This window comes from Sphingomonas sp. 22R3R2A-7 (assembly GCF_036856055.1).
Lineage (GTDB): Bacteria > Pseudomonadota > Alphaproteobacteria > Sphingomonadales > Sphingomonadaceae > Sphingomonas.
On record NZ_JASPFR010000001.1, the window covers coordinates 3,700,429 to 3,757,267 of the forward strand.

General features: G+C 65.1%; 56 protein-coding genes, 1 tRNA gene and 3 pseudogenes (2 of these 60 running past the window's edge). 26 read left to right on the top strand and 34 right to left on the bottom strand.

All coding sequences use genetic code 11. From position 1 onward, the window contains the following. Positions 1–266: the 5' portion of a hypothetical protein gene (locus QP165_RS17785; protein ID WP_333996629.1), read on the bottom strand. 151 nt of this gene lie to the left of the window's left edge; the window shows 266 of its 417 coding nt (coding positions 1–266); the start codon lies at positions 264–266; its stop codon lies beyond the left edge, outside the window. A gap of 34 nt (positions 267–300) precedes the next feature. Continuing rightward, positions 301–549 (bottom strand): annotated as a pseudogene (locus QP165_RS17790) (IS66 family transposase); the annotation flags it as partial. A 148-nt stretch (positions 550–697) separates the two neighbouring features. Here QP165_RS17790 and QP165_RS17795 point away from each other — a divergent pair. The 3 genes from QP165_RS17795 to QP165_RS17805 are packed head-to-tail and all read left to right on the top strand — an operon-like array spanning position 698 to position 2,864. Next, the gene (locus tag QP165_RS17795; RefSeq protein ID WP_333996630.1) at positions 698–1,633 is read left to right on the top strand and encodes a hypothetical protein; all 936 of its coding nucleotides are present in this window, start codon (positions 698–700) and stop codon (positions 1,631–1,633) included. Continuing rightward, the gene (locus tag QP165_RS17800) at positions 1,630–2,436 is read left to right on the top strand and encodes a hypothetical protein (protein ID WP_333996631.1); all 807 of its coding nucleotides are present in this window, start codon (positions 1,630–1,632) and stop codon (positions 2,434–2,436) included. Before QP165_RS17795 ends, QP165_RS17800 begins: the two co-directional genes overlap by 4 nt. Then, a complete protein-coding gene (locus tag QP165_RS17805) occupies positions 2,433–2,864 on the top strand; it encodes a hypothetical protein (protein WP_333996632.1) in 432 nt (143 codons plus the stop codon). The genes QP165_RS17800 and QP165_RS17805 overlap by 4 nt, the downstream gene beginning before the upstream one ends. Before the next feature lie 70 nt (positions 2,865–2,934). Here the strand turns inward: QP165_RS17805 and QP165_RS17810 are convergent, their stop codons facing one another. The 3 genes from QP165_RS17810 to QP165_RS17820 all read right to left on the bottom strand — a co-directional run bounded on the left by QP165_RS17810 (position 2,935) and on the right by QP165_RS17820 (position 7,452). Continuing rightward, complete coding sequence (locus QP165_RS17810; RefSeq protein WP_333996633.1) at positions 2,935–3,471, bottom strand: hypothetical protein; 537 nt, start codon at positions 3,469–3,471, stop codon at positions 2,935–2,937. 109 nt (positions 3,472–3,580) lie between these two features. Then, entirely contained in the window at positions 3,581–6,022 is a 2,442-nt protein-coding gene (locus tag QP165_RS17815; protein WP_333996634.1) for a hypothetical protein, read from the bottom strand. Then, positions 6,019–7,452: a hypothetical protein gene (locus QP165_RS17820; RefSeq protein ID WP_333996635.1), complete on the bottom strand. Its 1,434-nt coding sequence runs from the start codon at positions 7,450–7,452 to the stop codon at positions 6,019–6,021. The genes QP165_RS17815 and QP165_RS17820 overlap by 4 nt, the downstream gene beginning before the upstream one ends. Before the next feature lie 949 nt (positions 7,453–8,401). Here QP165_RS17820 and QP165_RS17825 point away from each other — a divergent pair. Continuing rightward, the gene (locus QP165_RS17825) at positions 8,402–8,674 is read left to right on the top strand and encodes a hypothetical protein (RefSeq protein ID WP_333996636.1); all 273 of its coding nucleotides are present in this window, start codon (positions 8,402–8,404) and stop codon (positions 8,672–8,674) included. Positions 8,675–8,797: 123 nt separating this feature from the next. Here the strand turns inward: QP165_RS17825 and QP165_RS17830 are convergent, their stop codons facing one another. Continuing rightward, on the bottom strand, positions 8,798–9,484 hold the full coding sequence (locus QP165_RS17830; protein WP_333996637.1) for a hypothetical protein: 687 nt from the start codon (positions 9,482–9,484) through the stop codon (positions 8,798–8,800). A 421-nt stretch (positions 9,485–9,905) separates the two neighbouring features. On the opposite strand from QP165_RS17830, the gene QP165_RS17835 reads away from it, so the two are divergent. Next, a complete protein-coding gene (locus QP165_RS17835) occupies positions 9,906–10,598 on the top strand; it encodes a hypothetical protein (RefSeq protein WP_333996638.1) in 693 nt (230 codons plus the stop codon). A gap of 1,277 nt (positions 10,599–11,875) precedes the next feature. Here QP165_RS17835 and QP165_RS17840 read toward each other — a convergent pair. From QP165_RS17840 to QP165_RS17860, 5 genes are all read right to left on the bottom strand, one after another. Beyond that, positions 11,876–12,871, bottom strand: a complete 996-nt coding sequence (locus tag QP165_RS17840) for a hypothetical protein (protein ID WP_333996639.1) — start codon at positions 12,869–12,871, stop codon at positions 11,876–11,878. 424 nt (positions 12,872–13,295) lie between these two features. Continuing rightward, positions 13,296–14,648 carry a hypothetical protein gene (locus tag QP165_RS17845; protein ID WP_333996640.1) on the bottom strand — a complete coding sequence of 451 codons (1,353 nt, stop codon included), beginning with the start codon at positions 14,646–14,648 and terminating at the stop codon, positions 13,296–13,298. Between the two features lie 188 nt (positions 14,649–14,836). Next, positions 14,837–15,367 carry a hypothetical protein gene (locus QP165_RS17850; RefSeq protein ID WP_333996641.1) on the bottom strand — a complete coding sequence of 177 codons (531 nt, stop codon included), beginning with the start codon at positions 15,365–15,367 and terminating at the stop codon, positions 14,837–14,839. Then, entirely contained in the window at positions 15,364–16,824 is a 1,461-nt protein-coding gene (locus tag QP165_RS17855) for a TM0106 family RecB-like putative nuclease (RefSeq protein ID WP_333996642.1), read from the bottom strand. The genes QP165_RS17850 and QP165_RS17855 overlap by 4 nt, the downstream gene beginning before the upstream one ends. Before the next feature lie 24 nt (positions 16,825–16,848). Continuing rightward, the gene (locus QP165_RS17860; RefSeq protein ID WP_333996643.1) at positions 16,849–17,490 is read right to left on the bottom strand and encodes a hypothetical protein; all 642 of its coding nucleotides are present in this window, start codon (positions 17,488–17,490) and stop codon (positions 16,849–16,851) included. A 119-nt stretch (positions 17,491–17,609) separates the two neighbouring features. On the opposite strand from QP165_RS17860, the gene QP165_RS17865 reads away from it, so the two are divergent. Next, the gene (locus QP165_RS17865) at positions 17,610–17,972 is read left to right on the top strand and encodes a helix-turn-helix domain-containing protein (RefSeq protein ID WP_333996644.1); all 363 of its coding nucleotides are present in this window, start codon (positions 17,610–17,612) and stop codon (positions 17,970–17,972) included. Between the two features lie 273 nt (positions 17,973–18,245). Here QP165_RS17865 and QP165_RS17870 read toward each other — a convergent pair whose 3' ends face one another. Both QP165_RS17870 and QP165_RS17875 read right to left on the bottom strand, forming a co-directional pair. Then, on the bottom strand, positions 18,246–19,103 hold the full coding sequence (locus QP165_RS17870) for an HNH endonuclease (protein WP_333996645.1): 858 nt from the start codon (positions 19,101–19,103) through the stop codon (positions 18,246–18,248). A gap of 2 nt (positions 19,104–19,105) precedes the next feature. Continuing rightward, complete coding sequence (locus QP165_RS17875; RefSeq protein ID WP_333996646.1) at positions 19,106–20,749, bottom strand: AAA family ATPase; 1,644 nt, start codon at positions 20,747–20,749, stop codon at positions 19,106–19,108. Positions 20,750–21,081: 332 nt separating this feature from the next. On the opposite strand from QP165_RS17875, the gene QP165_RS17880 reads away from it, so the two are divergent. Continuing rightward, positions 21,082–21,234, top strand: a complete 153-nt coding sequence (locus QP165_RS17880) for a hypothetical protein (protein ID WP_333996647.1) — start codon at positions 21,082–21,084, stop codon at positions 21,232–21,234. Between the two features lie 140 nt (positions 21,235–21,374). Here the strand turns inward: QP165_RS17880 and QP165_RS17885 are convergent, their stop codons facing one another. From QP165_RS17885 to QP165_RS17905, 5 genes are all read right to left on the bottom strand, one after another. Beyond that, positions 21,375–21,965: a hypothetical protein gene (locus tag QP165_RS17885; RefSeq protein ID WP_333996648.1), complete on the bottom strand. Its 591-nt coding sequence runs from the start codon at positions 21,963–21,965 to the stop codon at positions 21,375–21,377. A gap of 939 nt (positions 21,966–22,904) precedes the next feature. Continuing rightward, on the bottom strand, positions 22,905–23,147 hold the full coding sequence (locus tag QP165_RS17890; RefSeq protein WP_333996649.1) for a hypothetical protein: 243 nt from the start codon (positions 23,145–23,147) through the stop codon (positions 22,905–22,907). A 333-nt stretch (positions 23,148–23,480) separates the two neighbouring features. Beyond that, positions 23,481–25,319: a site-specific integrase gene (locus QP165_RS17895; RefSeq protein ID WP_333996650.1), complete on the bottom strand. Its 1,839-nt coding sequence runs from the start codon at positions 25,317–25,319 to the stop codon at positions 23,481–23,483. A 63-nt stretch (positions 25,320–25,382) separates the two neighbouring features. Beyond that, positions 25,383–25,457: transfer RNA gene (locus QP165_RS17900), tRNA-Glu, on the bottom strand. A gap of 200 nt (positions 25,458–25,657) precedes the next feature. Beyond that, entirely contained in the window at positions 25,658–27,031 is a 1,374-nt protein-coding gene (locus QP165_RS17905) for a class II 3-deoxy-7-phosphoheptulonate synthase (protein WP_056021738.1), read from the bottom strand. Between the two features lie 266 nt (positions 27,032–27,297). Here QP165_RS17905 and QP165_RS17910 point away from each other — a divergent pair, with 266 nt between their 5' ends. Beyond that, complete coding sequence (locus tag QP165_RS17910; protein WP_156350430.1) at positions 27,298–27,453, top strand: hypothetical protein; 156 nt, start codon at positions 27,298–27,300, stop codon at positions 27,451–27,453. A gap of 43 nt (positions 27,454–27,496) precedes the next feature. Here the strand turns inward: QP165_RS17910 and QP165_RS17915 are convergent, their stop codons facing one another. After that, positions 27,497–28,435, bottom strand: a complete 939-nt coding sequence (locus tag QP165_RS17915) for a D-2-hydroxyacid dehydrogenase (protein WP_333996652.1) — start codon at positions 28,433–28,435, stop codon at positions 27,497–27,499. A 74-nt stretch (positions 28,436–28,509) separates the two neighbouring features. Then, positions 28,510–30,036: a cysteine--tRNA ligase gene (gene cysS / locus QP165_RS17920; RefSeq protein WP_333996653.1), complete on the bottom strand. Its 1,527-nt coding sequence runs from the start codon at positions 30,034–30,036 to the stop codon at positions 28,510–28,512. Between the two features lie 177 nt (positions 30,037–30,213). Here cysS and rpsU point away from each other — a divergent pair, with 177 nt between their 5' ends. Further along, positions 30,214–30,420: a 30S ribosomal protein S21 gene (gene rpsU, locus QP165_RS17925; protein ID WP_031394635.1), complete on the top strand. Its 207-nt coding sequence runs from the start codon at positions 30,214–30,216 to the stop codon at positions 30,418–30,420. 130 nt (positions 30,421–30,550) lie between these two features. Next, on the top strand, positions 30,551–31,138 hold the full coding sequence (locus QP165_RS17930; protein ID WP_333996654.1) for an FKBP-type peptidyl-prolyl cis-trans isomerase: 588 nt from the start codon (positions 30,551–30,553) through the stop codon (positions 31,136–31,138). Positions 31,139–31,512: 374 nt separating this feature from the next. Here QP165_RS17930 and QP165_RS17935 read toward each other — a convergent pair whose 3' ends face one another. From QP165_RS17935 to QP165_RS17945, 3 genes are all read right to left on the bottom strand, one after another. Continuing rightward, the gene (locus QP165_RS17935) at positions 31,513–31,758 is read right to left on the bottom strand and encodes a hypothetical protein (protein WP_056021748.1); all 246 of its coding nucleotides are present in this window, start codon (positions 31,756–31,758) and stop codon (positions 31,513–31,515) included. 167 nt (positions 31,759–31,925) lie between these two features. Beyond that, positions 31,926–32,342, bottom strand: a complete 417-nt coding sequence (locus QP165_RS17940; RefSeq protein ID WP_333996655.1) for a hypothetical protein — start codon at positions 32,340–32,342, stop codon at positions 31,926–31,928. Continuing rightward, on the bottom strand, positions 32,323–32,727 hold the full coding sequence (locus QP165_RS17945) for a metallophosphoesterase (RefSeq protein WP_333996656.1): 405 nt from the start codon (positions 32,725–32,727) through the stop codon (positions 32,323–32,325). Before QP165_RS17945 ends, QP165_RS17940 begins: the two co-directional genes overlap by 20 nt. 165 nt (positions 32,728–32,892) lie before the next feature. Between QP165_RS17945 and QP165_RS17950 the strand changes: the two genes are divergently transcribed. Beyond that, positions 32,893–33,921 (top strand): M48 family metallopeptidase, encoded by a 1,029-nt coding sequence (locus QP165_RS17950; protein ID WP_333996657.1) that lies wholly within the window; start codon positions 32,893–32,895, stop codon positions 33,919–33,921. A gap of 143 nt (positions 33,922–34,064) precedes the next feature. Here QP165_RS17950 and QP165_RS17955 read toward each other — a convergent pair whose 3' ends face one another. The 5 genes from QP165_RS17955 to QP165_RS17975 all read right to left on the bottom strand — a co-directional run bounded on the left by QP165_RS17955 (position 34,065) and on the right by QP165_RS17975 (position 39,378). Then, complete coding sequence (locus tag QP165_RS17955; protein WP_200916257.1) at positions 34,065–34,445, bottom strand: hypothetical protein; 381 nt, start codon at positions 34,443–34,445, stop codon at positions 34,065–34,067. 106 nt (positions 34,446–34,551) lie between these two features. Continuing rightward, a complete protein-coding gene (gene coaBC, locus QP165_RS17960) occupies positions 34,552–35,751 on the bottom strand; it encodes a bifunctional phosphopantothenoylcysteine decarboxylase/phosphopantothenate--cysteine ligase CoaBC (protein ID WP_333996658.1) in 1,200 nt (399 codons plus the stop codon). 11 nt (positions 35,752–35,762) lie between these two features. Continuing rightward, complete coding sequence (locus tag QP165_RS17965; RefSeq protein WP_333996659.1) at positions 35,763–36,869, bottom strand: hypothetical protein; 1,107 nt, start codon at positions 36,867–36,869, stop codon at positions 35,763–35,765. A 12-nt stretch (positions 36,870–36,881) separates the two neighbouring features. Next, positions 36,882–38,414, bottom strand: coding sequence for a 2-polyprenylphenol 6-hydroxylase (ubiB, locus tag QP165_RS17970; protein WP_333996660.1), 1,533 nt, complete (start codon positions 38,412–38,414; stop codon positions 36,882–36,884). Positions 38,415–38,679: 265 nt separating this feature from the next. Next, a complete protein-coding gene (locus tag QP165_RS17975) occupies positions 38,680–39,378 on the bottom strand; it encodes a class I SAM-dependent methyltransferase (RefSeq protein WP_333997065.1) in 699 nt (232 codons plus the stop codon). 121 nt (positions 39,379–39,499) lie between these two features. On the opposite strand from QP165_RS17975, the gene mutM reads away from it, so the two are divergent. The 3 genes and pseudogenes from mutM (at position 39,500) to dnaA (ending at position 42,667) form a co-directional block, all read left to right on the top strand. After that, positions 39,500–40,315: a bifunctional DNA-formamidopyrimidine glycosylase/DNA-(apurinic or apyrimidinic site) lyase gene (gene mutM, locus QP165_RS17980; protein ID WP_333996661.1), complete on the top strand. Its 816-nt coding sequence runs from the start codon at positions 39,500–39,502 to the stop codon at positions 40,313–40,315. A gap of 107 nt (positions 40,316–40,422) precedes the next feature. Beyond that, positions 40,423–40,685, top strand: a pseudogene (gene rpsT / locus QP165_RS17985) (30S ribosomal protein S20). 437 nt (positions 40,686–41,122) lie between these two features. Further along, positions 41,123–42,667, top strand: a complete 1,545-nt coding sequence (dnaA, locus tag QP165_RS17990; protein WP_333996662.1) for a chromosomal replication initiator protein DnaA — start codon at positions 41,123–41,125, stop codon at positions 42,665–42,667. Between the two features lie 118 nt (positions 42,668–42,785). Here the strand turns inward: dnaA and trpS are convergent, their stop codons facing one another. From trpS to secB, 3 genes are read right to left on the bottom strand one after another with little or no spacing between them, the layout of a single operon-like run. Further along, positions 42,786–43,793 (bottom strand): tryptophan--tRNA ligase, encoded by a 1,008-nt coding sequence (gene trpS / locus QP165_RS17995; protein ID WP_333996663.1) that lies wholly within the window; start codon positions 43,791–43,793, stop codon positions 42,786–42,788. 8 nt (positions 43,794–43,801) lie between these two features. Then, positions 43,802–45,367 carry a murein biosynthesis integral membrane protein MurJ gene (murJ, locus tag QP165_RS18000; RefSeq protein ID WP_333996664.1) on the bottom strand — a complete coding sequence of 522 codons (1,566 nt, stop codon included), beginning with the start codon at positions 45,365–45,367 and terminating at the stop codon, positions 43,802–43,804. Between the two features lie 24 nt (positions 45,368–45,391). Continuing rightward, positions 45,392–45,901, bottom strand: coding sequence for a protein-export chaperone SecB (secB, locus tag QP165_RS18005; protein ID WP_333996665.1), 510 nt, complete (start codon positions 45,899–45,901; stop codon positions 45,392–45,394). A 175-nt stretch (positions 45,902–46,076) separates the two neighbouring features. On the opposite strand from secB, the gene QP165_RS18010 reads away from it, so the two are divergent. The 12 genes and pseudogenes from QP165_RS18010 to QP165_RS18065 all read left to right on the top strand — a co-directional run bounded on the left by QP165_RS18010 (position 46,077) and on the right by QP165_RS18065 (position 55,062). After that, positions 46,077–46,721 (top strand): Tim44/TimA family putative adaptor protein, encoded by a 645-nt coding sequence (locus QP165_RS18010; RefSeq protein WP_333997066.1) that lies wholly within the window; start codon positions 46,077–46,079, stop codon positions 46,719–46,721. Then, positions 46,705–48,083 (top strand): annotated as a pseudogene (gene mltA / locus QP165_RS18015) (murein transglycosylase A). Before QP165_RS18010 ends, mltA begins: the two are co-directional and overlap by 17 nt. Positions 48,084–48,108: 25 nt before the next feature. Further along, positions 48,109–48,654, top strand: coding sequence for a Smr/MutS family protein (locus QP165_RS18020; RefSeq protein ID WP_443019383.1), 546 nt, complete (start codon positions 48,109–48,111; stop codon positions 48,652–48,654). 586 nt (positions 48,655–49,240) lie between these two features. Next, positions 49,241–49,597: a hypothetical protein gene (locus QP165_RS18025; RefSeq protein ID WP_333996667.1), complete on the top strand. Its 357-nt coding sequence runs from the start codon at positions 49,241–49,243 to the stop codon at positions 49,595–49,597. A gap of 23 nt (positions 49,598–49,620) precedes the next feature. Then, entirely contained in the window at positions 49,621–50,109 is a 489-nt protein-coding gene (locus QP165_RS18030; protein ID WP_333996668.1) for a hypothetical protein, read from the top strand. A gap of 13 nt (positions 50,110–50,122) precedes the next feature. Beyond that, positions 50,123–51,502 carry a TcfC E-set like domain-containing protein gene (locus tag QP165_RS18035; RefSeq protein ID WP_333996669.1) on the top strand — a complete coding sequence of 460 codons (1,380 nt, stop codon included), beginning with the start codon at positions 50,123–50,125 and terminating at the stop codon, positions 51,500–51,502. Then, a complete protein-coding gene (locus QP165_RS18040; protein ID WP_333996670.1) occupies positions 51,435–52,163 on the top strand; it encodes a hypothetical protein in 729 nt (242 codons plus the stop codon). Before QP165_RS18035 ends, QP165_RS18040 begins: the two co-directional genes overlap by 68 nt. Further along, on the top strand, positions 52,160–52,681 hold the full coding sequence (locus tag QP165_RS18045) for a CS1-pili formation C-terminal domain-containing protein (RefSeq protein ID WP_333996671.1): 522 nt from the start codon (positions 52,160–52,162) through the stop codon (positions 52,679–52,681). Before QP165_RS18040 ends, QP165_RS18045 begins: the two co-directional genes overlap by 4 nt. A 17-nt stretch (positions 52,682–52,698) precedes the next feature. Then, positions 52,699–53,379, top strand: coding sequence for a hypothetical protein (locus tag QP165_RS18050; protein WP_333996672.1), 681 nt, complete (start codon positions 52,699–52,701; stop codon positions 53,377–53,379). 215 nt (positions 53,380–53,594) lie between these two features. Beyond that, complete coding sequence (locus QP165_RS18055) at positions 53,595–53,870, top strand: hypothetical protein (RefSeq protein WP_056021793.1); 276 nt, start codon at positions 53,595–53,597, stop codon at positions 53,868–53,870. 17 nt (positions 53,871–53,887) lie between these two features. Further along, positions 53,888–54,712 carry a hypothetical protein gene (locus QP165_RS18060; protein WP_443019336.1) on the top strand — a complete coding sequence of 275 codons (825 nt, stop codon included), beginning with the start codon at positions 53,888–53,890 and terminating at the stop codon, positions 54,710–54,712. Next, positions 54,709–55,062 carry a Rap1a/Tai family immunity protein gene (locus QP165_RS18065; protein ID WP_333996673.1) on the top strand — a complete coding sequence of 118 codons (354 nt, stop codon included), beginning with the start codon at positions 54,709–54,711 and terminating at the stop codon, positions 55,060–55,062. The genes QP165_RS18060 and QP165_RS18065 overlap by 4 nt, the downstream gene beginning before the upstream one ends. A 33-nt stretch (positions 55,063–55,095) precedes the next feature. Here the strand turns inward: QP165_RS18065 and QP165_RS18070 are convergent, their stop codons facing one another. From QP165_RS18070 to QP165_RS18080, 3 genes are all read right to left on the bottom strand, one after another. Then, positions 55,096–55,653, bottom strand: coding sequence for an energy transducer TonB (locus QP165_RS18070; RefSeq protein WP_333996674.1), 558 nt, complete (start codon positions 55,651–55,653; stop codon positions 55,096–55,098). Between the two features lie 483 nt (positions 55,654–56,136). Further along, positions 56,137–56,490 carry a VOC family protein gene (locus QP165_RS18075; RefSeq protein ID WP_333996675.1) on the bottom strand — a complete coding sequence of 118 codons (354 nt, stop codon included), beginning with the start codon at positions 56,488–56,490 and terminating at the stop codon, positions 56,137–56,139. Between the two features lie 162 nt (positions 56,491–56,652). Beyond that, positions 56,653–56,839 carry the 3' end of an alpha-L-fucosidase gene (locus tag QP165_RS18080; RefSeq protein WP_333996676.1) on the bottom strand. 1,763 nt of this gene lie beyond the right edge of the window, so only the last 187 of its 1,950 coding nucleotides appear in the window; its start codon lies beyond the right edge, outside the window — the gene reads right to left on this strand; it ends in the stop codon at positions 56,653–56,655.

Below are 56,839 nucleotides of genomic sequence, written 5' to 3' on the forward strand. Positions count from 1 at the left end.
TAGACGATGCCGATCTCTCCGCCGCGAATTTGCTTGGTCGCGGCTCCGAACAGGCTCGTGGGTGGTCGCGATCGCTTCTCGACGACGATCGTCGAACTGTTGCGCCAGGTCAGCGCGATCGGGTCACTGACTTGGCTCACTATCACCCCTTCGGGAGTGTCCACGCGGCAGATCAGCCCGTCCCATTCCGGGAGGTCGCTGTCCCAGTCGAACGCGTGATGCAGCATCTGCGGATTGTAGGCTTTGGTCGAGGCGGGAAGCTCCATCGAGATCGCCGGCTTCGAAATGACACAGGTGACAACCATCGTCTAGGAAGCGCGACAACGCCGGCCAGCGCTTGTGCCCATAGGCGATGGCTTTCGCGATGTCGGACTTGGGTGACAGGCGACGCAAGCCGGCGTCGAGCACCTCGCGCAATCCATCGACCAGCAGTTTGCTCCGTTCCTTCCGAGTACGATATCGCCCATCGGGCGGTTGGCCACGCACGTCGGCCTCGATGGCGAAGAGCGCGCCGATCCGCTCGAGAATGTCGGTGGTCAGCGGTGTCGGGACAGCCGCGTTGGCGGGCGGCCGTGAGTGAGCTCACGATTACATTCCCAGGCTGCCGCCGGCTAGGTGAACGATGCTCTAATGGGGGTACTCAGAACGAGATCGATCAGAGGTTGGAACGTATGCATATGTGCATAGTTAAGGATGCATGCTTCACCATCATGACGACTTAGGTCAGCCTAATCTGGACGCAATGGAAGTCGCGAGCCTACTCGATCGGGCAAAAGCGGAACGCCTTGCGCGCCTCGGAACAACATCGGGAAAAGGGTCACGATTTGAAGATGACCTGGGGCGAGTCGCGATGATTCAATTGCGTAGCGCCATGATGCACGACTTCGGCACGTCAATGGTTCCACAAGATGAGGGGATCGCCGCCATCGGCCACGATCGAGCCTTCGAGCAACTGGAGCGTTTTTGCCAGACCAAGAGGGCTGCAGATTTCCGCTTCGATCAGGGCATCGAGGGTTTCGTTGACGACGGCATCAATGTCCAGGAACGCGAACCCGCCGGGCGGCATTGGCTGGACGCCGCGCATCCACGTCCAGATCACGTTTTGACCAATGCGTTCCATCCTGTCAGGTGGCCCGTTGTCGAAGGACGCGCGGCGCAGGTCTTCGAGCCCGTCGGCGGTGATACGAACGAGCAGCGGTCCTGGTTCGTCCACCCTCTCGCCATTCCGCCGTTGCCAGGCTTCGGCGATCATTCCGCGAAGCAGCGACCAGTTAGCATCGACCGCCGCTGCGGCATCTGCGGGCATGTAGCGCATGGACAGAAGTCGGAAGGCGAAAGCCAGAGCGAACACCTCGTCGACGCCGTAGCCGTTGCTGGGCGTGGTGCGATGCCGGGCGCGCGAGGGAAAGCCAGCTCGCTGGAAATGCTTCAGCCTCCCTGTAAGCGCCGTTGTCTTCCGGTCGTGAACATCGAGAAGAACGACAAAGAGCCGAAACATCTGCCTGTAGGTCAGTCGCACGTGCTGATCGTCCTGGTTCGCATCGCGCCGTACTACAGCAACAACGGTGATGACGTCACCGGTCTGATCCGGCTACGTTTCAATGACCTGCCGGGCGACAGGAAAGCGACATGAAGGGGCGGACGTTCCGCGTGGGCGCGCACGAGAGGATTGGTTGCGTAATCGACCTCGAAACCGTGCCGGATCCAGATGTCGTGGCCATTTCTTCGCGCTGCGCGGTGGCGGGCCGTTCCCGCGGCATGCTCCATCGCGCGGTATGCGGGACGCTGCTCCATTTCGCGGAGGACCGCGATAGCGGAAGTTTGAGGTGTTTGTCCTTCAGGACGCTTACCTTGGAAAGGGCTGCCGAGGGCGCATTTCTCGCCGACATCGAGGCAATGCTTCCGGTCCCTGACGATGACAGTTCGATACTGGTGTCGTTCGCAGGCACGATGCATGACCTTCCCGTTCTGCGCCGTCGTGCGCTGAGCCTCTGGATGTTCGACATGCCGAACATTCGTGGGTGGAACGAGCGGCGTGCCAGCCACCACGACCTTATGTATTACTTCGGCGCACGATCACCCAATCCGTCGCTCGCGGAAGTGTCCGCCCTGCTGGGTGCCAATCTGGCGGGAACGCGCAGCGGCGACCCGGCAACGCTCTGGATCGAGAAGGGAGACTGGCGACCAATCATCAAGCGCAACCGCAATGACGTCGCTGCAACCTTCATCGCCTACGCATACACCTCGGCTTGGCGCCGCGGCTCCGAATTGCCGGTTGCGACCGCGTGGACTAGTTTTTCCAGCCTGCTTCGCGGAATGGGCGAGGCGATGCACGATCTTCGTGAGTTTTCGCATCATCACATGGTGGGACTTGCCGCTAAGCGGCTCGCGGCCTTGTCCGGTGCGCCGCGCAACAGCTCCGGATCGGTGAAGTGACCGCCTACCGCCTCGAATGGCAGGACAAGGGCCCACCAAGTACCGGGCGGTGGTCGATCTTCGCCGACGCGGAGCGTGCACGGATCGCTCTTCGGCAGTTGCTTCGCCGCCGCCGCGGGGCGGTGCAATGGGTGAGAGTTGTCCAGACCGGCGGCGATGGCGACATGATGGACTGTTTCGTAGCTGGAGGAACGTCGGTCGATTGGCCCGATCAAGAACCACTGCCGCTCTGCCCATCGACGATAATACCGCCGCTGGCGCCTGAGATCGATCGCCTGCGCGCCCGGGCCATCGCCGCGCTCGATATCGTGTTGTCTTGGTCGATGCGGCACCACGTGCTGGATCGGCATGCTGCGGATGGGCTGCGTCTCGCCTTCGACGCGGCGCTGCTGGGGGTCGGTATTCGACCTGGACGGAGCACCGATTAGGTAGCTGGGGCGGCGATGCCGGCTCAAACGGTCTGACCCTGCCGATGGCGGACGTGAGGTGGCTAAACAATCACGACTCCACTTCGGCCACCATCCGGCGCGTGATCGCTGCGACGGTCTCACGCCTTATGCGGGCCACTTCCATCTGCAGGAGGCGCTCGCTGGCCGCCATCAATTCGTTAGTAAGCTGATCCTCGTCCGCTTCTGTCGAGATGACCAGGTCGATCAGCTTGTCATGGTCCAACCTGACCGCCCATGATGGCGCAGCGACAGATTTGCGACGCGCAGCATCGAACGGTAGGCAGGCATCACGGTAGAGGTCGAGACAGGCCTGGTTTGTCCGAAACACTTCAGTGGTGACACCCCGTCGCTCCTCATCGATATGCGGTAAACGGCTCGCCTCGGCAATCGCGTTCTTACCGGGCGATCGCGATATGTGCGACGTCGCCTTCAGATGCCCTATCGCCGCCTTGACGAGCCGTATTGATCGGTCTCGCCTCTCCGCTGCATCTTCAGAGAGCTGAGTCACTGGAGCGGGGCGAACGGGTGCCTTGATCACATTCGGCTTCGGCGCCGGAAGCTCAGAATCGTGGAGTTTCACCTTCACCGCGTCGAGCTGCCGAAGTCTGCGATGGACGGTCGCCTCGGCGACGGTGAAACGGATGTATAGGGTCCGGGTGGTCGAGTTCCTCGTGTGGGTGCTCGGACGACGATCTCTAGATCGTATCGGCATTGATCACCTCCGCGCCGCCGGTCTGTGCAGCGATCGCCCGTGCGAGCTCATCGGCCCAACGTTTGACCTCGCTTTCCATTTCAGTCGCCTCCCTAAAGCACTCCCGCTCACGGTAAAAATTCAAATTCATTTCCGCACGCGCAAGTTCGCGGCTTGCCAGGCGCGTTCGCGGGGTGGCATCGGCCTTGGCTGAAGTGAGCAGTTCCGTCATTCCGGCGGACCGCTGCTGCTGCAGACGAATTTGCTGCTGGCTTACCTGCGAGGGGGTCGCGACACCATAGATGTCGCCCGTCGCGGGATCTTCATGATGGAGCAATTCCTGGCGGACTTTCTTGGGAACTCCGCCCCTGCGAGCCATCGATGTGAAAAGATGCCGGATGTCGTGGTTCGCAAGCTCATGCCAGCCGAGATAGAGTATCCGCTGAAGCGTCCCGAGATCCGTCTCGCTCAGCATGCCGGCTTCTTTGGTGAAGGCGTAGCGCGCAACTGGAATGCCGCGGTTTTTCATCGCACCGGTCGGATGGACCGGGGGTGCCATCTTTCCTTTGTGCCAAGCGTTCGCAACTTCGACGACTAGGTCTGTGAGATGACTGAAAGAGTTCGGGCTGAGCAGGAACGGCTTGGGGGCGCCGCCGTTCTTGCAGATTGCCGTGTACTCTTTGAAGACATCCTTCGTGACGGGGTCTACATGGACCTCGTACCCGGATCCGCTAGAGGGAGCCTGGAGGGTTTCGGTGATCCGGCTACCGGCATCTGCGCAGATGAATACACTGGCATGTGCATACTGGACACCAAGAGTGAACTCCTCGTGCGCGATCAGCAGCACGTGGCGTTCGTGCCCGAAGGGGTCCTGGGAGCGCAGCAGGCGATACGCATCCCGAAAGGAATGGCGTCGCGACGTGCTGAACGTCGTCACGCCCAATGGCGTTGACGGTGGGTCGAACGGCATCTGCCATACTAGTCGCTTGGCGGCGCGTTGTTCTTGTTGGTGCTCGTCGAGCGTGGGGACGTCGTCGATGATCCAGGACTCGGCGAACTCCGCAATGAAGGGGACGATCGTCTTTCCCCCCGGCTCCGCAGGGGTGCAGCCGAGGAACTCGACGACGTAGGCGGACCTGCCGGTCTTGGAACCGCTGTATGTTACGCCCCAGTTCCTCTTCATGAGGCCGTTTCCGACCCGCTTTCCGTTCATGCTGGAATGAAGGAGGTCCCAAGTCCAGAGTTTGAAGTGTGCGGTCTGATGCACGCTGCGGAATTGGTTATCGATGTCACGCGCTACGTACGGCAGCTGGAACGTTTTCGGTGTCGTCAGCCGGGCGCCACCTTCGATGTGCGCGTCGATCACCTCGCGGCACTTTGCGCGGATCGTGACGCATTCATTGAACCGGACCCGGCCCACGAGCAGAAATGCTAGCGGTGCGTCCAGAATCTTTTTGATGCGCTTCTGGCGTGACTTCATGTCGCCTCGCCGGGATTCGTTCAAGACAGTCAGGACGCTCGCGAAGAACCGCTCGTGACCCGCTGGCATCGGGAGCCGAAACTTGCGAAACTTCGACTTCTCGCCGGCGGGGACCACTGTCTCGATGTATTCATCTATGGCCTTGCTCGCCTGCCTGTAGGAGGCGAGCGCCTCCAGCACAGGACGTGGCGCGTTTCGCTGCTCGGCCCATTTACTGCCCAGCATGCGCTCCATGGCAGCACGCAGTTGATGAGGATCGCCGATAGCGATGTCGCTGACGTTGCAGTCGACAGCCGACATATACCGGACGAGTTCGTCTTGACCGCGCTCCTTGCGGGCAGCGCGTCGCAACGTGACGATGGCGCATCCGACGAAGAGCCGTTCGTCCGCGATCTGGGCAAGCCGTTTGAAAATGCCGTCCTTTGGACGCATGGACGGATGTGTTTCCGCATTCTGCAAATATGTCCCTGGGAGTTCCCTCAGTTCTTCCGGCAGGCGTGCATTGACCGATTGCTCATAATTGCCCGGAGAGACCGAAAATCTGCCTGCGATCGTTTTTGCGTCTGCCTCCGTCTCCAGATCGTGTGAGACGACAAGGCTTAAAGCCATTGGTTCGGTGACGCCGGTGAGAGCCCGAAAAGTGATCGGTGTGAGCGTCCGGTTGGGCGTCGACCCATCGAGATGCCGGAATGCATCCTCTATGAACCCTTTTGGCGGTGACTGTCGCGGCCGACCTAAAAGGATGTGTCCCAAGCGACGAACATGGTGAAAGTCTTCGGGCGAAGTGCATGGAGCGCGAGCGCCGTACACGCGTTCCATCAACTCCATCCGATCAATGCCTTCTTCCAGCTCCACCTTGGTTTTGTCGTCGTTCCATTGGATGGCGCAGGCGTTTGCCAGCGCTCTGGCGGCGTATCCGCTCACTCCAAGTTGGACGGCGGCGTGTTGCAGATATATGTGTCTCATGCGGCCTCCAACTTGGCCAGCCGATCAAGATCGGAGTCATTGTGTGCCCCGACGGGCTCGTCGTCGTTTGCTATGAAGGGCACGTTTTCCATCGCGTCGAGGTCGATCCGTCGCGCCTGGATGAATGCGATCGCGGTTTCGATCGCCTGCTGGCGGCGCTCGGGTTCGCTATAGTGTGCCAGCATGGCATCCGGCCATTTCCAGCCCATGTATTTTCCGAAACCGGCTTTCAGTTCCTCGCGCTCGGCCGCAGGCTGGGTTTTAAGCCAGGCGAAGAACGCGTTCACTCCGGCATGGCGAAGCGCATGGGAGGTGATTTGGTCCAGGCCAGCATCGGTCATTGCAGGTTTGAAGTAATAGTCTGCGACGCCGGACTGGCTGAAGAATTCACCCTTTGCGTTCGTAAAGAGCGGTTCGCGTTCGAGTGCGGCGAGGTCGCCGCCGAGTGCCAACCGTCTGAAGTCCGCCAACGTGCGGCGCGTCTTGCCCTCCAGCTCGTTCCGGTCGATCCGCTCCTCGTCGACGTACAGTCGCAGTAGCGCCGCCAGCGCTGCCGAGATCTGCTGCTCCTTGGTTCGGGCGAAGTCGTCGCCCTTGTTGCCGGTGCTGATCGCTTGACCGAACTCAGAGGCTTCCCACCAATCCCTAAGCGTAAGGCGGATCTGCTCGGACAGTCTGGCAAGACCTTCGATCATGACGTCCACGAGCATTCGTACAGCCGCGGGCCACGGGCGGTTAGCGTTCCGACCTGCACGACGAACGCGTTCCACGATCGCGGGAAGCTGAGTGCGGAGAGTGCGTGCTTTTTCGCGCTTGATGCGGAAGATGGCCCGTGCCGCTCGCCTTCCGCTCCGCGCCGTCTTTCGGATACACGCCAGCGGGTTTTCCGCGCCAGCGTACAACTTGCGGTCCATCGCAGACTGGTAGAGCACGTACAGCCCGTTCAAGCCGATGTTGCATCGGTCGAACTGATCGTCTGCGACAGACATGTAGTAGCAGCCTTCGCGGCTCGACCACTTCGGCTCGAGACCCATGCTAATCAGCACATCCCGCCACATCTCGGTGGCTAGAGCGGTTTCCGACCACATGTCTTCAAGGTGCGGATTGCTGTCGAGAAGGCGCTGCTGGGCATCGAGCATCGCGGCGGTCCCCCGAAGATATTTCGGCAGGGAGTTTTGGCTGACATGCGCAGTCATGTGCCGAGCGGCATCGGTTAGGCGCGCATCGGGGAGCCCGTCCGGACCGAAGAGCTGGACCGGCAGTTCATCGGCCGGATCCCATACGATCTCAAAGCGGAACAAAGACGAGTCGGGGTCCATAAACTGGAATATATCTATTCTGAAAAATTTTGCCAGTCCTTGGTTTGGTTTTGGGGGTTCCATCCCCGGCGTGCGGGGTGTTGCACTACGGCTTTCACGCAAAGGCTTCATGCGGCCGGCTCGTTTGGCGGCCAAAGTGGGAGGTCGGAGAAATGTTCTATTCGTCCGACGAACCGATAACGGTTAAATCGCGACGATCTGAGTGGATCTACCGAGGGCGGACGAAGACCGGTCATGTGCAACACCCCCGGTTACACTGGAATTTTCAATCATCCTCAGATCGGTAAAACGAGAATGGTGCCATTCCAGACTCTGCTGTGCCGACATCGCAAGCTCGGAGGGCAGCGGTGGATGCAACCGCGACCGTTGATCGTTGTCTCTACCGTCCAACGTCAGAGCTTTAGGTACCGAAAGAATTCCGAACGCCGGTTCGGCTGCAACCCGGTTTCCTATTTTTCCTTCATTTTTGGATCGCAACGTTTCACAGGGCGCCAACATATCCGATCGGCTCGTGAGGGGACTCGGTTCTTTTGGCCCGTTCATCGCCTCGACCCTCACGTCTAGGAAAACGCGCGTCTTCCGCGGCATGGTGACACGGTCGGGAAATAGCGCGACGATGAGGTGGTCCGCGGCAGGTCAGCCTGGAAGCACGTGTTCGAACAACCCGGCGCGCAGATCCGCCGCGATGTTCACCCGGGATTTCACCATGACGCCCAGACGGCCACGCACCAGTCGTCGACGGCGTTGCCGTTGTCGGCCCGGAACCGCACGGGGGCCGGGACCAGGCGTTCGTAGCCATCGCTATCTTTCAAGCAGCAAGGAGCGGCGGCGTCACCCGTACAATCCTTCCGCGATAGCGTGATCGCCGAGTCCACGAATTCACATTGCGATGGAAGCCAAGTGGGGGCTCAGGTATTGAACCCTGAAGGGAACAATATGCACATGTGCATATTTAGTATTTATGATTTGCGATCACTTCCCGCGACCGGAACCTGAGATCCGGCTTCTCATCACACGAACGTCATGCCTTGCGGACGACCTGTGCCTCGATGATGGCGAGGTGCAGCGTCTGATCGGGTTGCCTCCTCGGACATGGCCGCTCACGAAGGCCCGGGCGCGCTGCTGGCAGCCTGAACCCTGGCAGGAGCGCCGACTACGTCATCTGGTCGACCTCGGTGATCTTCTCGTTGGGATATTCGCCCAGGATGCGGCGGCATGGCTTCGCACCGCGAACGTCGCAATGTTCGGTCGGACGCCCATCATGGTGCTCCTCGAGGAGGTGGATAGTCTCCGCGCGATCATCGTGCGGCTCCGCAGCGAGTTGAGCGAATGACGGCTTCAGTTGAGACGCCAATGATCTCCCCCGTGAAAAACGACGGAGAACGGTTAGCTGTCCGCGGCCGCTCGATGTCAGTTCGCGGCGACCCCGCTGGCCGATCCAGTGATCGTCAGAAAGTCACATGCGATCGTGCCATCGCCTTCCATGCCGCCTTACGGCTTGGCGATGGGCTGACGCGCGCGACCGAAGAGGAAGGACTTCGTCCCATTGTCTGAAAACGCGAAACGAAAGACGTACGTCACCGCGCAGCAGGCGGAGATCCATTCGCTGTTCGTCCAGCACAGATCGATGTCGATCGTAGCTCGGCAACTCGGCCTTTCGATGATCAGGGTGCGTGAGGCGTTGGTGCAGTTCCAACGCAACATGATGCGGGACCAAGGCATTTCGCCTCCACCACTTCAGGAGATGTTGCGGGGTGATGTCGCGACCCGGTTCGGCGTCTCCCGAAGGGAGAGTGGAGGAAGACCCGCCATCCACGTCCAGCACGATCCGGTCGTTTCCGGCGAGATCGCCCAGATACCTGAGCGTCGTGAGAACTGCTTCGTCCGGGTCGTCCGAACCGGAGACAGGGTGCGGCGTCTGATCATCACCGCGATCGAGGCGGGCGCGGTCGTCCACCAGCCGTTCTGGATGAACCTTCGTGCCTATGCAGCGAGGATCGACGCCGAGATCGTCGTGTTGAGGCTGGGTCGGACCGGACTTCTCGGCAAGGGTGCAGAGGACATCCGCCCGCTGGTTCGGGACGACCGGATCGACATCGGCGGAGTCGTCGACGTCGCAGCGGACATCCGCGTTCCGCTGCAATCAAGCAGGCCGTTGGACGGGCTGGCGAACCGCCGCTCGGCCACTTGGACGATCATCGGCCATCCGGTCGTCCAACTCGAGACCCTGGCGCGGATCAGAGCAGGGGGCCTCAAGGTGCAGATGACGACGGGCGTCGTCACGAGGCCCCGCGGCGGCTCGGCACCGGCGTGGCCGTCTCAACTTGGCGCCGTGATCGTCGAACTCACCGCTGGAAACGCGGCGCACTGCCGTCACATCACCGCCAATCCTGAGGGCGACGGCAGTTTCCAGGATCTGCAGTACAGGGTGGTGAACGGCACCGTCACCGCGCGATGCCGGGTCGAAGCGCTGACGTTCGGCGACATCCACCACGCCCATCTCGACCCCGCCGTCGCGGGTGCGACATGGGGGCGGCGCTGCGGGCATCGTCTCCGATCCGCCGTTGATCGACGTCCTCCGGCCGCGCTTCATGATCTTTCACGACTTGGCCGACTTCTCGGCGCGCAACCATCACGAGGCGCGAGATCATCATCAACGCTTCGCCCAGATGGCCGCCGGACGAGACTGCGTCCGGACCGAGATGCGGGCCTCGGCCGAATTCCTGGTCGACACCCGTCGGCCTTGGGCACGGAGCATCGTCGTGGGATCGAACCACGACGACGCGCTGGTGCATTGGCTTCGAGATGCGGACTTCCGCGAGGACCCGCGCAATGCCGTGTTTTTCCTGGAGGCATCCCTTGCGCTCCACCATAACTTGGCAGCTGGGAAGGGCACTGACGGCCTGTTCGAGAAGGTCCTGCGTCGTCTGGGATCCGACGGCCTGGCCCGGATACGCTTTCTGAAGATGGGTGAGAGCCTCGAGATCGCGGGGATCGAGCACGGGCTCCACGGTCACCAGGGATCAGATGGGAAGCGCGGCGGCATGCCGTTCTTCGAGAGGCTCGGGATCAGGGCAACGCTGGGCCACACGCACCGCCCGACGACGCGCGGCGGACTGTACTGCGCCGGCGTATGCCAGACCGCCCTTCGCTATGCCCGGGGACCACTAACCTCCTGGGCCGTCGCCCATGTCGTGACGTATGCGGACGGGGCGAGGCAGCATCTCTTCTTGAACGACGGGCGCTTCTTCGGGTGATCCCAAGGCCATGCGCACGCGGTCGGCCAGTGCTTGGTGCCCGCGATTGGCCGTAGCCTGCAACATCCTCCTTGGTCACCGAGACAGTCAACGGAAGACGATCAACGCCGCGGCGCACGTTTTCAGTGGAACCCAAACAGGCGACGCGCACACGAGCCATTAGAGATCTCAACCATGCCGGTCGCAGCAACGCATTCGTTCCACACGGATCATCGTCGATGAAGCCCGTGATGGGGATTTGAGCAAGACAGCTTGATGTCGCCGCCAATTGGCCGCTCCCACGGCCAATCAGCGCGGCTTGAAGGGTCGACGGTATGTCGGCAGCCAACACGAGGGTGCACCTATTTCTGTTTCGTTCGTGATAATGCCAGAAGGGCTTGTTGCTCTCGATAGACATGAGGAGGTGCATGCTCCTGCGTGAAATGGCGACGACCGGGACTCCGGTGACCTTACGAAGCAGAGTGGGATAGTATTCGTTTGGCCGCATGCGCGTGTCATCGCCACGGGCCAGTCGTCTGTCGATGACGGCGTTCACGCGTTCAGGTGAAACATCGGCCAGGTCCAGGAGATCGAGGAATGGTCGCGATATGTAAGGCATGGTCGTCTCACGTGCGACAGGACGGCCGCGTATCAGCCATTATAGGATCGTCGGGGTCGCTTGGAATTCTCCAAGATCGCCTTTCGAACGGGTCACCCGTGAGGCGGCGCCGGGAACCTATTTCGGCGAGCCAGCGTACGAGAACATGTGGCGATTGGATCGCTGGACGTCGTTTGCATTCCGGACGATCGACCGGGATGTGGACATCGCAGCGCCAAGTCGCCCCGATGTAGATTGTCGTTCGAGCGAGGTGACGGGGCGATTGGTTCACGCTGCCGTGTCCGCACCACGCCTCCCATTGCCGGTGAGGACAGTTCGGTGGTTGGTGATCAGCGACGACCCCACGCGGTCACGGTCGAGACGAAGATCACGATTGATCGCGAGATCCAACGCTGATCGAACTTTGGACGATCGATCGTATGATCAACCTGCGCGCCAGTCCGGGAGGATTGGAAGCCACACCCGCTTGCAATCCTGCCAGCTACGGTCTTGGCGTGCAGGCTTCGTGGAACTGCCATTCTGACGGGCCTTGGCGTCACGTACCGCCAAGGCCATGTCCGGCCGCGAGGCGGTTCACTACGCAACCTGCCGGGAGCGCGAGCGCAATAATCGGCCAAGCTTGCGCGGTCATCGACAGGCGTGCGTCGCGATCTTAGTCCGCCGACGCACGCCAGGACGATCACATCGGGAAAAGCTGGTCCCGCGGTTCGAGCGTTTCGGCATCGAACACGTGAAAGCGATGCTCCAGGATGGCGCATTTATTGCCGGTCCTTTCCTGCATGGCGACGATTGTCTGCCCTTCCAGCAGGGGGCTGTCTACGAGTACGCGGGCCGGCAGGCCCGCCAGGCTTCGCTTGGACGCCTTTTTCGCTTTCTTCAGCGTCAGGATCGAGTCAGCGTAGGACGCCACGTCGTTTATCGCGCAGGCCGTCGTGATCAATCCGTCCTTCCAACGCACGTTCAGTCGCAGATCGCCGCACGGCAGAACTAAGCCGTGATGGACCGCGCGCATGCGCTGGATCACCTCGGGGACGTTCTGCCCGCTGGCGCGGATCGCGGCCACGACGACCGCGTCGATCGCGCCGCCACCTCCGACTTCGTCGAACCATCTCTTGCGGACGGCGCGCAGAGTCTGGCTCTGCACGATCCGTTCGTCCGTCAGATCCCGGACGATGTCCTCGGGATATTCGGCGACGATGCTGTAACGTTCGGGCTGGAGCCCCGGGTTGAGCATCTCGATCGTCACCTCCGGGGAGGGCATCCAGTCCTCCCGCGCTTGGATCGTGCAAGGCTGGACGCCCAGCAGTTTGAACGAAGTGCCGCGCCGGTTCGATTCGGAGATTTGCCGCTTCGCGACGGTCTTTGCTTCAGCGAGAAGATCTTCGAGGTCTACGCATTCGCGGAGAATGCGAAGGTATTTCTCCGCCTGCTCATCCGCGATCTCGACGATGTCCTCGGCCGTAACGGACTCCGACCTGCCTAAAACGGATTGCAGGCTGACCGAGACCTTGCGGAGAGGATAGCGAAGACGGATCTGAGGATCTCGATCACCGTCCTCCTTGATGGTGGCTACCAACTTGTCAGGGTTGAGGTCGACGCCCTTATCCTTCAGCTTCCGGGCGATCAGCATCTTGGCGAGTCGGATGTCTGGCGTATCGATCGTCGTATGCATCATTGGATTTCACCTTTCCGGCCCGACATTTGGGCGCAGGATCTTTTTTCCGCTCAATTGCGTGATCCGAGAAAACGCCCCTGCTCAGGCGATTTGAAGCAAACTCCTTGAAAAACCCATCAGTGGTACACCCGTCGCAGGCGTCAGTTTCGCACGCGCGGACAAACGGATTGGAGGTCAGGCCGGCCGGACTTTCGCGAGGACGTAAGTGGCTTTCAGGCGCTTGAACAACGCCCGGCCGGGTGCGCGATCGTGGCCTCGCCGACGCACCCTGACGCGAGGACCCGCCAACTCCCGCCCGGCTACGATATGAAGGTTTACCGTAGGTCGCAGGGCGAGCTCTTATCTTGCCGGACTGATGCCGATGCTGTGACGTCGGAGATACCGAGATGGTTTGCATCTTTTCCACTCGTCGTCCGCCGAACATTCAATCGGCGTGGGGCGCCGCCCATATCCGGCCCGTCGTGCATTTAATGTAGTGTTCTCGCCGCTGGAGCTGGATCAGCAGTCCCGACGGTCCGCGCCTGGCGCAGGCAATGATGGCGTCGCAGCCGAAGGGCAGTTCGACCAGCTCGGCCAGGCGACGGCCGGGTAGGCAGGCAAGGACGGTTTCCGGCACGACGCCATCCAACTCGACGTTAAGGCCCTCCCAGTACAGACCATCCATGCAGAGCTCGGTCGTGACGACACCGTCATGCCAGCCCAACGTCGCGAAGACTGGACCAGAGTTCGAAGGTACCGGCACGATGGTCAGGTAGGCGTCGGCGAGCCGCTGGAGAACGGCCGCTGGTCCCTCCGGAGCAGCTCGGGCGATGGTGATGGCAAGCTCGTCGATCCAACCATCGGCACCAGCGACTGCAAGCGCTTCGCGGCGTCCGGCTCGATCAGCTGTACCGAGGGAGACGAGGTCCAGATCCTCCATGTCGTGGAAAGGGCCGACTGTCCTGCATACGATGCCTTGGCGCATCGCTTCGTCGACAGCTATAAACTCGACAACGAGCAGGAACATGCTGTGGTTCTTGCGAACGCCGCATTTGACGGTGACGCCGCCTAATGCGGCGCCGATGCTCGGCGCAATGGCTGAGGCCGCCTTCCGGACCGCCGTGACCCGCGCGCCGATCTGCCGCCGAAACTTCCAGAGAGCCTTCATCTCGTCGACGATCCTGGCGGCGAGCGTCTCGATCTGCGAGGGCATCGCCGAGCAGAAGCGTTCCGACCCGGTCTCATATGCCGATAGCTTCAGTATTGCCTGACCCGCCTCCGCCAGCGGCGCGAAGCGCAGCACGTCGAATGGGCCGTCGTGAATGACGGTCATGGGTTCTGGGAGTCCGAGACGGCGACATGCCAGGTTTCGCGACATGTTGCGGATGCGCTTGATTAGGAGTTCGAGGTTCGGGCCGTGCGCGTCGTGGCGGAGTGATCTGACCGGGTGGAGGCCGGGTTTGCCTGCATCGAGTCCCCAGCTCTCATCGCCCATCCTTATGCTGCCGGGGAGTGCGGGGGACGCCCGGGTGCCAAGTGGCAGATGGAACCCGTCGCCCTGCCTGTCCAGCGTACGGCGCAGATCCCCCGCCGCCTCGAGCAGCTCATGAGCCGAAAGATGGTGAAGCCGTTCCAGACCGTCCGGACGTGCGGACAGTCGCAGGTCGACGATCAGCGCACTGGCGAGCGCGTCAGAGATCTCGGTGCCGTTCCCGACGTCCATCACGCCGAGGTAGCATCGCAAGCTCTGGGAGAGGCCCTCCACCTGGCGGCGAGTCTGGCTTGCATCGTACGCCACTGGCTTAGCCGCGGCCGCTAGAATTGATTGAACGGCGCCGGAGGTGCGATCGACGGTCCGCTTCCTGGACGCGGACGCTGCCGCTCATGCGTCCGGCCGGAGGCCGACGACCACCGACGGGATCTCGAGCAAACTGGGAACCCGTCGAGTCCGCATGCCTGCGCCTTCTACCGTCGGCGGCGGGGTGGTCATATATCCACGAGTCCCATCGCGCGGTTTGCCGCTCGCGGTGGCATGGACATCGTTAGGACGGGAAAGCTGACGTACAATCCGTCATCGGTCTGCTCGGCGGTCGTGATCGTATAGTTGCGTCTACGGACGAGGGGGCAATCCACCACGTCGGCGAGTGCGCGTCCTGGTAGTAGGGCGACGGCGGTCTCGGGCAGCGAAGCGGCGAAGTGCAGGACCGCGGCGTGTCTGGTCTGCGATATCGCCATCCCGGCGGTGATGGAACCGTGCAGGACAGCGACGCCGCCCTCAAGTCGGATCGCCGGCCTGTTGCGTCGTTTGGAGTAACCTAAGGCCGCGCGCTGGTGATACCCCAGCGAATGATGCTCCGTGCGACGTTGCCCGGTGGCGACGCTTGCATCGCGTAACACCGCCTTGTTCACCGCGACCTCCAGATCGAGCAGCCCGCAGGCGTGCGCGTCGAGCGCAAGCACCGAGATTCTCCTGATCCCCGGATAGGCCGCGAGCCAATCGCGAAGATCGGCGTTCACTTGGATGGCCTTTGGAACGCGGCTACGCGACCGGTTTCGCCGAGTTCGACCAGCGCGTTCCGAACGACGGCGCTGGCTCGGACGTCATCCCGGTTGTAGATGATGATGCGTTCGCGCAGCATCTCGTCACCGGTTCGCGCGAAGTCGTCGAACCACTGGATCGAGTTGGCCCCTCCCGGATCCAAGTCGCTCCACGAGAAGCCGCAGGCGCGCGCGACGGATTTGAGACCGTAACTCGAGAGTGGCCAGTCGGTGTCGGCGGCGATCACCTTGTAGAGATCGGTGCATCGTTCCTCCGCGAAGATCTCATCGATCTCCCCTTCGTCGCAGACGCTCGGGTGGCGCCTCTGCAGGGCCTTGTAGGCGGTCCGCTCGTAGCTGGAATAATGGAACCACTGGGCATCCCGGTGCCGCCGGAAGTGCGCGACCGCGTCGGCGAACGCGGCCCGCTCACCGTCGTCGTCGATGGTTGGGGCGAAGAAGTGTACGAATTCGCCGTCCGTGTCGGCGCGATCGTGCCAGAAGCCGTGAAGGTAGACGATGCCGCGGGTCGGGTCCGCCTCGACATCGAAGTCGATGCTGTGGGCATTGGGGCCGAGCCTGATGGGCGCGTAAGCCACAGGGCCGCTGGCCGTGTCGGCCCACAGACGCGCCCGTTGGACGAAGCGGTCCAGCCGCTCCTCTCCGATGCCCGGCAGCGCGGGCCGCCCGCTAGGTTCGAGCCGGGCAAGCCCGGTGACGGTCGTCGCCACGGGACGTACGAGTTCGCGTATGGCTCGGCCGAGCCCGGCGAGCTGGGTCAGATCGTCGGCGTCCCGCAGATCCTCTCTACAGACGGCTCGCCAGTCGCACATCGCGCACATGGCGCACATGGCCCCGGTGGTGTCGCGACCTCCATCGCGAATGAGCCGGGCATCCGATAGTAGCTCAAGGTGTCGCTCGGCCCCGGTGGTGCCGGCGCGTCCGAGGGGGAGGTTCAGATCGTAGATTGTCTCGTTGCCGTCGCGATCGACGATGCCGCTGATGTCGCCGCGGCCCATGCCCGTGGCGGCGAGGATGTGTGCGTAGTGGCTCACCTGCGCGAGGTAGGTCGGCTTGTAGGTCTGACGTGGGCCTTCGAGGGCGGCACCCGCCTTGACGTCGAGCGCGATGTGTCCGCGCGAGGTCCAGCGCATGATGTCCGGCATGCCCACGAGATCGGCGCAGGTGATGACCGCGCCCAGAATGGTCGGCACCTCGTTGGACACGGCGATGCTGGTGGCGATCTCGCGATCGGCGCGACCGAGCCCGCGAAGATCGGCGACGGGGCCGGGGAGAGCGGCGAGGATGTCTGCCTCGTGCGCCAGGCCGTCGCGCCAGAGCATCTGCACGAATGCGGACGTCTCCTCGCGTCGGCTCTGGACGCCGTGGAGGTCGAGCGCGAGCCGTCGTTCACACAGCAGCAGGTCGCGTAGCATGGAGGCGGACACCGACCGCATGGCTCATGCGGCCCCGAATGCGGGCAGGGCGGCGGCGGCGGCGATGCTTGGGACCGTGACCTCGACGCGCGAGGAACCGCCAGCCGTGGCGTCCCGACGGACGTGGCCGCCGATGCCGGCCGCCAGGGCGTCCACGATGCCGCGCCCTTGCCCGCCCGGTCGCGACCAGCCGCCCACGACGCCGTCGTCCTCGACGACGATGGTCGTGTGCACGCCGTCGTCGCGCATCGCGACGACGATGGATCCCGGGCCCTGGCGGAGGCCGTGGCGGATGGAGTTGCCGACGAGCTCGGCCACGATCATCGACATCCGGCGTGCCGCCTGACCGTGCACGAGTAGCGGATCGCCTTCCACCACGAGACTGACGGCGTCGTCCGTGCCCGTCATGCGGCCGACTGCCTGGCAGACTGCGAGGAGGGTGCCTGTGAGGTCGACGCAACCGGATCCGGTGTCGCCGAGCATGCGCTGGAGATCGCCGGCGCCCGTCAGTCGATCGATCGCGAGGTTCATGTGTCGCGTATCCCCCCGACCAGCGAGATGCAGGGCGGAGATCGCTTGCTGCAGAAGGTTGGCGGTGCGGTGGGAAAGCTCCTGCGCGTACAGGACTGCGTCGCAGTGGTTGCCGGTCTTCATCAAATCAAGCATTCGTCACCTCCTGAACCATATATAGGCACATGTGCATACGTAATGCAACATGAAACAAATTGTTCCTGGAAATCGTAAGCGGCGACCGGATATTTACCTGTCAATAATAGAGTGAATTCTTGCTTAAGGCGTTTGCCGACTGGGCGCCTGATGCCTATAATGGAGACATGACGGAACCAACGACGAAGACGATCAAAACTACGGACGGCGAGATGGACGCGAAGGCGGCGCGCATGGCGCTTCAGAGGGCCGTGGGTGCCCGCGTCCGCGAGATCCGGGAGGATCTGAAGCTCGGACAGGCGCAGTGTGCCGAATATGCGGGCCTGGACAAGAGCTCCATGTTTCGTGGTGAGAAGGGTGAGATCAACTTCACGTTGGATACGCTCGGCAGACTGGCGCTCGCGCTTGGCGTGCCGATCGACGAGTTCCTGATCGGCGTTACCCCTGATCCGGCCCTAATCGAACGGCGGACGCGGGGCTAGTCGAGTGGTCGCCCGCTCCGGTGCGCATTTTTCGGTCGGACGATGATCCGACTTGGAGTGGTGTCATGGCCGGCTCTGCTGGTTGAGTTTTCGCAGAAGGCGACTGGTCGGCGTACCATCGGGTTGCGGGGGAAGGGCTGTGCTCGATCTCGGCGTTACCGAGATGACGGGGAACGTCAGGCTGCTGACGCCCGCACCGCGGTAGCTGCTGGGATGGTGGGTCGACGGCATTCAGCCCACAGGTTCCACCAAGGTGATCCGACGGGACTGGTATCAGCCTGCATGCATCGCCCGCGGCGGGCGATCGAGGTACGTCCATGGATCATCGAGAAACGCATCACAGGCGGCTAGACCGCGAAACAGTGCGGCCCGCCAGTGATTGAGGCCGAGATCGGCGTCCAGCGTAGTGGCGCTGTCGATCAGGAACTGCCGCAAAAGGTCCCGCTCGCCGGGCATGCCCTTGAACAGCCGCAAGGCGACCTTCTGACCGAACAGGAATAGGTTGATCGCATCGGGATGACCCTCGGTCAGCTTGAGGCGGTCGAGCTGGAAGGTGAGCCGGTCAGCGAGTGCCGGGTCCAGGGCGGCCGGTTCGATGGAGAAGACGACCGTCAGCGATCCTGCAAGGTAGGTAACGTCGGCTCGCATGAACGTCACGTCCGGCACGTCCTGGAAATAGGCGTGAATCATGCCTTCACCGGCAAGAGCGGCCAGAGTTCCCTTGGCTCTGTTGCAGGGCTGGCAGCTCGGAACGAGATTGCGCGGATTGATCGCGAGCGCCCGGTAGTCGTCCTTCGGCAGATGGTGATCGAGCGTCGTGGCGTCCCCGGAGCCACAGAGCGGGCATTCCATGACTGCGCGTAGAAGCGTGTTGCGCAGCGAGGCAAGCCGGCGACCCTTCTGCACCTGACCATAGGCATCGAGTAGCGCGTCGGCACAGCCGACCAGTGCTGGCGGCTGCAATCCGGCATCGGGCTCGCCGAGCCGCTGATCGTAATCGGCGTAGAGCAGATGCAGGGCGACCCGCTCGGCTGCAGTCAGATCGTGCGTCTTAGCGCCGTTCTTCAGCGTAAGCGCCGTATCGATTTGATCGTCGATGTCCCCGGTGTCGGGGAGCCTCACCTTCCACATGATCAGGCTCCGCGCATCGCCGCTAGGCTCATGACGTAGGCCCGCGCCTGGAGGCTGAGTCCTCGGTCGAAGCGACCGTCGATCTGTTCGATCGTGAGCCCGGAATCGACGAGCGCCTTCAGCGTCGCGTGGAAGTCCGTCGCTCCTGGATGCAACCGGAACACCTCGTCTGTGATCTCCCCGATGCTCTCGCCGTAGGTTTCGATGCGCGGCGGCATGATCGCGATCTCGTCTCCGACCCTGTTCACGACCGACACGTGGCGACCAAGGGTTTCCTGAACGACGACCGGCGAATGCGTCGCCACGACCGCGAAGGCGTCGTTCGCCTCGAGCACGTGGCGCACGGAGTGCATGAACGCCGCCAGAAGGGGCGGATGGAGGTGGCTCTCCGGCTCGTCGATAAGGACTATGGACTTCCGTTCGGTCCTTGCGACGATCGTCGCGATCGCATGCATCACGATCTTCAGTCCCGTGCTCCATCCCATGAACGTCGGCCTCTGTTCGAGCGCGAGCAGCTCCGCCGGGGACTGGTCCGGTATGTCGGAGAACGATGGATCGGCGAGAAGCGGTTTGAGTGCCCGCAGTAGCAATGCGTAACGACCCGCGTCGAAGATGGCCTGGACCGTACGCGCGTACTCGTCGGCCAGCTGTTCGGCGGACTTGAGGCGCGTCCGGGTCTGACGATCGATCGCGATGCGATCGTCCAACGCGCCCGACTGCGCGTCGATCGCGTCCGCTTCAGCTTCGAGGCTCTCTTCAAGCTCGGCGGCGATGTCGCGCAGGCCCGCGAAGGCGTAGCGCCCCGTGCCCGCCCGAAGGTCCTTCGCGATCTGCCGTCGATCCTCGACGCCGAGGCCGGGAACCTGGAACGTGTCGAACGCACTGTACGCGACGGTGACGATCCGGCTGAAGCCTATCCCGGGCGGTTCGATCGCGCCGAGGCGCGAGATGGCTTCCAAGCGGCGGTCCCGCTGCGAGGCATGGAGCACGCGGGCGAGGCGTGCCATCAACGTGCTCTTGCCTGACCCGTTGCGACCCGTGATCACCGCCACCCGCTCCGGCAATCGGGCCGTTACCAACCCTGAGCCGACGACCCAGACGACTTCCTGCGACGGTCCCGCGAAGTTTAGATGCAGGGGATCGTTCCAGCCGGTGACCCTGAATGTCATATCCAGACCCATTGCTGGAAGCGCGTCGTAGTCGCGTTCCAGCAGCGTCCGTGCGAGTGGGACATAGCTGTCGAGATCGAGGTCGCGGGTGACCGATACCCGCCAGCCCTGTTCCTCTTCGAATGATTTGGCGTGCTCCGGATCTGCCAGAGCGTCGCGGAAGAAGCCGAGAACGAACTGTCGGACTTCGGTGGGGAGTGCGGCCAGATGTTCGTAGTAGTCGAGCGATTGACCGAGGGAACAAAATTCCTCGCCTAGCGGCTGGAGCTCCCCTTCGGGAAGGACGCTCGTCGGAGTCTCGACCTGTCCACGCTGAAGAATTTTGAGGTTGCCGACGAACGCGTCCTTTCCCTCCGTGAAGTAGTAGAGATGATAGCCCGTCTTGAATCCGTAATCGTCCCACGCATCCTGCTGGAGTACGATATCCGCGACGGCGCTCGGCGTCCCGCGAGACGGCTTGACCACGACCACCTTCATGAATTCGATCCTCGAAATTTCGTACGAATGCCGGATGGCGCTCGGGGCGGATCATTTGGACGCCATCCACTCCGCGCGCACAGTAGGGAAAGTGGTGCGAGCGTCGCAATTGAAACTCAATCCGTTGCGGTCCGATCTGCGAAGCCGGGTCGTGTGGCGATGCCAAGCCACGGAAGTCGGTTCGACCCCGCAGACGTTCGTTGAGGGTCGCGCGCATGGACTTGCGCCGATGCCGCTAGTTCTGACATGCTGCTCTGCACCATGGATTCCAACTGCATCCGGCATAGGGTGGTCAGAGGCGAGCATGTCTGTCGCTGCGAGGAGTTCCGACTGTGAATGACGACCTTCTAGCTTCGCTGCGAACCGCTCTGGCGATCGCCGATGCCGAGGCCGACCACATCGTAGGCGACCACATCGTAGGCGCCCACATCATGACGGCGATCATGATTCTCGAAGAGCGGGTCAAGGATGTCGACGACCGTTGAGATCCGGGACGGCCGTGGTTTCGCTTATCGTCTCGGCTGCGGTTCATCCGAACTAACCGCAGCATCACCAGGACGTCGGCACGACGATAGGTAGTCTCGAGCGTGCGTCGGCACGGACTAGAGTGCCGACGCGACGGTCATCAGGCGGCGTTGCGCATACCGGCGGATTTGCGCTGACCGCGCTTCCCGGGCTTGCGTTTGGCGACCTCGATCTCCGCCCTGCGATCGAGGATGCCCGCGAGATGCTTGGGGCCGACGAGGCAGCCTTCGAAGAGGAGAAAGTTCGATATCGCTTCGATGTCGCCGAAATACCAGTTTAGGAACGCTTTCTGGTGCGCGGCGGATTTGAAACGATGCCGAACGACCTCGCTGTTGCGCGTCACCAGCATCGCGAACAGCGTGATCTCGCGCGGATCGTCACCCTGGTTCATCATCACCGCGTTGCAGCTTTCAAGTGGACTCTGCGACCACGCGCGGGCGATCTCGGCTTTGACCGCGTCGATGCCGTCTTCCTCCGCGATCTTGCGCCATGCCGGCCATGAATCGCGTTGTTCGCCGAGCCAGACGCAGATCGCGGTCATTTCGGTCGCGGACTTTGGCTGGTACCACCAGAGCGGGGTCTTCATCACGCTGGTCGATTTCCGGGTCGCCATCGTGGTCATGATCAGTCGGACGGGGCCGGCGCCGGTGACCATGCCGAAGATCGTGCTGTCGTTGTCGTTGTCGTTCATTACGATGTCCTTCAAAAATTGCATGCTGCGCCGTCCAGCGGCCCGAATTTGAGCCGCCGGTGGCGAAAGCGTGGGGGGAGGGGAAAATGGAGTTTCTTCGTGCGGACGTGCACGAATTATTAACTTTTGAATCTGTATGATCGCTGGTGCGGCTGGTTATGAGTTTATCTCTTTTCCTCTCTCTCATGATCTACATGAGCACCGCCTCAGCGGGACTTAAAGGCGACTGCAGTAGCCCATCGGCGGCGGCCGCCGCCGTGGTGTCGGCCGATATTTTCGGCCGATCGCTTGAAATGCATCTACGCCGCGTGTGATGTAGGCCGCTATTCGTGAGATCGCGCGATGCGCTTCGAAGCGGCCGGGAGGCACGATTTCCTAGGTCGTGGAACTGCCTGCCTGGTGGGCGGCTGGTCCTGAGTTGGACAGCTTTTCCTCTCTTCATGTACCTTACGAACGGCGCTGTTGCGGTGACGCTCAGGGCGACCGATCTCGCCGGCGTGTTAGCCGGAACCAGTCGGCCGAAGCGATTGCAACGAGGCCGGAGGGGCATGTCGCAACGATGCATCGCCAATCACGGTTTTCGATCTGCGTGGTTAGGATCGCGGCGTCAGCGTTCAGGCCAGCAGGCGCATGCCGACGTCGCGGGACGTCGGCATGGTCTGGTCTTGATAAGGTAGGAGTATAGTTGCCCAGGGCTTAGGCGTGGCGAACGTCGCCACGATCTGCGACGTGCCGGGCAAGGCGCTATGTCGACGCCGCGGAGCTTATCCTGTCGTAGCTGGACGTCGCGGACCGACCTGGTTGCGGAGTTCCGTCGGGGTCCGCCGTCCCGTTTCGAGAGTAGCTCACCAAGGAGGCGGGCCGCTCATGCGACCTGCGGCCACGTTTCCGCATTGGTGTCGTGGGGCCGCTTTCGGGCGGCCGGTTTTGCCTTTCCAGCTAGAGGGAGAGGTTGCGACGCTTCATCTCCGCGAAGGCCACGTCGCCCAGTGGCGTGTGCGGCTCGGCCGAGAAGATGTCGGCGAGATCAAGCAGATCCTCGTTGTTGAGTGCCGAGATCGAAGCGTCGATCTCGGCAAGCTGCTTGCGCGCGCGCGCGCCATCCGCCGCCCGTTGTCTCATTCGAATCTTCAGCATCGCCTTCCCATAACAGAGAACTTTGAGGATCAGGTCGGGTTTCACCGTAGCCGCTCCAAATGAAAATGCGACAGACTGCCGACCTTAAGATCCGTAAACGCGGGATGGGCGATCATGACGGTCGGTACAGCCTCACCAGCCCGGCAGCGGCTGCCATACGTCGGGCGATACGCCGGTTGGCATGGGGCAGCCTGAGTTACGGGGGTGTGTGAATATCGCAGATGCTCGCACTCTCGTGCGGGTATTGCCGCCAAATGCAAAATGCGACGAACGCGACGAGGGTTCTTTGCCCGGGGTGTCCGCGGTGACGGATAAAGCTGGGGCTGATGAAAATCGGCCCCGGCCGATGGGACGGCCCGAAGGGCATCCGTCCTCGCCTCACTTCGAGAGGAGCGTATTCCATCTGACCTTCCTGACGCCGTCCGCTATCCGGTCCCAGTCGATGCAGGTGAAGTCGATCTGGTGGAGTTCGCGGTGGATCGTCCGGATCCGCGGTTCGGATCCATATCGGCTCCCGGTGCTCACGGGCGCGTGGCCGCAGATCTGATCCAGGGTGCGGTCGTTGAGCCCAGCGTCGTTGCCCTTCGCCTTGAAGGCGTGACGGAGGGAATGGAACACCAGACGGCGGTCGCCGGAGACGTGGCGATCGATGATGCGGTTGACCTTCTGGCTCGCCTCCTTCGTCCGTTTCCCCACGCTGTTCTCCTTCAGGTCGGGAAAGAGTTGGGTCTGGCCCAGCGCCGCGAGTGCGTCGACGTAGTCGAGAAACCCGAGTTCCACGAGCTTCTCGTGAACGGGCACGAGCCGGATCGAGTCCTCCGTCTTGACGCTCTTGTCGTCGGCATCCTGCTCGTCCGCATATTCGTCGATGTCGAGGTAGACGATGTCGCCGTCCCGGCGGACATCGGCGAGGGCCACCTGTCCGACCTCCTCGAGTCGCGCACCCGTGGTGATCGAAAGCAGGAAGATCCAGAACACGGTGGCGTCGCCGATCCGCGACGTGGTGTTCCACGCGGCCGCATCGACGAAGATCGGGCTCGCGCACAGCGTCGCGAGTTCGTGGTCCTCGAAGCTGCGCCGGTTGCGCCGCTTCTTGGTGTAGCCGACGATCCGGATGCCGCTGCCGGTGTTGATCGAGGTCCAGCGCTGCTGGAAGGCATAGGTGAGTAGCGCCTGGAGCGCGCCGACGCGCTTCTTGAGCGTGGGCGGGGCGCACTTGGGGTTGGCGTCCCCATGCTTCGCGACGCGCGCCGTGAAGGTCAGGGCCCGGTCCGCGCGGGGCATCGAGGCGGGAAGCTTCGCCGCCTCGTCGCGGTAGTCGTAGAGCATGTCGGCGTCGATCATCGATATGGTCGGGTCGCCAGCGAAGTCGATGAAGTCGTCGACCGCCGCCTCGTATTCGCCAGCTGTCTGGGGGCGGGGCTCGTTGCCTTCCTTCCACTCGCGGAACAGCGCCTTGAGACGCAGGTTCGGCCGCAGCCGCGAATTCGTCGCACGCGGCCTGTGACGGCTCAGGCGCGCCCGGTTCGCCTCCTCGTCGCCACAGCGCTTCTCGTCGACGACGTCCAGCAACGCCTTGGCGACGTCGTCGTCCGAGAAGCGCTCACCGCTCGGGTCGAACGCGCGGAGCCGCGCAGCCGGCCCGTCGAGGCAGCGCCGCCAGGCGCGCTCGGCGTGGTGCCAGCGCAGGCGGATCCAATTCGTGCCCGCCTGCTCGACATCGCCGCCATAGGACTCGGCGACCAGTCTCTCGAAGCGCGTCCTGTCGCCCAGCACGAGGTCCCAGTCGGTATTGGACGCGGGGCCCATGATCGCCGGCGGATAAATGTCGTCGACGTCGCTCGACTGCCGCGAGCCGGCGGCGGCATCGAGCTCCATGAAGGTCATCGCGAGTCGCTGGGGACCGGTGAGGCCGCCACCGGTCGGCGGCGCCTCGCACCATCGGCGCACCAGCGCTGCGGGCGTGGGGACGAGCGTGCCCTCGGCCATCCGGCGCCGGGCGTCAGCGAGCTTGGTCTCGAAGGCGGCGTTCTCGCGCGCGAAGCCGATCTTGGCGGCCGCGGGATCCTTGGTTCCGAGCGTCACCTTCACGACGGCCTTGCCGTCGAAGGCTGCCCGGAGCGCCTCGGGGACCGCGCGTCTGAAGTAGAGTTGGCCGGTGCGGGGGTCTGCGAAGGGGAGGCCATCGAGCTCTTTTTCACGTCGTTCTGTACCCATGTTCTGTACACATGGCGGGTAAAGATGACGTAAATCCGGCTATTTCCGTGGTTTATACGGAAATGGTGACCCCTACGAGAATCGAACTCGTGCTTACGCCGTGAGAGGGCGTCGTCCTAACCGCTAGACGAAGGGGCCGTGTAGTCGAGGCGCGCTCCTACGAAAGGGGCGGGCGGGCGTCAAGCGACTTGATGCGTAAATCGCGGATGGGACGTCGTTTTGGGCGGGATCGGCGGCGTAGGCCGCTGATCCCGCAGCGGTTCGGCGCGGTTGCCCCATCCGGCGCTGCCCGCGGCCACCAGGCGCGCGGTACGGTCGGATGGGGCACCCAAGGATCGTCAGGCCGCGACCTTCTTGCGCTCCGCCATCTCCGCGTTGAGCATCTCGGCAAGGAGGAACGCCATCTCGAGGCTCTGGCTGGCGTTGAGTCGCGGGTCGCAATGCGTGTGGTAGCGATCCGCAAGGCTCTGTTCGGTCACGTCGACCGCGCCGCCGGTGCATTCGGTGACGTTCTGCCCGGTCATCTCGATATGAATGCCGCCGGCATGCGTGCCCTCGGCGCGGTGCACCGCGAAGAAGCCGCGGACCTCGGCAAGGATGCGCTCGAACGGCCGCGTCTTGTAGCCGTTGGCGGCCTTGACGACGTTGCCGTGCATCGGGTCGCACGACCACACCACCGGATGGCCTGCGCGCGTCACGGCGCGTACCAGGCGGGGCAGCGCGGCTTCTATCGTGTCGTAGCCGTAGCGTGTGATCAGCGTCATGCGACCGGGGATGCGACCCGGGTTGAGCGTGTCGAGCATCCGCAGCAGCGCGTCGGGCTCGAGGCTGGGCCCGCACTTGATGCCGATCGGGTTGCCGATGCCGCGCAGATATTCGACATGGCTCGAGCCCTCGAACCGCGTCCGGTCGCCGATCCACAGGAAATGCGCGCTGGTGTCGTACCAGTCGCCGGTCAGCGAATCCTGCCGCGTCAGGGCCTGCTCATATTGCAGCAGCAGTGCTTCGTGGCTGGTGTAGAAATTGGTCTGCGCGAGCTGCGGCACGGTCTCGGGGTCGATCCCGCACGCCGCCATGAACTCGAGCGCCTCGCCGATCCGGTCGGCGGTCTCGGCATATTTCTTCGACCACGGGCTGCGGCCCATGAAGTCGTGCGTCCAGCGATGCACCTGGTGAAGATTGGCATAGCCGCCCTGCGCGAACGCACGCAGCAGATTGAGCGTCGCGGCGGACTGCGAATAGGCGCGGATCATCCGCTGCGGGTCGGGCATCCGCGATTCGGGCGTGAACGCGATGTCGTTGACGTTGTCGCCGCGGTAGCTCGGCAGTTCCACGCCACCGATCGTCTCGGTATTGGCGGAGCGGGGCTTGGCGAACTGGCCCGCCATGCGGCCGAGCTTCACCACGGGCAGCTTCGAGGCGAAGGTGAGCACCACCGCCATCTGGAGGATGACGCGGAACGTGTCGCGAATGTTGTTCGCACTATGCTCGGCGAAGCTTTCGGCGCAGTCGCCGCCCTGCAACAGGAACGCCTTGCCCGCTGCGACATCGGCGAGGCTTGCCGTGAGGTTGCGCGCCTCGCCGGCGAAGACGAGCGGGGGGAAGGTCGCGAGTTGCGCCGTCGCAGCGTCGAGCGCATTGGCGTCGGGGTAGAGCGGAAGCTGACGGGCTTCGTGCGTGGTCCAGCTGTCGGGGGCCCAGTTCGCGGCCATAATTGTTCGTCCGATTGATGAATTCGAGGCGCGGCCATGCGCCAAAACGCGTTTTTGCGCAACGAAGTAAAGCTATCGGGTGGTGGCAGCCGCGTCCGCACCGCGCGTTTGCGGCCAAATCGCATCGCGCCGGTTCAGTTCATCGCGGCTCGGTTGAGGCGCTGCGGAATTCGCAGCATTCTGAAGCGGGATAATGACAGATATGGGTCAGGAGAGGGGTTCTATTTTTCGCGCGAATTTGGCATGCCGTTCCGATGGATATCCCAATGCGTATCATCATTGCGTTGTCGATCATCGGCGCTGGCGTGCTCGTCGGCGTGCCGGTGCTGATCATCGCTGCCAAACGTCGGCGTCGCGTCAACCTGCGGCGGCGGGGTATCAAGGACTATAACCGGTCGAGCAACCGCGTCGCGGGCAGCTGATCGTCGATACGGCAACGGGCCTGCGCCGTGTGCCGCAAATGGCCTAATAGCCCGCCTGTAGATCGGCGACGTTCGTCATCGGTGCACCGGCGCGGAACGCCGCCAGGTTTTCCAGGAACAAGGCCGCGCCGCGCTTGAACATCGTCGTCTGGCTTCGGCCGGACAGATGCATCGTGAGAATGGTGTTCGGCGCAGACCAGAGCGGATGGTCGGCGGGAAGCGGCTCGGGATGCGTCGGGTCGAGAAACGCGCCGCCGATCGTCCCGGCTTCGAGCGCGGCGAGTAGCGCGTCGTCGTCGATCATGTCGCCGCGCGCGATATTGATCAGCCAGGCGCCTTTCCGGAACGCCGCGATCTCGTTCGCGCCGATCAGCGCCTTGGTATCGCCGGTCGACGGTGCGGCGAGGATGATCCAGTCATAGTCGCCAAGCCGTGCACGCCACGCATCGGGCGTGATCGTGCCGTCGCGGCCGGTACGCGTCACCCCCGTCACCGCTACGCCGAATGCCGCGAGTCGCTCGCCGATCATCCTGCCGATCGTGCCGTAGCCGATGACGAGCGCGCTGGTGTCCGCCAGCTCGACCTTGCCAGGCGCGTCCTTCAACCAGTCGCGACGATCCTGCGCGCGCACGACGGTGTCGAAGCGCTTGGCGGCAACGAGGACCCCCATCACCGCATATTCGGCGACCGTGACGGCGTTGATGCCCGCGCCGTTGGTCAGGATCGCACCGCGTTCGCGGATGACGTCGAGCGGGAAGGCGTCGAGACCGGCGTAGATCGTCGACACCCATTTGAGCTGCGAACCCGATGCGCGGATCGCGTCGGCGACCAGCTGGGTGGGCTGCATGTCGACCCATGCGATGTCCGCATCGGCGATCCCCGTCATCGCCTCGTCCGGCCTTGAGAACCACGTCACCGCGAGATCGGACGGGAGATGCGGCTCGAGCAGCGGGCGGGCGGCGGCGGGGAGGACGGCTTTCATCCGGCAAGACCTAGCGCGTTACCGGCGCGCGCCCAACAGCGATCCCGGCCGCACCGGCGCGGATCGTGGCGAATTCAGGCCAGCCGCCAGTCCCATTCGATCGGGTCGCCGTCCATCACCTCCACCCCGTCGGCGATCAGCGAGTCGCGGATCGCGTCCGATCGGGGAAAATCCTTGCCGCCCGCGCGGCGCGACGTTCGGCAAGGCGATCGCTGACGTCTTGCGCGTCGATCGTCGCCGCTGCCGGCCGGACGCGCAGATCCTCGCGGCGAGATCGTCACGAGATCGAGGCCGAGCACCGCATCGAAATCGGCGAGCGCGCTCAGCCGATCCGCGGGCGACAGGCGCTTGTCGGCAAGCAGTTCGTCGAGGATCGGCAGCGCGCGCGGCGTCGCGAGATCGTCGGATATCGCCGTATCGAGCCGCGACCGATAGTCCTGAAGCCGCGCGTCGACCCGCGCGTCGACCCGCGCGTCGGCCGGCGCGGCCGTGGACGCCGCGGCACGATCGCGCAGTGCCTGCACCGTCAGCGCAAGCCGCTTCAGTCGCGTCGTCGCGGCGACGAGGTTGTCCCACGAGAATTCGAGCTCGCTGCGATACTGCGCCTGCAGGCACATCAGGCGATAGGCGAGCGGGTGGAAGCCGCGATAGACCAGCGTCTGGAGCGTGGTGAACTGGCCACCCGATTTCGACATCTTGCCCGATCGTTCGACCAGGAAGTTGTTATGCATCCAGAGCGTTGCGCCGGTATCCGCGCATCCGCAATGCGCCTGGTTCTGCGCGATCTCGTTGGGATGGTGGATTTCGCGGTGGTCGATCCCGCCGGTATGGATGTCGAACCGGTCGCCGAGATACTGTTTGCTCATCACCGAGCATTCGAGATGCCAGCCCGGCGCGCCGCGGCCCCATGGCGAATCCCATTCCATCTGGCGGTTCTCGCCGGCGTTCGAGGTACGCCAGATCGCAAAGTCCTGCGGATGGCGCTTGCCCTCGACGGGGTCGATCCGGCTCTCGCCGGCATCGTCCTGCGACCGCGCCAGCCGGCCATAGTCGGGCACCGTGGCGGTATCGAAATAGAGCCCGTCGGCGAGCCGGTAGCAATGCCGGGCCTCGATCGCTTCGGCAAAGGCGATCATCTCGGCGATGTGATCGGTCGCGAGCGGGAATCGGGTCGGCGTCCGGATGTGCAGATCGGCGAGGTTGCGCTTGAACGCCTCGGTATAGTGGCGCGCGATCGCCCAGATGTCCTGACCCGTCGCCCGCGCGGCCGCCTCCATCTTGTCATCGCCCAGATCCGCATCGGACGTCAGGTGGCCGACATCGGTGATGTTGATGATGTGCGTGAGGCTGTAGCCTTTCCACGACAGCACGCGCGACAGCGTATCGGTGAAGACATACGCTCGAAGATTGCCGATATGTGCATAGTTGTAGACCGTCGGCCCGCACGAATAGATGCCGACATTGGCCGGATCGATCGGCGCGAATCGCTCGAGCTGCCGCGTCAGGCTGTTGTAGAGCGTGAGCGGCATGGCGGTTTCGTCGGCGCGCTCGATGGCGCGCTTCTCGGGGCGCTGGGCAGAAGGCTGGGCGGGGCTGGTCATCACCGGCTCTTAGCCTTGGCCCTGCGGTGTCGCAAACCCGCCAGCCGGGTCGGTGCATATGGTGGTTTGGCTTGAAACCCGCGGCACACGCTGTTAGGGGCTCCCGTTCATGCGGCGCGGACTTGTTCGCGACGGCGCTATCTATTCGTATCTATTCGACCGGAGCTTAACGGGTTTATGCAAATCATCGTCCGCGACAACAACGTCGACCAGGCCCTTCGCGCGCTCAAGAAGAAGCTGCAGCGCGAAGGCGTGTATCGCGAGATGAAGTTGCGCCGCCACTACGAGAAGCCGTCGGAAAAGCGTGCGCGCGAGCGTGCTGCTGCCATCCGTCGTTCGCGCAAGCTCGAGCGCAAGCGCGCCGAGCGTGACGGCGCACGGTAAGACCGGCCAGACGTATCGCCCGGCCCTCAGATAGGGTCGGGGCTTCACGGGGCGGCATTGGTCGCCCCGCATCGTTTCATTCACGGCACGCACGACGTCCGGGCGTGACCAGAAGACCCGGGGTCATCCGATGTCGACCGTCACCGCCGTACCGCTGCAGCCGGTGAAGCGCAGCTATCTCGTCTATCTCTGGCTCGGTATCGCGCTGGCGCTTATCGGCGCGGTCGCGCTCGCGCGCCAAGGTGACGACCCGCTGACGCGCAACGCCCGTGCAAAGGGCGTCGTCACGACCGCGTCGGGCCTTCAGTACAAGGTGCTGACCGCGGGCAAGCCCGGTGCGGCAAAGCCGACCGATGCCGACGTCGCGCTGGTCAATTACGAGGGCAAGCTGCTCAACGGCACGACCTTCGACAAGTCGCAGCAGCCGACCCCGCTGCCCGTCACGGGCGTCGTTCCCGGTTTTTCCGAAGCGCTCAAGCTGATGCCGAAGGGCTCGAAATACCGGTTCTGGCTGAAGCCGTCGCTTGGATATGGCGACAAGGCGAGCGGCCCGATCCCCGCCAATTCGACGCTGATCTTCGACGTCGAACTGCTCGACTTCCTGCCGCAGAGCGTCGTGCAGCAGATGCAGGCGCAGCAGCAGATGCAAATGCAGATGCAGGGTGCTCCCGGCGCCGGCATGCCAGGCGGCGGCGCTCCGGCTCCGCAGCCGCGCTGATCGCCACGACGGGGCGGCGTTCCACGCTGCCCCACGCTCGATGATGGTGTGATTCGATCGGCTCGGGCCGGCGCTGCGGCGTCGGCCCGGGCCGATCGTCGTTTGGGCCGTAGCGACGTGGATGACGATGCGGTTTGCCGGCGATCTACGGGGTTGCCGATGTCTGCGGGGTGGCGGCAAGCGCGTGCGGCTGTTCTGAGCACGCTGTGTCACGGATGTCCGAGCATCGCCGTGATAAGGGGAGGGCGGTAGTCGCCGTTGGCAGTTCGCATGGCGAAGCGCCCAAGGCCCTCACTGTGATCGTCTGCCGGATCTACAGCAGACAAAAAAATAGCGGCCCGAAGGCCGCTATTCCTTAGTAACCAAGCCTAGGCTTAGTTGCTGTCCGAATTGTCATCGCTGTCGGCAACGATCACGATGCCCGCGACAACTGCTGCAGCTGCCAGGACTGCGACGATGATGCCGCCGCCTGCCAGCTCGTTCTTCTTTGCCGATGCCGAACCGGTGCGAACCGACTTCGAAACCGAAAGGCTAGCTGCCGAATTTGCCGGTGCTGCCATGGCCGGAGCAACTGCCATCGTGGCTGCTGCTGCGGTCAGGATGTACTTCCCAAGACGCATGATGAACTCCCTTTGTGCTCGTCGCGTCAGGCAATGGCATGAAAGCCTGCCTGAGGCAACCGAGTATGCAAAACGATGTGGAAGCGCTCCACACTGTTGCGACAAGGCAACACGCCGTCGTCGCAACCTATGTATAGCCAATGCGGGTAAAGAAAGAATAGGCGAATTCAGAGATCGGCCGTGTTTCCCGACGAGGTGATCGCGGAACCGGTCTGAAGGAGCCAGGTCTGGTCGCCCTCAAGACCAAGCGCCGTCAGACGTCCGGTCGCATAGGCGCCCGTGTCTATTCCGATTCGGTGGGCCTTCGGGTCGACGGCTTCGGTGACGGTGTGGCCGTGGACGATCATCTTGGCGAGCGGACCGCGATGGTCGAGAAACGGGTCGCGGATCCATCGAAGGTCGGAGGACCGCTGATCCTCGAGCGGCGTTCCGGGCCGGACGCCGGCGTGGACGAACGCATAGTCGCCGATCGTGATCAGGTCCTCGAACGCGTCGAGAAAGGTCCGGTGCCTGGCCGGAACGAGCTGGCCGAGCCGTTCGACGAGCTCTTCATAGTCGAGCCGCTCATATTCTGCTGCGTCCATCCCGTAGCTCAGCACGGTCTCGCGCCCGCCGATCTCGACAGAATAACCGCAGCGCCTTGGGTTCGCCGTCGAGCGCGCCGAGGAAGATCTCTTCGTGATTGCCGAGCAGGAACCGGACATTCGGGCGAGCATCGGACAGCGTGATGAGGCGATCGATCACGCCCGCCGAAGCAGGGCCGCGATCGACGATGTCACCGAGGAAGATGACCGTCGTCTCCGCAGGACCACGCGCGGCATCGTCCGCCTCGATCTGCGCGATCAGATCGTCGAGCAGATCCGCGCAGCCATGGATGTCGCCGACGGCATAGACACGCTGGCCGTCCGGTATGGTCGACTTGGGCCCGCGGCCGGCGGGCCTGGTGTCCTTGGACCGAAAAAACTTCATGATCATAAAATAGCTATCCGTTGCGACGGGCCATAGGGCGTTACCGCAGCGGTCACAACGCACGCTGAACCGCTCGGTTCTCCGACTGCGCCAGTTTGGGTCGCCGGTCGCCGGGCGGGCACAAGATGGGTGGCGTGGACCGCCAAGCGCGGTAGGGAGGCGGTCATGTCTTCTATCCTGCGTCTGCTTCCCGCGCTGCTCGGTGCGGCGATCATCGGCCCGGTGTCCGCAATGGCGCCCGCAACGCCGCCAGCCGCCGAGTCGCCGCCACCCAAGGCGTTTTTCGAGGCCTTGCGCGCGGCCGACCTGCGACTGGCGACGATCGGATACCGGCTGACGTCCGCCAACGTCGCGCTGTGCGACCGGCGACAGCCACAGCTTGGCATGCCGATCCATGCGCTCAACCAATATGGCACCGACGCGCGCCCGAACGCGATGGCGGTCTTCGGGTTCGAGACGCTGATCGGGGTCGAGGCGGTCGTCCCGGGTGGCCCGGCGGCGCGCGCCGGGATCGCGGCAGGCGATTCGATCGTCGCGCTGGGGGACAGAAAGCTTCCGGCGATCGGCGCCGCGCAGGGGACCGAGACGCCGGCGGATCGCGACGCGGCCGAGGCGATCGTCGCGGCGCTCCCGACCGGACGGCCCGTGTCGGTGATGTTGCTGCGGGGCGGCAAGCCGCTGACGGTGGCGGTGCCCGCCGAGCCCGGCTGTCGATCGCGGTTCGAGATCCTGCTCGGGAGTGGTCTGGGTGCGAGTGCGGATGGCGCGGTCGTCCAGATCGGCGAGCGATTCTTCGAAGGCTATAGCGATGCGGAGATCGCGGTCGTCGTCGCGCACGAACTGGCGCACAACATCCTGCGGCACCGCGACAGGCTCGACGCGGCCAAGGTCAGTCGCGGGCTGACTGCCGAGCTTGGTCGTAATGGCCGGCTGATCCGCCAGACCGAGGACGAAGCCGACCGGCTTGGCGTCTATCTGCTGGCCAATGCCGGCTATGATCCGCGATCCGCACCGCAATTCTGGCGTACGAAGGGCGGCGACGTCGATGGCGGGCTTTTCAGGAGCCGAACGCATGCGTCGTCAAAGTCGCGCGCGACCGTGCTCGATGCCCTCGTGGCGGAAATCGGCGCCAACCCTGATCGGCCGGTCGTTCCGACGAGCCTGCTTGCGAGCCGCGATCAACCGTTGCGGTGAGGCGATCGGGCTGATGCGCTGGTAACGCGGCCGGCCGACCTCCCGACGGATGCAGCTGCCGTCAGAACAGACGGGGCGGGAGGATCGACCGGGTCGGTGGACACGAAATAGAACGGGCCGGAGTGATCCGGCCCGTTCGTGCGTCAGCCCTTCTTGCGCGCACGCTTCGGGTTGGCTGCGGCCTCGACGTCCTCGTCCTCGTCCGGCGTGTCCTCGCCGGCTTCGGTCAGCGCTTCGCCGAGCGCTTTCAGCTTGTCCTGCGACTTGTCCGCCTTTTCGGCAATCTTGGTCGTCGCGGTGCCCAGACGGTGGAGCAGCGCGTGAATACGATCCGCGTCGGGCTCACCCTTTTCGAGCTGCTTGCGCAGCGACGTGAGGTCGCGAAGGATGCCCTTTGCGCCCGGCGTATCGATATCGGCCAGTGCGGCCTCCCAATCCTCGACGATGTCCGCGCCCTTGGCGGGCTTGGTCGAATCGAGGCCGCGGTTGATCGCGTTCATCGTTCCTGCAAATTTCACAGCCATGATCTGTCTCTCCGGTGCCACTCGCTGGCGCTGCTCAACGCCGGGCAGAGACACTAATGTCCTGACTTCCTAGGCAATCTCGATCAATATCAGGCGGATTAGCGGCTCAGCTCGTCGTGAGCGCCTCGGCGATCTTTCCGGCGAGCCGGCGTGCGACCTCGGTCTTGTCGAGCCGCTCCCAGCTTTCGACGCCATGCGCGGTGACGATGTGGACGGTGTTGGCATCGCCGCCCATCACGTCGCCCGATACGTCGTTGGCGACGATCCAGTCCGCGCGCTTGCGGGCGAGCTTCGCGGTGGCATGCTCGATGACGTGATCGGTCTCCGCGGCAAAGCCGACGACGAGCGCGGGGCGGCGTGCACCCTGCGCGACGGTTGCAAGGATGTCGGGGTTTTCCGAGAGGTTGAGCGTCGGCGCTGCCATACCCTTCTTGATCTTCAGCCCGGCGGCATCGACGCGCCAGTCGGCGACCGCCGCGACCATCACTGCGGCGTCGGCGGGCAGAGCAGCGTCGACCGCGGCGGCCATCTCGCGCGCGGTCTCGACGTCGACGCGCGTCGTTCCCGGCGGCGTCGGGAGCGTGACCGGGCCAGCGATCAGCGTCACGCGGGCGCCGAGTGCCGCCAGCGCGCCGGCGATCGCGAATCCCTGCCGTCCGGACGAACGGTTGGCGATATAGCGGACCGGGTCGATCGGCTCGTGCGTCGGCCCCGCCGTGACGAGGACGTGTCGCCCCGCCAGCAGGCCGGTGGCCATATCGGGCGCCGCACGCTCGCCGAGCGCCTGCTCGATTGCATCCGCGATCGCCTCGGGCTCGGGGAGGCGACCCGGACCATATTCGCCGCACGCCATCGGCCCCTCGTCGGGCGCCATCACGGTGATCCCATCGGCGCGAAGCTGCGCGACGTTGCGCTGCGTGGCCGGGTGCGTCCACATCCGCACGTTCATCGCGGGGGCCGCGAGCACCGGCTTGTCGGTCGCGAGCAGCAGCGTGGTCGCGAGGTCGTTGGCGAGCCCGCTGGCCATCCGCGCGATCAGGTCGGCGGTTGCGGGTGCGACGACGATCAGGTCGGCCTGGCGGCTGAGCTGGATATGGCCCATCTCGGCCTCGTCCTTCAGGTCCCACAACGTCGTATAGACCTTGTCCTCGCTCAGCGCGGCGAGCGTCATCGGCGTGACGAAATGATGGCCCGCTTCGGTCAGCACGCAGCGGACGGCATGGCCGCGCTTGCGGAGCAGACGGACCAGTTCGCTCGCCTTGTAGGCGGCGATCCCGCCACCGACGATGAGGAGAATGCGCTTCATGGCGACGATCCCTAGCGGATTATGCGCGTCACCGTAATGCGGCGCGTGTCCATCGCCGCGACGATCAGGTCGCGCAGGCCGTCGACCGCGAAGACGAGTCCGAGCAGGAGCAGCGGGGTGACCATCAGCACCCAATAGACATGGTCGCTGCGTGCGCAGACCGCGATGAGCACGACATAGCCGCCGATCGTCGCAACTGCGCGCGACGCGGTCGGATCGCGCCATGCCGTCCAGCCGAGCGCGCTCACGACGAGGATCGCCGACGCGAGCCATGGCCACGTCAAGGTCAGCGCGGTCGACAGCGACGCGAGACGCAGGAAAAAGCCCAGCCCGAGCAAGCCGAACCACCCGTTCGACTGGGCATCGAGCGGTTCGAGGATCCGTGCGACCGCCTGCGCATGCGCGGCAAGCGCGACGCCGAAGATCAGGATCGCGGCGATCCATCCCGCCGCTTCCCGACGCTGGCCGTCGATAAACGCCGCAGCGGCCATGATCGCGACATAGAGCAGTGCGGTTTCGCGCAGGAGCATCGCCGACAGCCCCAGCGCGACCGATGCGGTCCACTGGCCCGGACGCCGGAGCGCGAGCGACAGCGCGATCAACGGCCCCGCCCAGGTTTCATGGAACACGTCGAGACCGGGCTGCACATTGACCACCATCGCCGCGATCAGCGTGGCACCGGTCAGCGCCAGAGGCGGCCAGCGCGGCGCGATGCGTCGCACGCGGATGATCCAGGCGGCCGCGGTGCCCAGACACAGCAGCCATAGCATCATCCGGACGACGAGATGCGGCAGCATCGCCTGGACCATGGCGAGCGTCGGCAGCCGCACGGTGAAGAAGGGCTTGAGCGGATAGCCACCCGCGCGGTGAAGCTCGGCGACGACGGTGTAATAGGGTTCGCCGTGGCGGACGCGGTCGATCACGGCGTGGTAGAGGGTCATGTCGGTCTGATCGCCGACCCGGGTCGCGAGCGAGGGGAGGACCGGCGGGCCCATCACCGCGAGGCAGGCGAGCAGCAGGACGAGCACGGCGAGGTACATCTGCGCCCGCGCCTGCGGTAGTCCGGCAAACCGGGTCGGGCCGGCGAGCCATAATCCCGAGCGCTTGCGCGTGTTCATCGCGCGCGCGACTCAGCCGAACACGAGCGTCGACGCGACGCCGGCGGCGGCGGCGAGGATCGCGACGAGCGCGTAGCGCCAGCCACCGCCGATCCGGATGACTTCGATCTCGCGCAGCGGCATCGTCGGGGGCGCGCCGCCCGGCGCAGGATAATGCGCCTCGATCCGGCGGACGAGCTCGGGCAGCCGCGTCAGCGTCTGGACATCCGCGATCAACCGGTCGGCGATCATCGCCTCTGGGCCGAGTTCGCCGCGGATCCAGTCGCGGACGAACGGCTCGGCGGCTTCCCACAGGTTGATGTCGGGGTTGAGGCTCGTCGCCACGCCCTCGACCATCACCATCGTCTTCTGAAGCAGCAGCAGGTGCGGCTGCGTCACCATGTCGAAATCGCGCGTGATCGAGAACAGGCTGTCGAGCATCATCCCGATCGACATGTCCTTGACCGGCAGCCCGCGCATCGGCTCGCCGACCGCACGCAGCGCGGTGGCGAATTCGGCGACGTCGTGATGCGCGGGGACATAGCCCGCTTCGAAATGGATCTCGGCGACGCGTTTGTAGTTGCCCGTGATCAGGCCGTAGAGGATCTCGGCGAGCCAGACGCGCGCGCGCCGGTCGATCCGCCCCATGATGCCGAAATCGATCGCGGCGATGCGGTTGCCGGGCAGCGCAAACAGGTTTCCCTGATGCATGTCGGCATGGAAGAACCCGTCGGCGATCGCCTGGCGCAGGAACGCGCGGACGAGCGTCTGCGCGAGGCCCGGTAGGTCATAGCCCGCGGCTACCAAGGCCGCGCGATCGGACAGCTTGATGCCGTCGATCCATTCGATCGTCATGACCTTGTTGGTCGAGCGCGCCCAGTCGATCGCGGGGATCATGAAGTCGGGCTCGGCGGTCATCCCCTCGGCGAGCTCGGAGGCGGAGGCGGCTTCGCGGCGGAAGTTGAGTTCGCGCAAGGTCCAGCGCTTGAACGTCTCGATCGTCAGCCGCGGGCGCAGCCGCATCGCCTCGGGGCTGAGCGCCTCGAGTTGCGCGGCCGCCCAGCTATAGGTGTCGATCGCGCGCGCGAAATCATCCTCGACACCGGGACGGAGGACCTTGACCGCGACCTGGCGTCCGTCGGTGGTCACCGCGCGGTGGACCTGCGCGATCGACGCGGCGCCGACCGGGACCTGCTCGATGCGCGAGAAGAGCGTCTCGAGCGGCTTGCCGAAGCTTGCCAGCATCGCCGCCTCGATCGTCGCATAGGGGACGGGGGAGAGCTGGTCCTGCAACCGGAGCAGGTCGTGCGCGGCTTCCTCGCCGACGAGATCGGGGCGCGTGGCGAGTGTCTGGCCGAGCTTGATCGCAGCGGGGCCGATCGCCTGGAATGCGTCGGCATAGCGCGGCACCGCGGGGACGCGCGCGCCGAGCCTGGCGATCCGCGCGAGGCGACGGACGGGAGCGGGTGTATTGGGATCGCGCTCGATCCCGCGCAGCGCGCCGTGGCGGGCGAGGATGCGGCCCCATTTGAAGAGACGCCAGATGTGCGTGGTCGAGGCGGTCACAGTCCGTGTGCGCCGGAGATAGAGATTGGTTCACGCGAAGGCGCGAAGCCTGTCCTGAGCTGCGCCGAAGGGGCGCGAAGAGAAGTCAGAATGGGTTCGCGCGGAGGCGCGGAGGCGCGGAGGGGGTGCGCCTCGCCGCGGCTGCGGCTCTTCATCATCAGCGAGAGATTGGAAATGCGCTGTCGCGCGGACACAGCCCTTACTCTCCGCGTCTCCGCGTCTCCGCGTGAAACCCTCTTCGCGCCTTCGCGCCTTCGCGTGATCACTAGATCTTCCAGCCCGAGTGGATCGCGACCAGACCGCCCAGCAAAGGCTCGACCTTGGTCTGCACGAAGCCCGCATCCGCGATCATGCCCTTGAACTTGGGCATGTCGGGGAACCGGCGGATCGACTCGATCAGATAGCGATAGCTGTCGGCATCCTGCGCGAGCAGCTGCCCGAGCTTCGGGACCATCTTGTGCGAATAGGCGTCATACACCTCGGCGAAACCGGGCCACACCGTCGTCGAGAATTCGAGGCAGTAGAACCGCCCGCCGCGCCGCAAAACGCGGTGCGCTTCACGCAGCGCCTTGGGGATATCGGTCACGTTCCGAATCCCGAACGCGATCGTGTACGCGTCGAAGAACCGGTCGGGGAAGTTCAGCGTCTCGGCGTTCGCCTCGGTCCAGACCAATCCGTCGAGTCCGCGCTTCTGCGCGCGCTCCATGCCGACTTCGAGCATCTGCGGGTTGATGTCGGCGACCGTGATCGAGGCGCCCGACGGCTCCATGCGGAACGCGATGTCGCCCGTGCCGCCCGCCATGTCGAGAATCTGCTCGCCCTCGCGCGGTTTCACGCGGCGGACGAAGCGATCCTTCCACAGCCGGTGCATGCCGCCCGACATCGCATCGTTCATCAGGTCGTATTTGGATGCGACGTTCGAGAAGACGCCACCGACGCGGGCGGTCTTTTCGGTGGCGGGGATGTCTTCGTAGCCGAAGGAGACGGTGTCTGGCGTGAGAGCAGCCGGGGCGCGATCAAGTCGTTCATATGCTGCGCTCTAGCCGCGCCTTGTGGCGCGGGCAAACGCAACCTAGCTGCAAATCGTGCCAGAGTTACCAGAAGTCGAAACCACCGTGCGCGGGCTGGAGCCTGTGCTGAAGGGCCAGCGCCTCACCTCGGTCGAGCCGCGCCGTGCCGACCTGCGCAAGGCGATCCCGGTCGATCTGCGTCAGCGGATGACCGGGGCGACCGTCACCGCGCTCGGCCGCCGCGCGAAATACGGGCTGATCGACACCGATCGCGGGGATACCCTGGTGTTCCATCTCGGCATGTCGGGACGCTGGCGAGTCGATCCGAGCGAACTGCTCGCGCATGATCATTTGCTGATCGGAACGGCTGCGGGGCGGGTCGTCGCGCTCAACGATCCGCGACGCTTCGGCTTTCTCGATCTCTGGGCGACCGACGATATCGCCAACTATCCCCCGTTCCTGAGCATGGGGCCCGAGCCGCTCGGCCCGGATCTGACCGGCGCGTATCTGCTCGACGCGCTCGAGGGGCGCGGCGCGTCGATCAAGGCGATGCTGCTCGATCAGCAGATCGTCGCGGGGCTCGGCAATATCTATGTGTGCGAGGCGCTGCACATGGCGAGGATCGCGCCGAGCCGTGCGGCGGGGCGGATCTCGCTGTTCCGGCTCGACCGTCTGGTCGAGGCGATTCGCGCGGTGCTGACCGCCGCGATCCTCGCCGGGGGCTCGTCGCTGCGCGATTATGTCAGGCCCGACGGCGAACTCGGCTATTTCTCCAAGCAGTGGCGTGTCTATGGTCGCGAAGGCGAGCCGTGCGAATGCGGCGCGGTCGTGCGGCGGCGTACGGAGGGCGGGCGCTCGACCTTCTGGTGTCCCCGCTGCCAACGCGGCTGATCGAAGTCGGTTGACGATTCGGCGCGGAGTGGCTAGGGCCGCGGCTTCGAGAGGGCGTAGGAGCAATCCGGCGCCCCTTTTCATCATTCGAACATCCAGAGGGCTTCATGGCGAACACGCCGCAGGCGAAAAGCGTATCCGTCGCAACGACCGTCGCGCGGAAGTGAACGGCAACCGCGTCGGCCGTATCCGTACCTTCATCAAGAAGGTCGAGGCCGCACTGGCTTCGGGCGACAAGGGCGCAGCGACCACCGCACTGGCCGCGGCACAGCCTGAGCTCCAGCGCGGCGTCGCCAAGGGCGTGCTGCACAAGAACACCGCGAGCCGCAAGTTCGCGCGTCTGACCAAGGCCGTGACCGGGCTCGCCTGAGCGAACCGTCACTGCTGCGTAGATCACCCGCCGGGGTTTCTCCGGCGGGTTTTTTGCGTCTGCGAAGGGAACCGATCGCGTGGTTGCGCAACCCTAGGATTCCCCGCGATTCGAGTGGCGCGACGTCAAGCCGCACCAAGCCATAAAACGCAAAAAATGCGTAAACACAGCCACTTATAAAAATATCGACGCATTTCCGGGGGTTGATCAAGTCAACCCGCTTTATTTCGAAAATGTGACGTGCGTGGGCCTTGCTACACGGGCCGATCGCTTCATAACTGCAACCCGCAGCGGCGGTGAATCACGGACGTGGATCACCACCGCGCGGGCAATAGGGCGAAGATGCCGGGCGGTCTAAATGGCTGTCGCGGGGTATCATTTTCTGTCGGGACTATATCACCAGCGTGGCTGTCGCGCGGGGTCGGAGAAGCGTGCGCGTGACGAATTTGCGAGGATCGACCGTGCATGCGACCGAGGCCGAAAAGGCCTGGGGCCGCGTGCGTGCGTCGTTGCGCGAATCCGCGGGCGCGCGGCTGTTCGAGCAATGGCTGAAACCCATCGAGTTGATCCCGAGCGAGGACAGCGATGCGATTCGGCTCGCGCTGCCCTCGGCGTTCATGACCAACTGGGTCCGCAATCACTATGCGGACCGGCTTGCGCTCGAATTCCGCCAGATCATGCCGCAGGTCCGCACCGTGCAGATCGAGACGCGCGCACCCGGCCCCGCGCCGGTCGTGCTCGCGATCGTCCCCGATGAGCCCGCACCGCAGGCTGTACCGGCTGTCGAGGCGGAGGATGCCAGGGCGGAGTCGGAGTCGGGGACGAAGGCGAATGCGGCATCGAAACCCGCCCCCGCGCCCGTCGTCGAGCCCGCCCAGGCGTCGTTGAAGTTCGGCGTCGACCCGGCGCTGAAGCCGGCGGCGTCCGCCGCCGATACGATCGCGGCTCATCTTCCCGAGCGCCCGCCGCTCGATCCGCGCTACACGTTCGAGCGCTTCGTCGTCGATCCGTCGAACAAGGTCGCGTTCAACGCCGCCAAGGTGCTTGCCGAGCCGGGTCCGGTGCGGTTCAGCCCGCTGTTCCTGCATAGCGACACGGGGCAGGGCAAGACGCATCTGATGCACGCGATCGGCCACGCGTTTCTCGCGGCGAACCCGCGCGCGACGGTGCTGTGCATGTCCGCCGAGCGGTTCATGTATGATTTCGTCGCCTCGATGCGCGCGCGCGACACGCATGCGTTCAAGCAGCGCCTGCGCGGCGCGGACCTGCTGCTGATCGACGATCTCCAGTTCATCGCCGGCAAGGACGCGACGCAGGAAGAATTCTTCCACACGGTCAACGAGATCATGGCGGCGGGCAAGCGGCTGGTGATCTCCGCGGATCGTTGCCCGCAGGCACTCGAGGGTGTCGAATCGCGGATCATCAGCCGGATGGCGGTCGGTCTCGTCGCGGACATCAAGGCGCCCGATCTCGAACTGCGCCGCACGATCCTCGACCGCAAGCTGGTCGACCTCCCCGACATGCGCGTGCCCACCGATGTGCTCGACCTGCTCGCGAGCCGGATCCATGCGAACATCCGCGAGCTCGAAGGCGCGCTCAACCGCGTCGTCGCCTATGCGCAGCTGACGGGCGACACGATCGACCTCGATTTCGCCGTGGCGACATTGGGCGAGGTGCTTCGCGGCGCGCAGAAGCGCGTGACGATCGACGAGATCCAGAAGCTTGTGTCCGCGCATTTCGAGCTGAAGCCACTCGACCTGATTTCGGCGCGGCGCGCGCGCGCGGTCGCACGGCCGCGGCAGATCGCGATGTATCTCGCCAAGCGGCTGACGACGCGGTCGCTGCCCGAGATCGGCCGGCGGTTCGGCGGGCGCGATCACTCGACGGTGATCCATGCGGTTCGCAAGATCGAGGAACTGCGCGACCAGGACCGCGATATCGACGCGGCGGTGCGTGTGCTGATGCGCGAACTCGAGGGCTGAGGCCGGTCGCACCCGCCGCCGTCATCCTGACGAAGGTCAGGATGACGGCGGGGGCGTCAGGATGACGGGGGCATCACGATGACGGGAGGGTGCGCCGGCGCAGCGGGTGCGCGGCAGCCTAGACCTGCAGCCCCATCGCATCCTGCGTCCGCTTGAGCACCGGCGCCGCCAGCGCGCGCGCTTTTTCCGCACCGTCGCGCAGCACCGCGGTCACCGCGCTGCGATCGTCGAGCAGCCGCACCATCTCGTCACGAATCGGCCCGAGCTTGGCCACCGCCAGATCGGCCAGCGCGGGCTTGAACGCGCCAAAGCCCTTGCCGCCATATTCGCCCAGCACGCTCGCCACGTCGCTGTCCGCCAGCGCGGCATAGATCGTCAGCAGGTTGCGCGCCTCCGCGCGGTCGCCGAGTTCGTCGGCGGTCGCGGGCAGCAGGTCGGGATCGGTCTTGGCCTTGCGGAACTTGTCCGCGATCGTGTCGTCGCTGTCGATGAGCTTGACGACCGATTGCTCGGACGGGTTCGACTTCGACATCTTCGCCGACGCATCGCGCAACGACATGATCCGCGGCGCCGCCTTGCTGATCAGCGGCGCGGGGAGCGTGAACAGGTCGACGCCGTAATCGCCGTTGAACTTGGTCGCGATGTCGCGCGCGAGCTCGAGATGCTGCTTCTGGTCCTCGCCAACGGGCACATGCGTCGCGTTGTAGAGCAGCACGTCGGCCGCCATCAGCACCGGGTAATCGTAAAGTCCGACGCTCGCGCCTTCACGGTTCTTGCCCGCCTTGTCCTTGAACTGAGTCATGCGGTTCAGCCAGCCGACGCGCGCGACGGTGTTGAGCAGCCACGCCATCTCGCTGTGCGCGGGCACGCGCGCCTGGTTGAACAGGATCGACTTGGCCGGATCGATCCCCGCCGCGATCATCGTCGCGGCGACCTCGATCGTGTGCGACGACAGTTCGGCGGGTGCGATCCATTCGGTCGGCGCGTGCAGGTCGGCGATGAAGAACATCGACTCGCCGCCCTGCGCGACGACGTCGTCCTGCAGCGTCACCCACTGCTTCACCGCCCCTAGGTAATTGCCGAGATGGAGATTACCGGTGGGCTTGATGCCGGAGACGACGCGCATGGGAAAACCTATCTGGAACGACGCAGGAGCGTGGAAATGTCGCCCAGCCGGAACGCGCCGGTGAGCAGGGTGGCGATCGCATAGACGACGCCGCCGGTCGCGACCAGCACCAGCATCGCCCCCCAGCGCTCGGTTCCGGTCCCCGTGACGAATGGCTGAAACAGGTCGTTGAGGAAATACATCACGCCGCCCATGATCAGCGCCGCGACGAGCAGCCGCCACGTCCGCCTGATGAGGCGCGCATCGGGGGTGAAATGCCCTCGCCGGACCAGCGTGCGATAGAGCATCGCGACGTTGACCGTGCTCGCGATCGCGGTGGCGAGCGGCGGGCCCATATGGCCGAGCGGCTTGATGAAGGCGAGGTTGAGGACGAGGTTCACGACCATCGACATCGTCGCATAGCGCACCGGCGTCCGCGTGTCCGAGCGCGCATAATAGCCCGGCGTCAGCACCTTCACGAGGATGTACGACGGCAGCCCGATCGAGAAGGCGGCGAGCGCCTGCGCGGTCAGCACGCTGTCTTCGAGCGCGAATTTGCCGTGCTGGAACAGCGCGCCGACGATCGGCACGCCGCAGACGATCAGCGCCACCGTCGCGGGCAGCGTCAGGAACAGCGCGAGCTCCATGCCGCGATTCTGCGTCGCCATCGCCTCCGTCTCCTCGCCGCGACCGAGCTGGCGCGAGATGGTGGGGAGAAGCACGGTGCCGAGCCCGATGCCGATCAGCCCGAGCGGCAGCTGGTTCAGCCGGTCGGCGAAATAGATGTACGAGACCGATCCCGCGGGCAGCAGCGCCGCGGCGAGCGCGGTCGAGACGACGAGGTTGATCTGCACCGCGCCCGCACCCGCGGCGGCAGGCCAGATCAGCGCCATTAGCCGCTTCACGTCAGGATTGAGCTGTGGCCGCTTCAGCCGGAGCACGACACCTGATTTGCGGCAGGCCCAGATCAGCCAGAGAAGCTGGAGCGCGCCCGACACCGTCACCGCGATCGCCTGGTTGCGCGCGGTGAGCAGCGGCTGGTGCTCGTGGAACAGCAGCAGCGCTGCGATCAGCGTCGCGTTGAGCAGGATCGGCGCGGCGGCGTTGATCCAAAATTTGTGCAGCGAATTGAGGATGCCGCCGAGCAGCGAGACGAGGCTGATCAGCAGCAGATAGGGCAGGGTGATGCGAGAGAGGTGGACGACATAGGCGAACCGTTCCGCACTCGCGCCATTGAACCCGAAGGTCAGCAGCCAGGTGACGGGCCATGCGGCGATCTCGAGCAGCACCGTCATGCCGATCAGCACGGGCAGCAGTACCGACAGCGCGTCCTCGGCAAACCTGATGCCATCGGGCAGGCCGCGGCCGTCCTTGTCGCCGACCTTGCGGTTGAACATCGGGATGAACGCGGCCGAGAATGCACCCTCGGCGAAGAGCGCGCGGAACATGTTGGGCAGGCGAAACGCGATCAGGAACGCGTCGGAGGCGAACCCCGCGCCCACGAACCGCGCGAACAGCGAGTCGCGGACGAGCCCCAGGACCCGGCTGGCGAGCGTCAGCCCGCCAACCGATCCCAGCGCCTTGGCGAGGTTCATCCGATCAGCCCCCGATCTCCCGGATCAGGCCTGGCCGAAATCGCCGACGTTCGGCTGGATGCCCTGCTGCTCGGACTGCTGGACGTAGAGCTGCGCGAAATCGATCGGCTCGAGCAGCAGCGGCGGGAAGCCACCGTCGCGCACGGCGTCGGACAGCACGCGGCGTGCGAACGGGAAGAGCAGGCGCGGGGCCTCGCCCAGCAGGAAGGGCTGGACATGCTCGGCGGGGATGTTGCGAAGCCCGAACAGCCCCGCAAAGGACAGGTCGACGATGAACGCGACCTGCCCGTCGGTCTCGGCGCGGACGTCGATCTTGAGCACGACCTCGTGCACTTCGTCGCCGACCTGTGCCGCGCCGATGTTGAACTGCACGTCGATCGCGGGCGGCGTCTGGTTCTGATAGACTGCGGGGGCGTTCGGGTTCTCGAACGAGAGGTCCTTGACGTACTGCGAGATCAAGCCGGCTGCAGGCGCTTCGTCGGCACCATTGGCAAGCGGCTGATCTGCGATCGTCATGCCGTTCTGGTCGTCCATGATCTGCAAGTCCTTCATGCGAATGAAATTGGACCGAAGCGGAGGTGTCGCGCGTTCGTGTCTTGAGGCGGTGCGCGTAGCAGTGCCCGACGGGCGTTTCAACGGCTTCGGATTTTGCAGCGGGTTTGAATCGTAACGCCTTTGGCCTATGTTGGCCGGAAGATCGGAGGCCGTGTTGTTTTACGTTGTTCTTCTCGCGATGGTCGCAGGGTTTCTTGCGATGCGTCTCTATAGCGTGCTCGGGAAGCGAACCGGTCATGAGCAGCCCTTGCCCCGTGCGGCCGAGGAGCGTCCCGCGCAGGTGCCGATCGCGCGCACGGTCGATGCGACGCCCGAACAGCGGACGATCGCGAACCGCAACATCGAGCCGCGCGCGGAGCCCGCGCTGCGCTCGATCGTCGCCGGCGAGCCGGGGTTCGACGTCAACCAGTTCCTCGAGGGCGCGCAGGCGGCGTATCGCATGACGCTCGAGGCGTTCTGGAAGGGTGACGCGGAGACGCTGGCCACGCTGGCGAACGACGATGTCCGCGCGGCGTTCGTCGAGGCGATCGAAGCCCGCAAGGCGGCGGGTGAAACGCTCGACAATCGTCTCGTGACGATCGAGCGCGCGGTCATCGCGGATGCCGCGGTGTCGGGTCGCGACGCCAGCATCACGGTGCGGTTCGATGCGGATATCGCCGCGATCACGCGCAACGAGGCGGGCGAAGTCATTGCGGGCTCGCTTACCGACGCGGTCGAGACGCATGACGTGTGGACGTTTGCGCGGACGCTGAAGAGCAGCGATCCGAACTGGAAGCTGGCGGATACCGACGAGGCGTGATGCGCGTTCGGGGGGAATCGTCGGGGGACTGGCTCTTGCCGTCGCCCTGAGCGGGTGCGTGGGCGGCGTTGCGCCCCCCACTGATCGCCCGTCGGCCGGTCGTTCGCCGATCGCCGGAACCAGTGATCCGCGTGCCAAGCCTGGTCGGGTTCATCCGGTACGCGATGCGGGCAACAGCGAGAATATCCGCGGCATCCAGACCCCCGCGCGGATCGTCGGCGCAGTGCCTATTCTGCCCGTTCCGATTGCGGCGCCGTTCGCGCCGGCCGATCGTGCCGTCGCAGCGGGTGTCGTTGCAGGCCCCGACATTGCGAGCTTGCCGATCAGCGAGCTTCAGGCCGAAGCCGCACGCGTCGCGTTTCTGACAAGTTGTCCGGGATTGCAGCGTCGCACCGATCAGTCGGGGCTCACGCGCGGCGCGGACTGGCAACCCGCCTGCGCCGCCGCGGCGTCGGTTCCACGCGGTGGCGCGCGCACGTTTTTCACGCAGTGGTTCGAGGCGGTTCAGGTCGGCGACGGCAAGGCCTTCGCAACCGGCTATTACGAGCCCGAGATCGCCGGGTCGCTTGACCGGCGCGACGGCTATGCGCCCGTCTATGGCCGACCGCGCGACCTGATCGACGTCGATCTCGGCGCGTTTTCGACTTCGCTCAAGGGCAAGAAGATCCGCGGGCGCGTGTCGGGCAGCAATTTCATTCCCTATTACGATCGTACCGCGATCGAGCAGGGTGCGCTGACCGACAGTGCGCCGATCCTCGCCTGGGCAAAGGATCCGGTCGAGCTGTTCTTCCTGCAGATCCAGGGGTCGGGACGCCTCCGTCTGCCCGACGGGTCGATCCTGCGGATCGGTTACGACACGCAGAACGGACGCGATTATACCGGGATCGGCGCGCTGATGAAATCGCGCGGACTGCTCCAGCCGGGGCAGACATCGATGCAGGGGATCGTCGGCTGGCTCCACGATCATCCGGTCGAGGGGCAGGCGATCATGCGCGAGAACAAGAGTTTCGTCTTCTTCCGCGAACTCGACGGTCCGCCGCAGGGGGCGATGGGGTATGCCGTGACGGGGCAGGTCAGCGCGGCGGCGGACGTCAAGTTCGTGCCGCTCGGCGCGCCGGTCGTGTTGTCGCTCGACCGGCAGGATGCGACCGGGCTGTGGATCGCGCAGGACACCGGCGGCGCGATCAAAGGCAGCAACCGCTTCGACACCTTTGGGGCGCAGGCGCCGCGGCGGAGGCGACCGCGGGCGGGATGGCGGGGCGTGGTACCGCGTTCCTGCTGCTGCCGATCGGTACGGTGGCGCGGCTCAACGCCGGAACAGCGAATGGAGCGCGCTATGACGGGTCGGCCGCTCAACGCTGACGAGGCGCAGCTCTGGGCGCGCGTGATGGCGACCGTGCGCCCGATCCGCGCGGTGCCGCTGCGCTCGGCCGTGCTTGCGCCACCCGCGCCCGCTGCCGCACCCGCGAGCGGGCCGGCACGCAAGGTGAAACCGACCAAGGGCATTCGCATGCCAACCCAGCCCGCGGCCGTGGTTCCCGGTCCGGCCAAGGCCGCGCCGCGGGGTCTCGCTCCGGCGAACACGCTCGACGGCGGATGGGACAAGCGGTTGCTGCGCGGCGCGGTCAGTCCCGACAGTTCGATCGATCTTCACGGCCATACGCTGTCGTCGGCGCATGCGATCCTCGATACCGGGCTGGCGCGTGCGATCGCGCGCGGAGACCGCGTGCTGCTGCTGGTGACGGGCAAGCCGCCGCGCCCCGAGAGTGAACGACCGCACGCGCGCGGCGCGATCCGTGCCGCGGTGATCGACTGGCTGTCGATCTCGCGCCATGCGGGCGGTATCGTCGCGGTCCGCGGCGCGCATCCCCGCCACGGCGGCGCGGGCGCGCTCTACATCATCCTGCGCCGCAGCCGCGAAGCGCTCGCCTGAAGACCCTGCCGCGGTCGCCTGCCCGGGCGGGCTCGCTCTCAATCCATCCCGGCGCGGTCGATACCGGCTGACGCCGTGGCAGACGATCGCGCGATCCATCGACCGGCGGGGGCCGGTGGCGCCATGTGCAATAACTCGACAAACCGGTTCTTGGTGATACTGAAACGGGAATGACTTCGATAAATCCGCTATTCGGGAACCAGCCAACTTCCTAATTACGTTTCGTTAATCACGGCCTGCCAAATCGAAGTTCAACCACGGTTGCTGAACAGATGTTTGCCGACAGCAGCGATTGGGCGGAGAATGGCAGTGACTTTATTGGTGTCTGGCGTTGCAACCGGTCCGGGTTCTATTAAGAACCGGATCATCACTATGGTTCGTGGCCGCATTTTGGCACAGACGTCGAGACGACTGGGTCTGGCGATGTGTTCTGTCGCCCCCGTCCTCCTGGCCTCGCCGGCCTTGGCGTCGACGCAGGGCACGCTGGGCGCGACGTCGACGGGCAGCGTGCAGATCACGGTCTCCGTTCCAAGCCGCGTGCAGATCACCGGGCTTACCGACATCACACTCGCCAATGTCGACCCTGGTGCCGAAGCCCGGAAGCCGCAGGATACGTGCGTATGGAGCAATACCGCGACCAAGGGCTATACGATCACCGCGACTGGCAGCGGCACCGGGGGCGTTCACGCTGGCGTCGGGCTCGCTGACGCCTGTCACCTATGCGGTGGCGTGGAGCCAGCAATCGGGTCAGACGACGGGCACCGCGCTCGTCCCCGCAACCGCGTCGGCGGGCTTCGTGTCGACCGCGGTCCTGCCCGGTTGCGCGACGGCACCAACGACGACGTCGTCGCTCGTCGTGTCGATCGCGCCGGCCCAGCTCCAGACGATGGCATCGCTGACCAGCTATACCGGTACGCTGACGCTGCTCGTCAACCCGCTCTGACCGGCTGAGCGGCGCGCAGCGCGATGCGGGTTCTGCCGACGCTGCTGACCGGGATCGCGCTCGCGCTGTCGCCCTGCCTGCTTCAGCGCGCATGGGCGCAGCAGGTGCAGATCACGCGGCTCGCCGACTTCAGCTTCGGCGTGCTGGCGACGACCGCGGGTGACGTGACGCAGAGCAGGAACGTCTGCGTCTCCGCCACATCGCTCGGGGGCGGCTACAGCATCCGCGCGATCGGCAGCGGCGGCGGTGGGGCCTTCACGCTCGCAGGGGCCGGCGCGCCGATGGCGTATGACGTGCAATGGGCGGCGCGTCCGAATCAGTCGAATGGCCTCGCCCTCCAGCCCGGCGCCACGCGGGGCGGTCTCGTCTCGACGGCATTGGGGCTCAATCTCGGGTGCGTGCTCGGTAACGACTCGGCAAGCCTGATCATCGCGCTCCGCGCAGCCGATCTCAGCGCGGCGACTGCCGGTGCGTATACGGGTACGCTGACGTTGCTCGTCGCTGCAGAATAGCGGCGGATCGGCGATGTATGGATCCGGATTCCGGCTCGACCGGCTGGCGGTGCCGCTGCTGCTTGCCGGCACGATCGCGCCGATCGTTGCCCACGCGCAGGACAGCACCGGCAAGACGGGCGTCGTCGTCGGTCAGCCCGCGGGCTTCGATCAGCTCGCGAGCGTTCAGCAGGCGGTGGTCGACGTGCAGATCGGCGGCCGGATCGTCGGACAGGCGCAGATCATCCACGGGGCCGGGCGATTGACCTTCGTCGATGTCGATGCGGTGATCGCGTTGATCCCGGACCTGCGCGATCCCGCCGCGATCCGCGCCGTCCTGGGCGCGCCCGAGCTCGATGCGCATGCCGAGCTCGTCTGTGCGGCCGACGCGGTCCCGGCGGCGTGCGCCACGCTGCAACCGGCCGTCGCGGGCGTGGTCTTCGACGAGGCGCGGTTCCGCGTCGATATCGTCGTCAATCCGTTAGCCCTGTCCGTCCATGCCGCTGCCGAGCGCCACTATCTGCGGCCGCCTTCCGACGGGCTGTCGCTGGTCGATCAGTTTGGCGGGACGATCGCGGGGAGCGGCGGTACTGCAGAGATCGCGCTGAACAATCGAGCGATCTTCGGCTACCGCAACGCGCGGCTGCGCAACGAGCTGTTCTATTCGTCGCGCTTCGGTCTGGTCGTCGATACGCTTGCGGCAGAACTCGACAAACCCGGCGTCCGCTATGCTGCCGGGGCGCTATGGGCGCCGGGTATCGATCTCACCGGCCGCCGCAAGATCGTCGGTGCAGGTGTGCAGAGCCAGCAGGATACGCGGCTCGACCGCATGCTGATCGCGGGAAGTCCGCTGGTCGTGTCGCTCGCAGTACGCTCGCGCGTCGATATCCTGCGCGAGGGGCGGCTGGTGTCGTCGCGGACCTATGATGCGGGGAACCACGCGCTCGACAGCGCCAGCCTGCCCGACGGCGCGTATGAGGTGATCCTGCAGAATCCAGGAAGCGGGCGGCGCTGTTCGCGACGAGCGGCGTTTCTTTACCAAGGACGCCGCGATCGCGGCGGTCGGCGAGCCGATCTTCTTCGCCTATGCGGGGCTGCTCGCGAACGACCGCCGGGGGACGCCGGTCGCGGTGTCGCAGACGCCGTTCTACGAGGCGGGCGTGGCGCGCCGTCTGTCCCCGCATGTCGCGGTCGATGCCACGCTGCTGGGGACCGACCGGACCGCGATGCTCGAGCTGGGCGGCTATTGGCTGGGCGAACGCGCGCAGATCCGGGGTGCGGCGCTTGCCTCGGTCCGCGGCGATGCGGGTCTATTCGCCCAGATTTCCTCGCCGGGATCCGCGAGATTGAACTACACCCTCGACGCGCGCCGCGTGTGGAGCCGGGGCGACCGGCCGCTGATTCCGCTCGGTGACCTGTCGCGCGGCTATGATGTCGGCACGATCGACAGCGTCCGCGGGCTTGGCGCGGGATCGTTCGTCCAGGTCTACGGCACGCTCAGCTATACGCTGCGCCCCGGGCAGATCGGCGTCACCGGCTTCTACCGCGACGACGCCCGCGCCAGTCGAAGCTACGGGATCGGCCCCACGCTCTACATGCCGCTCCTTGAGCGCGGGGGACTGCAGGTCAGCCTGCGCGGCGACATGACATTGTCCAACCGCGGCCGTTCGGCGTTTTTCGGGCTCAGTCTCCAACGTCTGCGCGGGGCGTCGTCGACCTATGCCAATGCCGGCATACGCACGATATCGGGCGCGGGGGCGGCGCGCGCGATGGCGGCGGTTCGCGTCTCGGTGGCGGGACCGCGCTGGTCGGCGGAATCGGCGGTGCATGGCAGCGGGATGGCGTACTCGGCGGTAACGTCGCGCTGTCGGGTGGGCTCGAGCGCGAGGTCTATGGTGCGCTGGCGCGGGGGCATGCGGATCTTCGAACGCGCGCAGCGACGGTGTCCGCCGATCTCGCGCAGCCGGTCGGCGGGCGCAACGGCGCCACGCAATATGCGCTCGGCTTCCAGACGACGGCGGCCGTCAGCGGGCAGGGTCTCGCATTCGAAGGGCGCGAGCGGAGCGACAGCGTGATCCTCGTCGGGGTCGAGGGTGCCGGCCTCGATCCGAGTGCGACGTTCGAGCTGTTGATCGACGGCACGGTGCGGGGCGTCGTTCGCGCGGGGCGCACCGCGTCGGTGCTGGTGCCGGCCTATCGCCGCTATGCGGTGCGGATCCGGTCGACGGGCGCCGATCTGGTCCATGTCGACGGCGGCGCGCGCGACGTCAGCGTGTATCCCGGCACCGTCGCGCGCGCGTCTTGGACGGCGTACCCCGTCGTCGCGATGTTCGGTCGGATCGTCCATGCTGACGGTACGCCGATGGCGAACGCCGCGGTCCATGCGGGCGACGCGATCGGCACGACCGACGACAAGGGCTATTTCCAGATCGAGGCCGGCGTGCGGACAACGCTCAAGGTCCAGACCGCGGATGGCGGGCAATGCCGCCTGCCGGTCGCGGCGGCCCCGGGCGCGGAGGGCTATGCGGCGATCGGCACGCTGGTCTGCGTGCGCGCATTTTCATCGAGGCAGATGGCGGATTCGACGCCGTGACGAAGGAGGACGGGCATATGATGCGATGGATTGCGGCGCTGGCGTTCGCGACGCTGTTGGGGGCGACGCCGGCACGGGCGGACCTCGTGCTGAGCCAGGTCGTCGTCGATCTCGCGGCCAGCGGCCCGCCACGCGCCGATATCGAGGCGTGGAACACGGGGGCCGAGCGGATGTACGTTGTCGCCGAGCCGGCCGAGATCGTCGATCCCGGCACGCCGCGCGAACGCCGCGTTGCCAGCGTCGATCCTGCAGCGAGCGGCCTGCTGGTCACGCCGCAGAAGCTGATCCTAGAGCCCGGCGAGCGGCGGCTGCTGCGTATCGCGGTGATCGGTGCGCGGCGCGCGCGCGACCGGATCTACCGCGTCACCGTCAAGCCGGTCGCGGGCGAGATTTCCGCGGCGGGATCGGCGCTGAAGCTGCTCGTCGGCTATGACATGCTCGTGATCGTCCGCCCGCCGGTGCTCGCCGGCACGATCACCGCCACCCGCGCCGCAACCGCGCTCGTGCTGGCGAACACCGGCAGCACCAATGTCGAACTCTACGAAGGGCGCCAGTGCGATGCGGCGGGCAAGGATTGCCGCACGCTCCCGCCACGCCGCCTGTATGCGGGTGCGGACTGGACGCAGACGATCGATCCGGACCGCCCCGTCGACTACCGGGTCAAGACGGGGACCTCGGTCGAAACCCGCCGCTTTTGAGCGCCTTGTTTGGTTAACGTCCCGGCCCGACCGAGTCCGCACGGCGTTCGCGGGTCCGCCGATCGGCGCCCGGTCGGCGAGCGTTTCCCGCCGCAGGATCTGCACGTCTCGACTAATATCGATTGTCAGTCCGACAGACCCCGCGCTGGGTGCGCAAATCCATCTTGGAGGTTCAAGCTATGCGTACAAGTTTCCCTAAATATTCGGCAGTTGCGATGATCTTGGTCGGATCGGTCGGGCTCGGCGGATGCGCCACCAAGGGCTTCGTCAGGGAGCAGATCGCGACCGTGAACACGCGGATCGACGGGATGGACGGCCGCCTTCGGACCGTCGAGGGAACGTCGGGTCAGGCGCTCACGCAGGCGCAGGCGGCCGCCGGTCAGGCGCAGCAGAACGCGCAGCGCATCGATCAGATCAACGGCCGCGTCGATGGCCTCGACCAGCAGATGCAGCAGCAACAGCAGCGTCAGCAGCGCCGGCCCCGCGGCTAAGACCCGGCCCCGTACGCGTGTTCCGGACGACGGCGACAGCGCCTTTCCATGACGCCCGCCGTCTCGGCATCGCCGCCAGCGCCGTTCTCGCGCTGCTGGCGGCGCAGCCCGTGACCGCTGCGCCGGCACCGGCGAAGGGTGTCGAGCGGCGGGCGCGCAAGGCGGTGCCCAAACCGCGTGCGGAACCGCTTGCCATCGAGCAGGCGGCGCTGGCGGACGCTCCCATGCCCTCGGAGGCGACCAATCGTCTCGTCGCCTGGGTCGCCGCCGCGAAGGACAATCGCGGCATGCCCTATATCGTGATCGACAAGCAGAATGCGTTGCTTCTGCTGTTCGGTGGCGATGGGAAGGCGCTGGGGCAGGCGCCCGTGCTGCTCGGTGTCGGCATCGGCGACGATTCGTCGCCCGGCGTCGGCGCGAAGAGCCTTGCGGAGATCGGCCCGGCCGAACGGACAACGCCGGCAGGGCGCTTCATCGCCAAGTTCGGTCGCGCGTTCGGCAATCAGCGCGTGCTGTGGGTCGATTACGCCAACTCGGTCGCGCTGCATGCGGTGATCACGACGAACAAGAAAGAGCGCCGGGTCGCGCGGCTACTGTCGCCGACGCCCGACGACAACCGCGTCACCTTCGGCTGCATCAACGTCGGTACCAGTTTCTATACCAAGACGCTCCGCCCGCTGTTTCAGAAAAAGGGCGGGATCGTATACGTCCTTCCCGACTCGCGGCCGGTCGACGAGGTGTTTCCCCGCCTGCGGCTGCTGCCGTACATACCCCCGGCCGGCCCGCTCGCCAAAGCGCCGGTCGAGGCGGATCGACGGGTGGGTTCGGAAGGACGATCATGATCCTGTTGACGCTGGCCGCGCTGCTCATGGCCGACCCGCCCGCGCGGAGCACCCCGTCGCCCGGCGATGCGGTGGTCGTCAGTGCGCTCACCACCGAACAGCTCGTCGCGCAGTGCCGGGGCAAGGACGCCGATCCGACGCCCGATTTCTGCACGGGCTACATCCTCGGTGCATTCGACACGCTGTCGCGGTCCCGCCAGATCTGCCCGTCATCGACGCGCGCCACGACGGTCAAGGTTCTCGCGACCGTCCGCAAATATCTGCGCACGCGCGGGAAGACCGCGACCGGCGCACCCGCGTTCGTCGTCCGCGACGCGCTGCAGCGCGCATATCCCTGCAAACGCAAGTAACCGGGTGCGCGGCGCGGCGCCGACGTCACGCCACTAGTCGCTGATCGTCCAGCCCTGCTCGACATTGCGCCCGCGGATGCCGCGCTGCGCTGCCAGCTTTTCGGCATAGCTCGGGCCATTTGGCGTCGCCGCGCTCGCCGCGCGCTGGGCTATCGCGGGCAAGCGGCGTTCAGGTGCGGGCAGGGGGCGTGACTGGGCGACCGGCTCGGCTAAAGGCTGCGCTACCGGCCCTGCCACGGGACGCGCCACGGGCGAGGCTGCCGCGTCGTTCGCAGCGTCCGCGGGCGAAGCGGGGACAGGCGTTGCGATCATGGTCGCGAGGCTTGCGGGCCAGCTGATACGCAGTCGCACCGATTGGCGTCGCGGGCTGCCCTTCGCGGATGTCGAGGTATAGCGGGCCTTGTCGATCGCGATCGCGCACGCCCTTACATCGAGCCGCGGCACGCCGCTGGATTCCACGACGCTGCACTGGTCGACCTTGCCCGTCGGATCGACGCCCAGTTGCAACAGTGTGTACGGCGGACCCGCTGCGGGTGCACGGGGCTTGAAGAAATTCGCCAGCGATCTGCAAAACGTCGGTTTGAAGTCCACCAGCCGCCCCCTGCGATCCCGGATCCTGCACGGGGCCGGCGGCGAGACCGGGGCGGCAGCGCTGGACGCGTCCGCACCGATCGGCTGTTGCGGCGGCGGCGACGGGATGGCGGCGGGAGCGGCCTGCACGAGCAGCATGGCGAGGTGAAGCATCGCTCACGGATGCATTAGCGGGCTTAACATCCGGTTTCCGGCGCCAGGTTGCGGGCGACCGCAGTCTCGCGCTGCTGGGCAGGTCCGCCCAGTTGCCGTCACCCCGGCGGAAGCGGACATCGGTCCAGCTCGTCTGGGCGTCCGTGCCCGGATGTTCGAAGACTCCTACACGGCTTGGAGGGACCAAGAGCCAGTGCGGCATGGTTTGATAGTCAGCGCCGAGGTCCGAAGCTCCGCGAGCTTGTAAGCGAGCGCTACGAGACGGGCCCGAGCAAAGCGCTAACATGGCCGGGATCGATCATGAGGGTGACCCAGGAGACCCACTTCGCATCAACCCGTGAAACCCTTTGGCGGCTCCGCTATGATGATCCTGTTGCCATCCTGATCAGAAATTTCGGCTATCGCGCCAAAACCACCCCGGCTGATCGGGTCGATATCGACGCCGAGATCGGCAAGCCTGTCTCTTTCCCACTCAATGTCGGGGGTCACGATCGTAAGTACGGACTGTCCGGCCTTATCGGCGTCGAGGATCAATTGGATACCGGCCGTGCCGATGTTCCGCCACTGCGTCAGCGTGGGCATCGGATGGTCGTCAGCGGGTCGGGCGAGTAGCGCGGTATACCAATCCTCAGCGCGCGCCATGTCCGTTACACATGCCACCGCGTACAAGCCCTGGATCTTCATCAGAAATCTCCGATCGGCCGCTTCAAGACGTGGGTTCCAAGCGGTGAACTATAAAGTTGCCGATGCGGCTCGCCACCAGGTAGACTACGTAAATCGCGCACGTGATACTATGCTCTGTCGGGTTAGACACCGACTGGCTCAGGTCCGATCCTGGTCCGAAAGTCATCGAAACAGGTCGATGCCCGCGATCGCCAGATGGGTTTTGGGCGCTGCAAGACCGATGAACGTCATTCGCACATAGACCGCGTCCGCCTTGGTGCCGAACAGGATGCGCTGCGGCGAGAGCGCGTTGGCGATGTTCGAGAATTCGTCCGACGCCGCCTTGCTCCAGCTTCTGCCGTCGAGGCTG

Coding starts and splice junctions, on each gene's coding strand:
- QP165_RS17795 (WP_333996630.1), top strand. CDS start 698: ATGCTTCACCATCATGACGACTTAGGTCAGCCTAATCTGGACGCAATG.
- QP165_RS17800 (WP_333996631.1), top strand. CDS start 1,630: ATGAAGGGGCGGACGTTCCGCGTGGGCGCGCACGAGAGGATTGGTTGC.
- QP165_RS17815 (WP_333996634.1), bottom strand. CDS start 6,022: ATGAGACACATATATCTGCAACACGCCGCCGTCCAACTTGGAGTGAGC.
- QP165_RS17820 (WP_333996635.1), bottom strand. CDS start 7,452: ATGAAGCCTTTGCGTGAAAGCCGTAGTGCAACACCCCGCACGCCGGGG.
- QP165_RS17840 (WP_333996639.1), bottom strand. CDS start 12,871: ATGATGCATACGACGATCGATACGCCAGACATCCGACTCGCCAAGATG.
- QP165_RS17855 (WP_333996642.1), bottom strand. CDS start 16,824: ATGCTACGCGACCTGCTGCTGTGTGAACGACGGCTCGCGCTCGACCTC.
- QP165_RS17860 (WP_333996643.1), bottom strand. CDS start 17,490: ATGCTTGATTTGATGAAGACCGGCAACCACTGCGACGCAGTCCTGTAC.
- QP165_RS17870 (WP_333996645.1), bottom strand. CDS start 19,103: ATGTGGAAGGTGAGGCTCCCCGACACCGGGGACATCGACGATCAAATC.
- QP165_RS17875 (WP_333996646.1), bottom strand. CDS start 20,749: ATGAAGGTGGTCGTGGTCAAGCCGTCTCGCGGGACGCCGAGCGCCGTC.
- QP165_RS17885 (WP_333996648.1), bottom strand. CDS start 21,965: ATGAACGACAACGACAACGACAGCACGATCTTCGGCATGGTCACCGGC.
- QP165_RS17895 (WP_333996650.1), bottom strand. CDS start 25,319: ATGGGTACAGAACGACGTGAAAAAGAGCTCGATGGCCTCCCCTTCGCA.
- QP165_RS17905 (WP_056021738.1), bottom strand. CDS start 27,031: ATGGCCGCGAACTGGGCCCCCGACAGCTGGACCACGCACGAAGCCCGT.
- QP165_RS17910 (WP_156350430.1), top strand. CDS start 27,298: ATGCGTATCATCATTGCGTTGTCGATCATCGGCGCTGGCGTGCTCGTC.
- QP165_RS17915 (WP_333996652.1), bottom strand. CDS start 28,435: ATGAAAGCCGTCCTCCCCGCCGCCGCCCGCCCGCTGCTCGAGCCGCAT.
- cysS (WP_333996653.1), bottom strand. CDS start 30,036: ATGACCAGCCCCGCCCAGCCTTCTGCCCAGCGCCCCGAGAAGCGCGCC.
- rpsU (WP_031394635.1), top strand. CDS start 30,214: ATGCAAATCATCGTCCGCGACAACAACGTCGACCAGGCCCTTCGCGCG.
- QP165_RS17930 (WP_333996654.1), top strand. CDS start 30,551: ATGTCGACCGTCACCGCCGTACCGCTGCAGCCGGTGAAGCGCAGCTAT.
- QP165_RS17935 (WP_056021748.1), bottom strand. CDS start 31,758: ATGCGTCTTGGGAAGTACATCCTGACCGCAGCAGCAGCCACGATGGCA.
- QP165_RS17940 (WP_333996655.1), bottom strand. CDS start 32,342: ATGGACGCAGCAGAATATGAGCGGCTCGACTATGAAGAGCTCGTCGAA.
- QP165_RS17945 (WP_333996656.1), bottom strand. CDS start 32,727: ATGAAGTTTTTTCGGTCCAAGGACACCAGGCCCGCCGGCCGCGGGCCC.
- QP165_RS17950 (WP_333996657.1), top strand. CDS start 32,893: ATGTCTTCTATCCTGCGTCTGCTTCCCGCGCTGCTCGGTGCGGCGATC.
- QP165_RS17955 (WP_200916257.1), bottom strand. CDS start 34,445: ATGGCTGTGAAATTTGCAGGAACGATGAACGCGATCAACCGCGGCCTC.
- coaBC (WP_333996658.1), bottom strand. CDS start 35,751: ATGAAGCGCATTCTCCTCATCGTCGGTGGCGGGATCGCCGCCTACAAG.
- QP165_RS17965 (WP_333996659.1), bottom strand. CDS start 36,869: ATGAACACGCGCAAGCGCTCGGGATTATGGCTCGCCGGCCCGACCCGG.
- trpS (WP_333996663.1), bottom strand. CDS start 43,793: ATGCGCGTCGTCTCCGGCATCAAGCCCACCGGTAATCTCCATCTCGGC.
- murJ (WP_333996664.1), bottom strand. CDS start 45,367: ATGAACCTCGCCAAGGCGCTGGGATCGGTTGGCGGGCTGACGCTCGCC.
- secB (WP_333996665.1), bottom strand. CDS start 45,901: ATGGACGACCAGAACGGCATGACGATCGCAGATCAGCCGCTTGCCAAT.
- QP165_RS18020 (WP_443019383.1), top strand. CDS start 48,109: ATGGCGACCGTGCGCCCGATCCGCGCGGTGCCGCTGCGCTCGGCCGTG.
- QP165_RS18030 (WP_333996668.1), top strand. CDS start 49,621: ATGCGGGTTCTGCCGACGCTGCTGACCGGGATCGCGCTCGCGCTGTCG.
- QP165_RS18035 (WP_333996669.1), top strand. CDS start 50,123: ATGTATGGATCCGGATTCCGGCTCGACCGGCTGGCGGTGCCGCTGCTG.
- QP165_RS18050 (WP_333996672.1), top strand. CDS start 52,699: ATGATGCGATGGATTGCGGCGCTGGCGTTCGCGACGCTGTTGGGGGCG.
- QP165_RS18055 (WP_056021793.1), top strand. CDS start 53,595: ATGATCTTGGTCGGATCGGTCGGGCTCGGCGGATGCGCCACCAAGGGC.
- QP165_RS18065 (WP_333996673.1), top strand. CDS start 54,709: ATGATCCTGTTGACGCTGGCCGCGCTGCTCATGGCCGACCCGCCCGCG.
- QP165_RS18075 (WP_333996675.1), bottom strand. CDS start 56,490: ATGAAGATCCAGGGCTTGTACGCGGTGGCATGTGTAACGGACATGGCG.